General features: G+C 38.3%; 52 protein-coding genes, 1 tRNA gene, 3 pseudogenes and 1 riboswitch (1 of these 57 running past the window's edge). Of the genes and pseudogenes, 9 read left to right on the top strand and 47 right to left on the bottom strand.

Annotated elements, in window-relative coordinates; genetic code table 11:
* The 7 genes and pseudogenes from SK629_RS05610 to SK629_RS05585 form a co-directional block, all read right to left on the bottom strand.
* Positions 1 to 1,077, bottom strand: partial view of an ABC transporter permease gene (locus SK629_RS05610; protein ID WP_042900968.1) — the 5' portion only. The gene continues 912 nt to the left of window position 1, outside the view; 1,077 of the gene's 1,989 nt are visible here — the first part of the coding sequence; the start codon lies at positions 1,075 to 1,077; the stop codon falls past the left edge of the window.
* 1 nt (position 1,078) lies between these two features.
* Entirely contained in the window at positions 1,079 to 1,837 is a 759-nt protein-coding gene (locus SK629_RS05605; RefSeq protein ID WP_000173358.1) for an ABC transporter ATP-binding protein, read from the bottom strand.
* A gap of 372 nt (positions 1,838 to 2,209) precedes the next feature.
* On the bottom strand, positions 2,210 to 2,482 hold the full coding sequence (locus SK629_RS05600; protein ID WP_042900967.1) for a PspC domain-containing protein: 273 nt from the start codon (positions 2,480 to 2,482) through the stop codon (positions 2,210 to 2,212).
* A gap of 58 nt (positions 2,483 to 2,540) precedes the next feature.
* Positions 2,541 to 2,990 (bottom strand): SprT family protein, encoded by a 450-nt coding sequence (locus tag SK629_RS05595; protein ID WP_042900966.1) that lies wholly within the window; start codon positions 2,988 to 2,990, stop codon positions 2,541 to 2,543.
* Positions 2,977 to 5,106, bottom strand: coding sequence for a Tex family protein (locus SK629_RS05590; protein WP_042900965.1), 2,130 nt, complete (start codon positions 5,104 to 5,106; stop codon positions 2,977 to 2,979). The genes SK629_RS05595 and SK629_RS05590 overlap by 14 nt, the downstream gene beginning before the upstream one ends.
* 103 nt (positions 5,107 to 5,209) lie before the next feature.
* Positions 5,210 to 5,292: pseudogene (locus SK629_RS13005) on the bottom strand (acetyl transferase); the annotation flags it as partial.
* 386 nt (positions 5,293 to 5,678) lie between these two features.
* Positions 5,679 to 5,951 carry a hypothetical protein gene (locus SK629_RS05585; RefSeq protein WP_235219612.1) on the bottom strand — a complete coding sequence of 91 codons (273 nt, stop codon included), beginning with the start codon at positions 5,949 to 5,951 and terminating at the stop codon, positions 5,679 to 5,681.
* Between the two features lie 265 nt (positions 5,952 to 6,216).
* On the opposite strand from SK629_RS05585, the gene SK629_RS12835 reads away from it, so the two are divergent.
* The 3 genes from SK629_RS12835 to SK629_RS05570 are packed head-to-tail and all read left to right on the top strand — an operon-like array spanning position 6,217 to position 8,066.
* Positions 6,217 to 6,348 carry an SPJ_0845 family protein gene (locus SK629_RS12835; RefSeq protein ID WP_004234728.1) on the top strand — a complete coding sequence of 44 codons (132 nt, stop codon included), beginning with the start codon at positions 6,217 to 6,219 and terminating at the stop codon, positions 6,346 to 6,348.
* Entirely contained in the window at positions 6,349 to 7,254 is a 906-nt protein-coding gene (locus tag SK629_RS05575) for a permease (RefSeq protein ID WP_042900964.1), read from the top strand.
* Positions 7,251 to 8,066, top strand: a complete 816-nt coding sequence (locus SK629_RS05570) for a TIGR03943 family putative permease subunit (RefSeq protein ID WP_042900963.1) — start codon at positions 7,251 to 7,253, stop codon at positions 8,064 to 8,066. The genes SK629_RS05575 and SK629_RS05570 overlap by 4 nt, the downstream gene beginning before the upstream one ends.
* 200 nt (positions 8,067 to 8,266) lie before the next feature.
* On the opposite strand, the gene SK629_RS05565 is transcribed toward SK629_RS05570, so the two are convergent.
* The 10 genes and pseudogenes from SK629_RS05565 to SK629_RS05525 form a co-directional block, all read right to left on the bottom strand.
* Positions 8,267 to 8,680, bottom strand: a complete 414-nt coding sequence (locus SK629_RS05565; RefSeq protein ID WP_042900962.1) for a type II toxin-antitoxin system death-on-curing family toxin — start codon at positions 8,678 to 8,680, stop codon at positions 8,267 to 8,269.
* The gene (locus tag SK629_RS05560; RefSeq protein WP_042900961.1) at positions 8,677 to 8,913 is read right to left on the bottom strand and encodes an AbrB family transcriptional regulator; all 237 of its coding nucleotides are present in this window, start codon (positions 8,911 to 8,913) and stop codon (positions 8,677 to 8,679) included. The genes SK629_RS05565 and SK629_RS05560 overlap by 4 nt, the downstream gene beginning before the upstream one ends.
* A gap of 166 nt (positions 8,914 to 9,079) precedes the next feature.
* On the bottom strand, positions 9,080 to 9,796 hold the full coding sequence (locus tag SK629_RS05555) for an alpha/beta fold hydrolase (RefSeq protein WP_042900960.1): 717 nt from the start codon (positions 9,794 to 9,796) through the stop codon (positions 9,080 to 9,082).
* A gap of 3 nt (positions 9,797 to 9,799) precedes the next feature.
* Positions 9,800 to 10,111 (bottom strand): hypothetical protein, encoded by a 312-nt coding sequence (locus SK629_RS05550; protein ID WP_000420556.1) that lies wholly within the window; start codon positions 10,109 to 10,111, stop codon positions 9,800 to 9,802.
* A 119-nt stretch (positions 10,112 to 10,230) separates the two neighbouring features.
* Positions 10,231 to 11,973 (bottom strand): glycoside hydrolase family 13 protein, encoded by a 1,743-nt coding sequence (locus tag SK629_RS05545; RefSeq protein ID WP_042900959.1) that lies wholly within the window; start codon positions 11,971 to 11,973, stop codon positions 10,231 to 10,233.
* A 176-nt stretch (positions 11,974 to 12,149) separates the two neighbouring features.
* The gene (locus SK629_RS05540; RefSeq protein ID WP_042900958.1) at positions 12,150 to 12,641 is read right to left on the bottom strand and encodes a hypothetical protein; all 492 of its coding nucleotides are present in this window, start codon (positions 12,639 to 12,641) and stop codon (positions 12,150 to 12,152) included.
* A 63-nt stretch (positions 12,642 to 12,704) separates the two neighbouring features.
* Positions 12,705 to 13,586, bottom strand: coding sequence for a diacylglycerol/lipid kinase family protein (locus SK629_RS05535; RefSeq protein WP_042900956.1), 882 nt, complete (start codon positions 13,584 to 13,586; stop codon positions 12,705 to 12,707).
* A gap of 121 nt (positions 13,587 to 13,707) precedes the next feature.
* Positions 13,708 to 13,797 (bottom strand): annotated as a pseudogene (locus SK629_RS12115) (ADP-ribosylglycohydrolase family protein); the annotation flags it as partial.
* A gap of 69 nt (positions 13,798 to 13,866) precedes the next feature.
* Positions 13,867 to 15,447 carry an ATP-binding cassette domain-containing protein gene (locus SK629_RS05530; RefSeq protein ID WP_042900955.1) on the bottom strand — a complete coding sequence of 527 codons (1,581 nt, stop codon included), beginning with the start codon at positions 15,445 to 15,447 and terminating at the stop codon, positions 13,867 to 13,869.
* A 1-nt stretch (position 15,448) separates the two neighbouring features.
* Complete coding sequence (locus SK629_RS05525; RefSeq protein ID WP_042900954.1) at positions 15,449 to 16,744, bottom strand: radical SAM/SPASM domain-containing protein; 1,296 nt, start codon at positions 16,742 to 16,744, stop codon at positions 15,449 to 15,451.
* Positions 16,745 to 17,094: 350 nt separating this feature from the next.
* Here SK629_RS05525 and SK629_RS05520 point away from each other — a divergent pair, with 350 nt between their 5' ends.
* Positions 17,095 to 17,958, top strand: coding sequence for a helix-turn-helix domain-containing protein (locus SK629_RS05520; protein ID WP_042900953.1), 864 nt, complete (start codon positions 17,095 to 17,097; stop codon positions 17,956 to 17,958).
* A 189-nt stretch (positions 17,959 to 18,147) separates the two neighbouring features.
* Here SK629_RS05520 and SK629_RS05515 read toward each other — a convergent pair whose 3' ends face one another.
* The 16 genes and pseudogenes from SK629_RS05515 to SK629_RS05440 form a co-directional block, all read right to left on the bottom strand.
* Positions 18,148 to 18,477, bottom strand: coding sequence for a GNAT family N-acetyltransferase (locus SK629_RS05515; RefSeq protein ID WP_042901554.1), 330 nt, complete (start codon positions 18,475 to 18,477; stop codon positions 18,148 to 18,150).
* Entirely contained in the window at positions 18,467 to 19,273 is an 807-nt protein-coding gene (locus SK629_RS05510) for an alpha/beta hydrolase (RefSeq protein WP_042900952.1), read from the bottom strand. Before SK629_RS05510 ends, SK629_RS05515 begins: the two co-directional genes overlap by 11 nt.
* 154 nt (positions 19,274 to 19,427) lie before the next feature.
* Positions 19,428 to 20,170, bottom strand: a pseudogene (locus SK629_RS05505) (CPBP family intramembrane glutamic endopeptidase).
* A gap of 179 nt (positions 20,171 to 20,349) precedes the next feature.
* A complete protein-coding gene (locus SK629_RS05500; RefSeq protein ID WP_042900951.1) occupies positions 20,350 to 20,958 on the bottom strand; it encodes a Type 1 glutamine amidotransferase-like domain-containing protein in 609 nt (202 codons plus the stop codon).
* A 57-nt stretch (positions 20,959 to 21,015) separates the two neighbouring features.
* Positions 21,016 to 21,444 (bottom strand): aminoglycoside 6'-N-acetyltransferase, encoded by a 429-nt coding sequence (gene aac(6'), locus SK629_RS05495; RefSeq protein WP_042900950.1) that lies wholly within the window; start codon positions 21,442 to 21,444, stop codon positions 21,016 to 21,018.
* 307 nt (positions 21,445 to 21,751) lie between these two features.
* Positions 21,752 to 23,110 (bottom strand): 23S rRNA (uracil(1939)-C(5))-methyltransferase RlmD, encoded by a 1,359-nt coding sequence (gene rlmD / locus SK629_RS05490; protein ID WP_042900949.1) that lies wholly within the window; start codon positions 23,108 to 23,110, stop codon positions 21,752 to 21,754.
* A 73-nt stretch (positions 23,111 to 23,183) separates the two neighbouring features.
* A complete protein-coding gene (locus SK629_RS05485; RefSeq protein ID WP_042900948.1) occupies positions 23,184 to 24,158 on the bottom strand; it encodes a DUF1002 domain-containing protein in 975 nt (324 codons plus the stop codon).
* A 73-nt stretch (positions 24,159 to 24,231) separates the two neighbouring features.
* Complete coding sequence (gene pmp23 / locus SK629_RS05480) at positions 24,232 to 24,846, bottom strand: cell wall hydrolase Pmp23 (RefSeq protein ID WP_042900947.1); 615 nt, start codon at positions 24,844 to 24,846, stop codon at positions 24,232 to 24,234.
* Complete coding sequence (locus SK629_RS05475) at positions 24,846 to 25,820, bottom strand: nucleoid-associated protein (protein WP_042900946.1); 975 nt, start codon at positions 25,818 to 25,820, stop codon at positions 24,846 to 24,848. Before SK629_RS05475 ends, pmp23 begins: the two co-directional genes overlap by 1 nt.
* A 7-nt stretch (positions 25,821 to 25,827) precedes the next feature.
* Positions 25,828 to 27,084 (bottom strand): serine hydroxymethyltransferase, encoded by a 1,257-nt coding sequence (gene glyA / locus SK629_RS05470; RefSeq protein WP_042900945.1) that lies wholly within the window; start codon positions 27,082 to 27,084, stop codon positions 25,828 to 25,830.
* A 59-nt stretch (positions 27,085 to 27,143) separates the two neighbouring features.
* Positions 27,144 to 27,575 carry a GNAT family N-acetyltransferase gene (locus SK629_RS05465; RefSeq protein ID WP_042900944.1) on the bottom strand — a complete coding sequence of 144 codons (432 nt, stop codon included), beginning with the start codon at positions 27,573 to 27,575 and terminating at the stop codon, positions 27,144 to 27,146.
* A gap of 1 nt (position 27,576) precedes the next feature.
* A complete protein-coding gene (locus SK629_RS05460; RefSeq protein WP_042900943.1) occupies positions 27,577 to 28,179 on the bottom strand; it encodes an L-threonylcarbamoyladenylate synthase in 603 nt (200 codons plus the stop codon).
* Positions 28,163 to 28,999: a peptide chain release factor N(5)-glutamine methyltransferase gene (prmC, locus tag SK629_RS05455; RefSeq protein ID WP_042900942.1), complete on the bottom strand. Its 837-nt coding sequence runs from the start codon at positions 28,997 to 28,999 to the stop codon at positions 28,163 to 28,165. The genes SK629_RS05460 and prmC overlap by 17 nt, the downstream gene beginning before the upstream one ends.
* The gene (gene prfA, locus SK629_RS05450) at positions 28,999 to 30,078 is read right to left on the bottom strand and encodes a peptide chain release factor 1 (protein WP_042900941.1); all 1,080 of its coding nucleotides are present in this window, start codon (positions 30,076 to 30,078) and stop codon (positions 28,999 to 29,001) included. Before prfA ends, prmC begins: the two co-directional genes overlap by 1 nt.
* Positions 30,079 to 30,087: 9 nt before the next feature.
* Positions 30,088 to 30,567: a GNAT family N-acetyltransferase gene (locus SK629_RS05445; protein ID WP_042900939.1), complete on the bottom strand. Its 480-nt coding sequence runs from the start codon at positions 30,565 to 30,567 to the stop codon at positions 30,088 to 30,090.
* Positions 30,557 to 31,156 (bottom strand): thymidine kinase, encoded by a 600-nt coding sequence (locus SK629_RS05440; RefSeq protein WP_000068144.1) that lies wholly within the window; start codon positions 31,154 to 31,156, stop codon positions 30,557 to 30,559. The genes SK629_RS05445 and SK629_RS05440 overlap by 11 nt, the downstream gene beginning before the upstream one ends.
* Before the next feature lie 123 nt (positions 31,157 to 31,279).
* On the opposite strand from SK629_RS05440, the gene SK629_RS05435 reads away from it, so the two are divergent.
* The gene (locus SK629_RS05435) at positions 31,280 to 31,462 is read left to right on the top strand and encodes a 4-oxalocrotonate tautomerase (protein ID WP_001117401.1); all 183 of its coding nucleotides are present in this window, start codon (positions 31,280 to 31,282) and stop codon (positions 31,460 to 31,462) included.
* A gap of 137 nt (positions 31,463 to 31,599) precedes the next feature.
* Positions 31,600 to 32,973 (top strand): tRNA uridine-5-carboxymethylaminomethyl(34) synthesis GTPase MnmE, encoded by a 1,374-nt coding sequence (gene mnmE / locus SK629_RS05430; protein ID WP_042900938.1) that lies wholly within the window; start codon positions 31,600 to 31,602, stop codon positions 32,971 to 32,973.
* A gap of 45 nt (positions 32,974 to 33,018) precedes the next feature.
* Here the strand turns inward: mnmE and dapA are convergent, their stop codons facing one another.
* From dapA to SK629_RS05410, 4 genes are all read right to left on the bottom strand, one after another.
* Positions 33,019 to 33,954: a 4-hydroxy-tetrahydrodipicolinate synthase gene (dapA, locus tag SK629_RS05425; RefSeq protein ID WP_000121608.1), complete on the bottom strand. Its 936-nt coding sequence runs from the start codon at positions 33,952 to 33,954 to the stop codon at positions 33,019 to 33,021.
* Positions 33,955 to 34,009: 55 nt separating this feature from the next.
* Positions 34,010 to 35,086 carry an aspartate-semialdehyde dehydrogenase gene (locus SK629_RS05420; protein ID WP_042900937.1) on the bottom strand — a complete coding sequence of 359 codons (1,077 nt, stop codon included), beginning with the start codon at positions 35,084 to 35,086 and terminating at the stop codon, positions 34,010 to 34,012.
* A 548-nt stretch (positions 35,087 to 35,634) separates the two neighbouring features.
* Positions 35,635 to 35,707: transfer RNA gene (locus tag SK629_RS05415), tRNA-Thr, on the bottom strand.
* Between the two features lie 99 nt (positions 35,708 to 35,806).
* Positions 35,807 to 36,316 (bottom strand): QueT transporter family protein, encoded by a 510-nt coding sequence (locus SK629_RS05410; protein WP_042900936.1) that lies wholly within the window; start codon positions 36,314 to 36,316, stop codon positions 35,807 to 35,809.
* A riboswitch (PreQ1 riboswitch) is annotated at positions 36,314 to 36,410 on the bottom strand. Its footprint overlaps the gene before it by 3 nt.
* A 28-nt stretch (positions 36,411 to 36,438) precedes the next feature.
* On the opposite strand from SK629_RS05410, the gene SK629_RS05405 reads away from it, so the two are divergent.
* Together SK629_RS05405 and mscL are read left to right on the top strand one after the other, a co-directional pair.
* Positions 36,439 to 36,870, top strand: a complete 432-nt coding sequence (locus tag SK629_RS05405) for a GtrA family protein (RefSeq protein ID WP_042900935.1) — start codon at positions 36,439 to 36,441, stop codon at positions 36,868 to 36,870.
* Between the two features lie 81 nt (positions 36,871 to 36,951).
* On the top strand, positions 36,952 to 37,332 hold the full coding sequence (mscL, locus tag SK629_RS05400; RefSeq protein ID WP_042900934.1) for a large conductance mechanosensitive channel protein MscL: 381 nt from the start codon (positions 36,952 to 36,954) through the stop codon (positions 37,330 to 37,332).
* 40 nt (positions 37,333 to 37,372) lie between these two features.
* Here mscL and hemH read toward each other — a convergent pair whose 3' ends face one another.
* Entirely contained in the window at positions 37,373 to 38,467 is a 1,095-nt protein-coding gene (hemH, locus tag SK629_RS05395) for a ferrochelatase (RefSeq protein WP_042900933.1), read from the bottom strand.
* Positions 38,468 to 38,620: 153 nt separating this feature from the next.
* Here hemH and pepT point away from each other — a divergent pair, with 153 nt between their 5' ends.
* The gene (pepT, locus tag SK629_RS05390; protein ID WP_042900932.1) at positions 38,621 to 39,844 is read left to right on the top strand and encodes a peptidase T; all 1,224 of its coding nucleotides are present in this window, start codon (positions 38,621 to 38,623) and stop codon (positions 39,842 to 39,844) included.
* 36 nt (positions 39,845 to 39,880) lie between these two features.
* On the opposite strand, the gene SK629_RS11505 is transcribed toward pepT, so the two are convergent.
* From SK629_RS11505 to SK629_RS05340, 9 genes are all read right to left on the bottom strand, one after another.
* Positions 39,881 to 43,540, bottom strand: coding sequence for a pneumococcal-type histidine triad protein (locus tag SK629_RS11505; protein ID WP_042900931.1), 3,660 nt, complete (start codon positions 43,538 to 43,540; stop codon positions 39,881 to 39,883).
* 290 nt (positions 43,541 to 43,830) lie between these two features.
* Positions 43,831 to 46,893, bottom strand: a complete 3,063-nt coding sequence (locus SK629_RS05380) for a pneumococcal-type histidine triad protein (protein ID WP_042900930.1) — start codon at positions 46,891 to 46,893, stop codon at positions 43,831 to 43,833.
* Positions 46,894 to 47,083: 190 nt separating this feature from the next.
* Complete coding sequence (locus tag SK629_RS05375) at positions 47,084 to 50,167, bottom strand: pneumococcal-type histidine triad protein (protein ID WP_042900929.1); 3,084 nt, start codon at positions 50,165 to 50,167, stop codon at positions 47,084 to 47,086.
* Positions 50,168 to 50,358: 191 nt separating this feature from the next.
* A complete protein-coding gene (locus SK629_RS10960) occupies positions 50,359 to 53,334 on the bottom strand; it encodes a pneumococcal-type histidine triad protein (protein ID WP_050492355.1) in 2,976 nt (991 codons plus the stop codon).
* A gap of 7 nt (positions 53,335 to 53,341) precedes the next feature.
* Complete coding sequence (gene adcAII / locus SK629_RS05360; RefSeq protein WP_042900928.1) at positions 53,342 to 54,259, bottom strand: zinc-binding lipoprotein AdcAII; 918 nt, start codon at positions 54,257 to 54,259, stop codon at positions 53,342 to 53,344.
* Between the two features lie 143 nt (positions 54,260 to 54,402).
* Positions 54,403 to 55,794 (bottom strand): APC family permease, encoded by a 1,392-nt coding sequence (locus SK629_RS05355; protein ID WP_042900927.1) that lies wholly within the window; start codon positions 55,792 to 55,794, stop codon positions 54,403 to 54,405.
* Between the two features lie 121 nt (positions 55,795 to 55,915).
* Positions 55,916 to 56,482, bottom strand: a complete 567-nt coding sequence (gene sdbB / locus SK629_RS05350) for a thiol-disulfide oxidoreductase-associated lipoprotein SdbB (RefSeq protein WP_042900926.1) — start codon at positions 56,480 to 56,482, stop codon at positions 55,916 to 55,918.
* An 11-nt stretch (positions 56,483 to 56,493) separates the two neighbouring features.
* Entirely contained in the window at positions 56,494 to 57,201 is a 708-nt protein-coding gene (gene ccdA2 / locus SK629_RS05345) for a thiol-disulfide oxidoreductase-associated membrane protein CcdA2 (protein ID WP_042900925.1), read from the bottom strand.
* Positions 57,202 to 57,326: 125 nt separating this feature from the next.
* Positions 57,327 to 57,671 (bottom strand): transposase (locus SK629_RS05340; RefSeq protein ID WP_042900924.1); only part of this gene is annotated, 345 nt, incomplete at its 5' end.

Genomic DNA, 57,671 nt, shown 5'->3' with positions numbered 1-57,671 from the left:
GTAAGCGTAACGAAGAACTTCTTTTTCTTTGATATTATAACCTTTGTCACTTGCAAACTGGCTCAAGAGTTTGTCCAAATCTTCTTTTTCAACATTTTGTCCAGTAATCCCAAAATCATGCGGATTTAGAACTTTTTTAAAGCTTTCTGAGGCATTGAAAATACTAGTAGCTGCTGACATGGTTACCAAAACCATTGTTGACAAAATTGCGATAGTTGCTAGTCCAACTGCATTTTTCTTCATACGGAAAATCAAGTTGGACACTGAGATAAGGTTATTTGGTTGGTAATAGTATTTCTTATTTTTCTTTAAGATTTGAAGGAAAACGGTAATCCCTGCATTAAACAATAGATAAGTACCAAAGATAACCAGCAAAACAGCTAGGAAAAAAGTTATTAGAGCTGTAAGGGGATCTTTTACAGTAACCGCAAGATAATATCCACCACCTAAACTAATCACACCAAGAATAGTTTGGAGAGATAGGAAACGACCTTTTTTCTCACCGCTAGCTTTCTCACGTGAGAGCTGTAGGGCATTCATACGGGAGATTCGAAGAGCATTCAGGAACATGAGACCTAGGAAAATCAAACCGAAGACAAGAAGTACTGTAATGACAACTTTCATCTGGAAGGTAGCGACCAGCTCAACCTTCAATTTCATCAGTTTGAGCAAGAAAGCAAAGATCAACTTGTCAAACAAGGCTCCAATACCGATACCTGCACCAACGGTTAGAATCCCAAATACCACTAACTCCTTAAAGGTCATACTGATCAGGTGACGTTTCTCCAATCCCAACATGCCATAAATCCCCAGTTCCTTGGAACGGTTCTTCATGACAAAACTATTGGCATAAAGGACAATAATAGCTGACGCAAGGGTGACGACAAACATACCAAATCCAAGTGTTGTTTGGATGGTTTCTCCTCCACGAATTTCTGCAATCTTGGGATTGAAGGTCAGGGAGTAAAAGAGATAGGTGACAGTGACTGCCAAGAGAACAGCCAGCGCAAAAGGATAGTAGAGTTTGCGGTTTTTAATCAAGTTCGATACCGCTAACTTATTGGTTAATCGAAACATACTAATTCACCTCGCTTGCCATGACAGTCAAGGTATCAGAAATTTCTTGGAACATCTGACGCTCTGTTTTCTCTCCACGGTAGATTTGGTTGTAAAGAATGCCGTCTTTGATAAAGAGTACACGTTTAGCTCTGCTAGCTGCTGCTGTGGAGTGGGTTACCATGAGAATGGTTTGACCGCGCTCATTGATTTCATCAAAGACATCAAGTAAGGCTGCAGAGGACTTGGAATCAAGGGCACCTGTTGGCTCGTCCGCAAGGAGAATTTCAGGTTCTGTGATGATGGCGCGAGCTACTGCTACACGCTGTTTCTGACCACCAGAAATCTCATAAGGGTACTTCTCTTGCAATTGGTTGATGCCTAGATTCTCAGCTGTCACCACCAATTTCTTCATCATTTCCGTAATAGGTCTTCTTGACAAGACAAGCGGAAGTAGGATATTGTCTTTAACAGACAGAGTATCTAGTAAGTTAAAATCTTGAAAGACAAAGCCCAACTTTTCACGACGGAAGCTAGAAGCCTGTGAATTTTTAATGGTTGCGGTGTCTGTTCCATTCAGGTAAACCTGACCACGACTTGGTTTATCCAGCATAGCTAGAATATTGAGAAGAGTTGATTTACCAGAACCAGACTCACCCATGATGGCAACGTAGTCACCTTTTTCCACGGTAAAGTGAATATCCTTGAGGGCTTCTACTTGGTTGCCCTGAAAACGAGTTTTATAAATTTTTTGAACGTGTTTTACATCTAAAAGTGTCATGAGAATCTCCTTTCTTAATATCCCATCAAATGAAATGTTGCTTGCATCATAGCGCATCCCAGCTGAACACGCTCGATATCTTTGTGGCTTGGTTTTCTTGTTTTCTTATGTAAGGTTTGTTTCATGATGTTACTCCTTTGTTCTTTATGAGTCTAGTTTACATCAAAAAAAGACCGCTTGCCATAACCTAACCTTACAAAAGAGACTTTAATCTTACATTTTTGTAAGATTGGGGGAAATGTAGATATTTTATCAGAAATATTTTACCATAAAAAGAAGGCAAGAAGAAAACCCTTGCGGATACAAGGGGTCAAAAATTTTAAAATAGATTAGTCGAATTCATAGACTAACAGTAAAATAACTGTTTCTACCTCACCAAAACCATCCGTCATTATCGTCAATGGCTTGGGCTTCTTTGCGTTTACGTGGGCCTGTTCCGTACATTTCTGCTTCGATTTCTTCCTTGGTTGGCATGATAGAAGCTAGGATGATATAGATAATCACGCCAAGTCCAAAGTTTGCGACTGTAAAAATAGCAAATAGAAAACGAACAAGGGTAACATCAAAGTTCCACTTGTCTGACAGACCTGCCAGAACTCCTGAAATCATGCGATTTCGTCTCATTTTATAAAATTTACTGTTCATGATATTTCCTCTTTCTGCTAGGTTAGACATAGTATATCACGGGTAGGGTAGGCTTTCATCAGTCCTCGGGCTGATTTACAAGTAATAACTTTCCTCGACAAACTCCACAGCGATAGCGTTTGGTATCAATCCTACGCTTACGCTGATAAGTTTGCTGGCAGGATTGGCAACGATAGAGCTTGATTGGCTTAGAGTTGCTATTGGGCAAGGAAGGCACAAAGCGTAATCCATCCACTGCTTTCAACAGTTCCTTAAAATCCCGATCCTTGTGTTGATAGCCCTTCCCTTGAAAATAGAGATGATAATGACAGAGTTCATGGCGAACAATTTTCCTAAAAACATCCAAACCCAGTTCATCATAGACCTTGGGATTAAAATCCAAATGCCCATCTTTTGGGAAAAATCGCCCACCTGTCGAACGTAGACGAGAATTCCACTGGGCTTGATGGATAAAAGGTCTTCCGAAGTCTTCTAACGAAACCTGCTTGACATAATCAGTCAGTTTCATTTGGAGCCAGGAGCGACAGATTGACTTTTTCCCGTTCAGTATCAATTTTCTTAACCCAAATAGTTACCAAATCACCGACGGACACCACTTGGCTAGGATGTTTGATAAACTTGCGACTCATGTGCGAAATATGAATCAAACCGTCCTCATGAATCCCGATATCAACGAAGGCACCGAAGTCAACGACATTACGCACTACTCCTTCTAGCTTCTGACCGACAACAAGGTCCTTAATATCTAGGACGTCTTGGCGAAGCACAGGTGCGTCAAAGGAATCACGGAAATCTCGACCTGGTTTGAGAAGGTCGGCAATGATATCTTTAAGAGTTTCTGGACCAAGGTCTAGCTCTTGCGCCATTTCCTTGATTGATAGCGACTTGAGTTTGCCTTGGGCTTCTTCATTCAGGTTCTTGATATTCAAGCGTTTAAAAAGTTCCTTAACGGCAGCGTAATTTTCTGGGTGAACTCCTGTATTATCAAGGATATTGCTACTTTCAGGAATACGGAGGAAACCAGCTGCCTGTTCAAAAGCCTTGGCACCTAGACGAGGAACCTTCTTGATTTGGGCGCGTGAAGTGATTTTTCCTTCTTCCTCACGGTATTTGACAATATTTTCAGAAATGGTTTTATTGAGTCCAGCAACATGGGAAAGCAGAGCTGGGCTGGCAGTATTGATATTGACACCGACTTGGTTGACCACGGTATCCACGACAAAGTCCAGACTTTCAGATAGTTTCTTCTGGCTGACATCGTGCTGGTACTGACCAACACCGATTGACTTAGGATCGATTTTGACCAATTCAGCAAGGGGATCTTGCAAACGACGGGCGATAGAGATGGCAGAGCGTTTTTCAACAGTCAAGTCTGGAAATTCCTGACGTGCAAGTTCACTAGCAGAATAGACCGAAGCACCACTTTCATTGACGATAACATAGCTGACTTCTGGAAAATCTTTCAAAACTTCCGCCACAAAGGCCTCACTTTCACGACTGGCCGTCCCATTTCCGATGGCAATAATTTCCACACTGTATTGACCAATCAAGTCTGCTAAATCTTTCTTGGCTTCTTCGATTTGACGAGTTGATGCTGGTTTAACAGGATAAATAACCTGAGTTGTCAGCATTTTTCCTGTTGCATCCACGACAGCTAGCTTGGCACCTGTACGAAAGGCTGGGTCAAATCCAAGAACCACGCGCCCTTTCAGCGGAGCAACCAAGAGGAGATTACGCAGGTTGTCAGAAAAGAGTTGGATGGCCCCTTCTTCCGCTTTCTCAGTCAATTCTGTCCGAATACGGCGCTCGATAGCAGGCAAGACTTTTTTCTTAACGGATTGCTGAACAACTTCATCAATATAGGCATTTTTTACCTTGAAACGAGCAGCAAAGAAGGCAAGAATACGGTCCGTTGCATGTTCAAAACCGACCTTCAAGATGCCTAGCTTCTCCCCACGATTGAGGGCCAAGGTACGATAGCCCTGCATAGTTCCAACTGTCTCTGAAAAATCATAATAAATCTGAAAAACTTGTTTTTCATCAAGACTTTCATCCTTGACTTGAGAAGTGAGTTTAGAGTGTCTCAGCACCTCCTGATAAGTCATGGAACGCAAGGCCACATCTTCCGATAAGGCTTCAACCAAGATATCAACTGCACCAGCCAAGGCTTCTTTAGCAGTCGCAAATCCTTCACAGACAAACTTCTCAGCTTCTTTCTCTAGGTCAGCTACATTCTGCAAAATCAGGCGAGCAAGAGGAAAGAGTCCAGCTTCACGGGCAATGGTTGCCTTGGTACGACGCTTTTCCTTATAAGGAAGATAGAGTTCTTCAACGTCTGCTAATTTTTCGGCAGCTAAGATAGCTTCTTCCAATTTCTTGGTCAACTTACCTTGCTCTTGAATCTTAGCCAAAACAGCTTCCTTGCGGTCATTGAGATTAGTCAGACTTTTATCCAAGTCGATAATAGCCTTAATCGCCACCTCATCCAGACTACCAGTCATATCCTTGCGATAACGCGCGATGAAGGGAATAGTCGCCCCTTCTGCTGTCAAACTTAGAACGGTATCAATTTGCTTTAAAGTCACTCCCAAATCTTGGGAGATTTTTTCATATTTTTTATCCATGAATCTATTATACCATAAGCTAAACGTTTCAAATTAGCTCTTACAGTATTTAAAAACAATATGTGGAGAATAGATTTATATTTTATAGTACAATGACTTGTACTTAGAGAGCATTGCCTCCTTTTTTAACCACCCCATGACATCAAAAGTATTTAATGGATCTGGCATAATAGCCAGTTCTGGGACCCGTATTATTGAGAAGGTTGCAATTTAATTCTAATAGTTTACAAAAGGATTAGTGATTAATTTCACTGTTTTTATTTTTGACAATAATGCGCTACGATTCTCCCTCCTTATTCTTCAAGAAAACGCTTTTTTGAACAATAGGGTTGAAATTTTCTGTTTCTAATCGTTCAAAATGCGTGTTTTTGACAAATAAAAAAATCGCAAGCCTGAGCCTGCGGTGGGTGTAATCTATTTTGAAATTTTAAATAAAAAAGGAGCATTTAAGCCCCTCATTTGAAATAACGGACACTTGACTGGTCGGTGTACCCAGCATCTCAGATACCTTTTTCAAGGTGCGGCAGGAACCTTTCTGCCCTCAAATGTCCTTCGTTAATGTTATTCTAGCACTATCTACTTTTTTTGTCAAACTTTCTCAATCTACCAGACTTAATACGACTTTGTAACTTGTAATCTTGTAAGCGATACATGGTCGGAACATAAAAGAAATCGCCACTTTTATGTAACTTGATGGCAACAAGAACATTATCATCAAATCTTTTTACGTATTCAAAACTAGCATCTTTCTCTCGTGGATTGACCCCAACGAAATCTGGGTCCCTTAGTATGAGTTCCAGGTCTTCAATATGATGAATCACATCATTGTGATGGCGTTTTATCATATGGCTTCTCAAACCGTCTTTGTTGACCTTTATGTCACTGGCTTCAAGAACAATATTAAAAATTTTTTTACTTCTTCGGTAACCTGACCGATTTTTTCGTGTTCCATCATTTCCTCCGTTATTATTCCACAACTATTATATCACAATCATGGTGTATATTAGGATATATCAAGCTCTATTATTCGTTAGATACTCAATTTTAACTTTTTCCTTTTCCTCAAAATAATAGTATAATAGAGGTAGAATTTAGAATCGAGGTACACCTATGGCTGTAAAATTTACAAAAACGGACGACTTGGACAAGATGTTTGAAGAGTTTGCTAAACTCCCTGATTTGAAGCAAGTCACTTTCCCTGATGACAAAGAGAAAAAAGCTAAAGCAGAAAAGAAAAACTAGATGATAGCTTTCCAAGAACTCCCATCTAGTGTGCTTCAGACTGGGGCTATTTTTCTCTCTATAATCATTGAAGCACTTCCCTTCGTTCTGATAGGAAGTATAGTTTCAGGGCTGATTGAGGTCTATATCACACCTGATAAGGTTTATCATTTTCTCCCTCGAAATCGTTGGGGGAGAATCTTTTTTGGGACTTTCGTCGGGATGCTTTTCCCTTCTTGTGAATGTGGAATCGTCCCCATTATCAATCGTTTTCTGGAAAAGAAGGTTCCCAGTTACACGGCCGTTCCCTTTCTCGTAACTGCACCTGTTATCAATCCTATTGTCCTCTTTGCGACCTATTCTGCCTTTGGCAATTCTTTCCACGTCGCCCTGTTAAGAGCTCTAGGGTCCATCGTTGTGGCTGTGATATTTGGGATTTTTCTGGCATTTTTCTGGCAAGAACCCATTCAAAAAGAAAATCGGTTGACCTGTCATGAGCACGATTTTTCTCATCTGAATCCTGCAAAAAAAGTGTTTCAGGTCTTTGTGCAAGCCATTGATGAATTTTTTGATACGGGACGTTATTTGGTATTCGGCTGTCTCTTTGCCTCTGTTATACAGGTCTACGTTCCAACTCGTATTCTAACCTCTATAAGTGCGACCCCTCTTTTTGCCATCTTGCTCTTGATACTGTTGGCCTTTCTTCTTTCTCTCTGCAGTGAGGCTGATGCTTTTATCGGAGCCTCTCTTCTCTCGAGTTTCGGCTTAGCACCAGTTCTGGCCTTTCTCGTGATTGGCCCAATGCTGGATATCAAAAATATTCTCATGATGAAAAATTACTTGAAAGCACGATTTATCAGCCACTTCATAACGATTGTGACTCTTGTCGTCTTAGTGTATTCTCTCTTGATTGGAGTCATCCTATGATGCGATTTTTAGTTTTAGCTGGCTATTTTGAACTGACCATTTATCTCCATCTGTCGGGCAAATTAAACCAGTACATCAACATGCACTATTCCTATCTGGCCTATATTTCCATGGTACTTTCCTTTATCTTAGCAATTGTTCAACTGTATATCTGGATGAAGCAAGTCAAAACCCATAGTCATCTGAACAGCCGATTGGCGAAGGTGACGAGTATTGCTCTTCTGGCTATTCCTATTGTCGTCGGCTTAACTTTTCCAACTGTTAGCTTGGATTCTCAGACCGTTTCTGCTAAAGGTTATCATTTCCCCTTATCAGAAGGAACGGATCAAGCCATTCAGACCAGCGAAGGAACGACAAGCCAATATTTGAAACCAGATACCAGTTCTTATTTCTCAAAAACAGCCTATGAAAAGGAAATGCGAACGGCAGCGGATAAATATTTGTCCCAAGATAGCATTCAGATTACGAATGAAAACTATATGGAAGTCATGGAAGCCATATACGACTATCCAGATGAGTTTGAGGGCAAGACAGTCCAGTTCACAGGTTTTGTCTACAATGACCCTAGTCATGCTAATAGCCAATTCCTGTTCCGCTTCGGCATTATACATTGTATCGCAGATTCTGGTGTGTATGGTTTGTTGACCAAGGGAAATACCCGTCAGTATGAGAATAACACCTGGATAACAGCTAAAGGAAAACTGGTCAATCACTACCATAAAGAACTCAAACAAAACCTCCCAACCTTGGAAATCGACAGCTTTATCAAAGTCGATAAACCAGAAAATCCCTATGTGTATCGCGTGTTTTAAAAGAATAAAAAGACAAAACGAACAAGTTCTCTTCTGAATGACAGAAAAAGAGCCTATTCGTTTTTTGTTATATGAGATATAGGAAGATACCGAAAATTCTCACTCATCAATAAAAAGAGACAATATCAGTTTCTGCATGACAGATTTCTAATATAGTCTCTTTATCTATTTTTATACTTACAAGAATTAAATATTTGAGCTTATTTTTTTCCATTAATTCTAAACGAATGTTCAGAGACCCATTTGACGTAAGTGGTTAAGCTTTCATCTGTTAAGGATTCTACTGCGATAGTTACGCACATATTTACTGCTTCTTCAACAGAAACAGTAAAACGATAGCCATTTAATTGCAGAAATTTTACTAAAACAAAGAAAGCAGTTCGTTTATTAGCATTGGCAAAAACATGCTTCTTTATTAATTGGACAAATAGTATTGTTGCTTTATCAAAAATTGTTGGATAAAGAGGTTTTCCAAAGACAAATTGTTCTGGTAAATTGACAATCATATTTAAAGCTGAAGGACTAACAGTTTGAATTTCCTCATTTGGAGAATACCGTTGAATTGCTAAAGCATTTATTTTTTCAATTTGCTTTTCTGTTAGATAGACTGTCATTTTTCCACCAAAGCTTTGAAAACATCGTCGTATTCGTCAAAGATTTTATCTAAATTTAAGTCAAAGGCTTCATCAGATACATAAGAAACCTGCTGATCCAATTCTTCAGGAGTAAAGATAATCTCACCACTTGGTAACAATTTAGCTTCGTACTTTACACCACTTGGAATATTAAATTCACTTGGAATCGTAATGGTGATTGAATTTCCTTGTTTTCTTGTTTTTACTACCATCTGATTTTCTCCTTTGATACATTATAACAAATAATTACGGTAATTACAATGGCAGGATAATTCGCTCCCGTAACAATCTCTATCAGAGCAAATAAATATTATAGTTTTGAAAAGTTATTAATGCCGCTATTTTAAATCTTATACCATTTCAAGCAATACAAGTAGCTCAGTGAGGATAAGAGAGCCATTCATTAATTAGACTAGCGATTTCTTTAGGTGCTTGAGTATAAAGTTCATGGCCAAAGTTCTCTAGAAAAATAGTATCAAAATAGTCTGGCAATTCTTTTAGTGCTTCCTTTCTCCATCTAGTTTCATTAGGATAGCGAGGACTAATAAATAAGGTATCCCCCACTTCTCTTTTAAAAGCTTGGATTTTCCGCCGTAGTCGAAGAATCGCTCCTATATTTTCAGAATTTATAGCTAACTCATATCTATTATACTCCGCATTCCAGTGATAAGACTGTCTTACAGCTTCTTCCATATTTTCTGACCAATGCTTTGCTTCAGATTTCTCTTTAGAAATAAGAAGAGCTAAGTCCGAAACGACTTGAGATTCGATATAGTTTTTAGCTTCCTCTAACTCTGTTTCTAAAGGTAAAATCTTATCCAAATCTAGATAGCCACCATCCAAAAGAATCAGTTTTTTCACTTCATGAAATTCCGATGCGAGATAACGAGCCAAATCCCCTCCAAGAGAATGGCCTATCAGACAGATAGATTCTCCCTCTACTATTTCCTTTTTAAACCATGCTTTCAATTCTGTTTCATCTCGAAGACGCTTTTCATATGGATTTAGAAAGTAAACCTGCGAATCTAGTTCTTGAAGAAAATCCTTGCTATGATAGACATTGCTTCCCAAACCGCCAATAAAATATTTTTTCATTCTCTACTTAATACTGTGCTTATTCATTTTTTGCTCAAAGATAGTCGTGATAATCTGACGCAATTCTTCGCGTTCTTTTTCTGGGATTTCACCACTTGTTTGAGCTGCAGCGTAGAGTTCAGGGTGTTCAATTGAAATCCGTTTAATCGTACGTGTAGTAGCATGTTTTCTGACGAAAAACGGGATGCGCTTAATCAAGTCTTGTGGGACAAGCGCAAGAATCTTCTCAGCAGTTTCCTTGTCACTAATCTTAGACGTAGTCAGCCCCTTCTTAATCATTTCCTGTTCTTTTTCTGTAAAATCTTTTAATTCCATTTGATTAATCCTCCTATTTTCTCTAATTTAAATTATATATCATTTGTAGCAAGGCGACAAATAGTCTGTTTGTAAAATCTTCTCTATACTACAACTTTCCTGTCGCTCATAATTGCTCTTTAATGAAAAATCACAAATCCTTTTGGAGAGATGACAAGCTGATTCTCCAATTCTTGGCAATTGCTTGCTAGTGCTACTGCTTCTTTCTCTACAATATAATCTTTTGTTGATTGGTTGAATATTGCTTTGAGAACCTGTCCTTCGTATTTCCACTCCAAGGCCACTACATCTTGTTTGATTTCTTTTAGGCTATACTTGCCATGCTGAATAGTTGCTGACGCATGTTTGCGAATCTTAATTAGCTTCTTCATGAAGTTCAGCATATCATTGTCACTTGATACACGTTCCCAAGGCATACAACGTCGACAATCTGGGTCTGGTCCTCCGGTTAAAGCTAACTCGGTTCCGTAATAGATGCAGGGTGTTCCTTTTTGTAAAAAGAGAAAGGCTAGAGCTGATTTAACCAGTTGAACATCCTCATTGGCAGTCCACAAGATTCGCTCTGTATCATGCGAATCCAAGAGATTAAACATGACCTCTGAAATCTGCTGCTTGTAATACATAGACTGGCCATTGATTTCATCGATGAACTGTTCCGTCTTCTTAATACCTCGTAAAAAATAGTCCTTGATGCTATCAGATAAAGGATAATTCATGACCGCATGAAACTCATCGCCATTTAGCCAAGGCTGAGACGTATGCCAGACTTCTCCAAGGATATAAAGATCAGGCCTCTTAGCTAGAACTGCCTTGCGAAAATCCCTCCAAAACTGATGGTCAATCTCATTAGCCACATCCAAACGCCAAGCATCAATATTAAACTCTTCAATCCAATAAGTCGCAACCTTTAAAAGATAGTCTTTGACCTCTGGATTGGCTGTATTTAGCTTAGGCATATAGTCCTCGAAACCAAAAGCATGATAAGGCAACTCTCTCTTGTTGGATAGCTTTTCAGTCGTCACTGGGAATTGTTGAATACGGAACCAATCCTTATAAGAAGACTGTTCACCATTTTTGACAACATCTTGCCATTGGGGAGATTGCGAACCAATATGATTAAATACAGCATCCAGCATGATTTTCATGCCACGCTGATGAGCTTGCTCAACCAGTTTACGGAAGGTTTCTTTATCTCCAAAATGACGGTCAATTTCAAAATAATCCGTCGTATTGTACTTGTGATTGCTCGTCGATTCAAATATGGGACAGAGATAAAGACCAGTAATGCCCAAGTCTTGCAAGTAATCCAGATGATCAATAATCCCCTGTAAATCACCCCCAAAGAAATCATCACTTTGAGGTGTGATAGATGAATCCCAGCCTAAAGTCCCTTCTGGGTTTAATAGATTATTTCCATTGGCAAACCGCTCAGGAAATATTTGATACCACACCGTATCTGAAACCCAGTCAGGAACCTGGCATGCATCAATTTCATGTATATAAGGCAACTTAAAGCCATTTCCAATAGCATGAAGATTTTCTAGAGAATTTTCAACGCAGCCTTTATCGCCGTACAAAATGCTCTGGCCTTCTGTATCAGTGAGTTCAAAGAGATACTGGATACGCGCAAAGTCAACGGACACTTCAATCTGCCAATAGTCAAATAAAGCGTCAGAAGTCAGCTTGGCCATTTCTTTTGTATCTTGATAAAACTCCTCCATAAAGATAAAAGGGTCCCCGTAATGCAAGTTGATGTTTTTAATGTCCCCTTTCTTAGTTCGAATCCGAATATGAAGTTTCTTATCCTTGTAAAGATAGGCAAACTCAGACTCTGGCCTATGGTAAATGGCTGTTAATTCCACTGTATTTGTCTCCTGATTTACTTGGTTGCATTTACGACGCAAACGTTTTCATAATTGTGATTCTAGTATACTACTTTCGTATTTTATTTTCAAGGCTTGTCCGTAGATTTTAGTGGTTTGGTTCTATAAATAAAAAAGCAGCCAGTCTTACAACTTGCTACTTTTCAAATGATGATTTACAAATGTCTTTCCAGCCACTCAATTTTTTTAAAATCCTTATTGTTATTGTGCTCATTTCGATAAGAATCTTGGGAAGAAGCTTTGTAAATACTTAAAAACTGTTCTAGATTTGGAATGCGAAAAGTGATGTTTTCGAGATGAATCAACTCTATATCCGATTCCGAAACTCCTGCAAAATCAGGTAAAGAATCGATACTTCCGAATTCAACACTCAGACCATCTTTTTTGAATTCATGCTCATGAATATCTATTAAGGCATAGTCTAAGTGTTTCATCACTTTCATTATCTTGTCCCACTCATAAATTCTGAGATGATCAGGTGCTTCCCAACCTCTAGGATCACCAGGCACATGAATGTCAATGTCAGACGGCCCCCATTCTTCATTTGATCGGTATTCAAACCCCAAAGACCCCATGAGAGTCGGTGTGATTTCGACTTGGTTTAAATGAGAACAAATTGTTCGAAATTCATCAAATAGAGAATTCATTCCTCCTCCAATCGTTGATATAGAACTTAATTTCGTTATGAATAATAAACTAATTTTTACCTTCTACTCTTTCGGTTTTGAAAATACTTCTACTCGCTGAGCTAGGACTTTGATTTCTACAGGTAGGTTATCCGATTTATCGCCGTCAACATCTGACTCCAATTCACTATCTGAAGAGATTTTAATAGTGCGCGCTCTGATATACTCTATATTATCATTGCCGACAACATCTCCTTTTAGTAAATCAGGAATAACGGATAATTTAGAGAATATAGAGGCATCTTTCAGAATCAAAATGTTGGCATAGCCGTCCTTGTTTTCTTCAAAGATTTTCTTATCGGCGAAGTAATTTGTCAAGAGAAGCAAAACATGACTAGCTTCACCAACATAATTTCCATTTTCTGTCTCAACCTTAATGTTAAAGACCTGATCTGTCATGACAGACTTCATGGTATTTACAGCATAGGCTAAAATACCGAATTTTGTCTTGTCCTCGATTTCAACGTTGTGAATCGCTTCTGGAACAGAACCGATACTAAAGATATAGCCAAAATAATTGTCATTCGCTTTACCGATATCAATCTTATTAGTTAAATCAAAATCCAGTTCGTCAATTGCGCCATCGATGTCTTGATTGATTTCCAATAGTTTTGTAATGAGGTTCCCCGTACCGCCTGGGATAATCCCTAACTTAGGAATGTAGTCTCTCTCAGCAATACCCGAAATGACTTCATTGACGGTCCCGTCTCCACCAAACACAACCACTGCATCGTACTGTTCACGAGAAGCTTCTTCAGCAAAATGTGTTGCATCCAGCGCTTTTTCTGTAATTTTGGTTTCCACATGCTCAAAGTATTCTTTTGCTTTATTTTCCAGCTTATCTTTGTAATCCAAAGCCTTCTCGCCACCAGAAGTAGGGTTGATAATTACCATTGCTTTTTTCATTGATTTCTCCTTAATCTTCGTTAGAAATGGTTACATTTCATCGTATGCAAGTAAATTTACTAACATTATACAATGAAAATACGGAAAAGAGAAATATGAAGTACTGTAGATTTAAACTCTTTTATTTTATATCAACCATATTATCCCATCGCCTGAGTACATCCTTTAAGGGTTCATCCAAGTAAGAGTAGGCCTTATCCTTTATCCAATTAAAAACAGCTGAACAATCTTGCTCAGCTACTTTTTTACCCTAATTCCTAAATTATTTAGAAGTTTCTTCTTAGTTACTTTCCAGAACTTTACCATTCTTTAATATATAAACTTTCTCATATTCATCCTGATGAAACTTATGGGCGATTTCTAAAATGGTAGCTGGCTGAGAAAATAGCAATTTATGGATTTCGTCTGCATTTTGTTTGTCTAGTGCAGCGGTGATTTCATCTGCTAGTAAAATTGATCTTGGTCTCAACAACGCTCTAGCAATCTCGATTTTCATCATCTGTCCACCTGAAAGATTGTTTCCATCGAGATAATAATCAAGATCCTGACCCAGTTCATCCCATAGTTGAACCCTTTGCAGTACCTTTCTGATATCATTATCGTTATGATTTTGGTAAAGAGATACATTTGTCCGTAACGTCCCTTTGAAAATATAAGGTTTTTGATGAATAGTGGATACCAACTCATGACTGGGGGCATACTGCTTGCCATGCCTACCTAAAAAGCAAATCTCTCCGTCATAGTCTCTATCATCCCCAGTCAAGATGTGAAACAAGGTTGATTTGCCACTACCGCTGGCTCCTGTAAGCAAGACTCGATTCCCAGCTTCCATACTTACACTTATATCATCAAAAATAATCTTATCTGCATATTTCTTGCTAACATTTTTTATAGCTATTCCGAGAGTGGTTGGGAATGTTTCAGATACCTCTTCCCGTTTAATATCCTCTTTTAAAAGAATATTCAGCACTTTTTCTTTTACTACTGTCGCTGATTGAAGCGTAGAGGTTGCTTCCAAGAGTTGTTGCAATGGAGAAATCAGATTCATAGATGCTGTCATCATGGCAATCAAAACAGTCAAGGAAAGATGGGTGGTAGACATCATCACCATTCCAATCACAAGAGGCCCCACTAGCCCTAGCCCTTTCAAAGGACCTGTCCAAAACATAACCAAATTATGACTTGTATAGTAACGATATTGACCAGACTCCATCTGATCAATGGCATCATAAACATGTTGACAATATTCTTGGTCAGCTCTGTTTGAAACAATAGTATCAATCCCTGCTGAAAAATCTGTGATATTGGCTAAACTGATTTCTCTTGCTTTACTCAGCTCTTCACCACGTCTTTTCAATAGTTTATGAAAAACAAATTGAGGCATGATCATGAGAAAACCACCTATGGTAAAGAGTAGACCAACCACAACATCCTGTGATACTAAATACATGACAGACACTAGAATAGAGGTGCCAAATATAGGATATAAAAAAAGTGGAGATAAATATTCCTTCCAAAACATTGGAATATCTTGGGTTAAAAAAGAATTAAATTCAGATGCTGAATACTCCAATCTTTTGTCTGCAAATAAACGCAAAGCTTTCTTAGAAATAAACAAATTGATATCTTTGATGATGGAACGTAGAAGAATGTTATTGAGGTACATGCAAATATAAATAAAGATAAAGAAAGTAAGACTCAACAATCCAAAGATTACAATCATCCCTCTATTCTCAATGTCCACAGAGCCGGCCATTTGGATAATCAGTGAAATCAACAAGCCCTGACAAGAGTACAGTAAAGCAAAGATAACGAAACCAAGTAGTTTCCATTTTGAAATGATTTTTACGATTATTTTCATATTAGTTAGCTTTCAATTCATAATTTATATTATTTGAGTAAATTGACAACTCAAAATTATTCATAATATTTCTTCTCATTTTGAAGCATTTTTCCTCAAAACTAGTCTCATTGAAAATATCTCTCTTAGGGCAAGCTCCACCCTTACAAACTAGCAATAATTGACATTTTTGACATTTTGAGTCAAATTGATAAGAATGTACCCATCTTTTTTGATTGTTCTCATTAATGACACTATTTCCTAGTTCACCTATTTTATTTTCTTCGTCATAAAGACTAACCGTGCATTTTAATAGATTCCCTTTTGTGTCAATCGTATAAGAGTTTGGTTTTTGAGCATAACATGATGAATAATTACTTCTGAATACAAAATCATCAAATAATCTGTACCCTAATTTAATTGCACTTTTTGATAATTCAAAAGAAACATCTGACTCAAATCGTTTTACCTCGTATCCCTCTTTTCTATCACCGCATCCCCAATCTCCTACATTTCGAAATAGCAGATGAAATCGCTTATCATTTTTAAAAACCTGTGCATCTTCTAATAAAAATTTTTCAATATTCTTATAATTTTCCTGAGAAACATTCAAGCGAATCATAACGTGGAATTGAGATTCTAAATTTATTGCATTTTTTAAGTTTTTCATAATGCGATCATAGGAACCATGACCATTTTTCAAAATACGCTGATTGTCATGCCCTTCACGAGAACCATCTACTGTAACTTGGTATGTTTTCACGTAACATTCTGTCACTAATCGATCTAATACTGTACGATTTAACAAATATCCGTTCGTTGTCATATCAGCGTGATAGCGAATCCCTAACTTTTGAGAAATTGCAATCAATTCCTTTGAAAGATCTAAAATATCTCGATATCCTAGTAATGGTTCTCCTCCAAACCAAGATACATGTAAGTCTTCAAAGTTTTTCTCAGATAATTTTTGATTTACAAAATCTATTATTCCAGTTTTTTGAGATGTAATAGTACAATTTGAAAATTTTTCATAACAATATTTGCATCTAAAATTACAATCACCATGAGCTAAAATAATAATTCTCAAAGTTGTTTCATCCCTTTTCCTAAATAACTCAATCATTTTGTCTAACTCATTTTCTTTTTCATCAAAATCTTGAGATTTTAAAAAAGATTCAAACTCGCTTTTGATATGATTATCCTTCTCAATCTTATCCAAAAGTTTATTTTCAATTTTCAAAGAAATATTGTTCTTGGTATTAAATAAGAAGGTATGATTTTCTTTTTTCAATTCTATTACATAATTTGAATACTTCATCTCATCTTCTCCATCAAGAAACAGCGTGCAGAGTTAATCCCAAAATCGTACTCTGCACACTACAATACACTGAGATAATAAAAGCATATTTTTATTACCTTTTAACACTCTAATTAAACAGTGTATCTCAAAAATATGTGGAATTTTACTGTTCAATTAAATAACAATTTAGCTAATAAAATTACTAGCAACCAGCACCACAGACTAAATTATTAAATTCAATACCATAGTCTTGTTCCATGTCGTGTTCGACAATTTCTTGGATAACCATAATAAAACTCCTTTCAATTTTGATACCATTATTATATAATATTAAAAAAAGTGTAAAGAAGAAATTCGGAAATCCGTACATGAATATTCAAGAAAAATTTAAAGCCATTCGAAAACAACGCAAGCTATCACTACGAGATCTAGCCAATGTCGCAGGCAGCGCAAGTAGCATTTCTGATTTTGAAAAAGGGAAAACAAATCTATCTAATGATGTGTTATTACAATTACTTGGTTTTATGGTTGTTGAAATCAACGAAGTATTTGAATGGAGTGCTTTTCAAGATGCAGAGTTTCTAGAATTGATGACCCAAGTGGAGAACGCTCTACAAACTCAAGATATTGCAGTTCTCATACAAAAGCGTGAAACATTTCAAGAGTTTTTTGTCGCTAAAAAACACTACATCTACCATATTATCTCTTTAGTTCTTGATGTTATAATTTCTAAACTTCAAGAAAAAGACCCCACACCTGAAATTATTTCTGAATTGACAGATTATTTTTTCTCCTTAGATTATTGGACCAATTTAGATGTTGGCTTGCTAGGAAATATTGTTCATCACTTTACGACAGAAGCTATAGTCCTATTTACAGATAGTATTTTAAAAAACACTCCCAATCAACTGCGAAACAATCTAGATCGCATAAAAATTGATACTGTCATTAATTGTTTGTCTGTTCTTTTAGCAAGACGTGAAAAAAATGCCAGCAAAGCACTGCTCCAATTATTATCTCGTAAACAGTTTCCTACATATTTTACTTATGAGAAATTATGTATATCTGAATTCAAAGCAATCTATATGTATATTTGGTGTGACAAAGAAGAAGCCGATAATATTCATCAAACAATACTTAAAACTGTTTCTCTACTCTTTACAAAAGATGAAGCCAATAAGTGGGATGATTACTTTAAAGAAAAAATTTCATTGTCAGATATTAAAAATTGAATCTGAGCAAAAACTCAACTTCAGGAGAAAATAAAATAAATCTTCCCACAATAAAACGCATAATATCAAGTTTTCAACACCTGATATTATGCGTTTTTTGATTTTAAAGACTTTTTCCCAGCTTCTTCATAAATAAATATTTATTGTTGTATTCATTTTTCCGATACGCAAACGACATCTACAAATACATTAAAATCCATGTCTCACAATCTTACGAACTGCTTCTGGTATAAGACCTTGACCCCAATACGGCACTTCTACCCAGTAATCAATCTCCCCATTATTATTGGGAATACCTATACTACTTACAGAACCGATCATCAATCCGATGCTACCAACTGGCTGCATAGTTTCCTTTAAAACTACAGCGTATGTTTCAGGTGATGAAAAAACACTTTTTATAATCTCCTTGCTGTTTTCAACACTGGTATGTACAGGCCAACCTGCAATCGGACCAACCTCTGGATTACTGGCATATTGAAATAAATCATTAGCATCCGTTTCCTCCTTATGGCATATCGGATTCGTTACACATTTCTAATGAATCACTCTTTAAAAATGGCACCACCAAATCAATCCACTCATGAGGCAAGTAAGCTGATAAATAGCCGTGGTTATAGCCCTTTGCCTCATACAAAATTGTATTTGAATGTAGCTGATGAAATAATTTCGCTGATTCTTTCACACAGTTCAATTCTTTTTCACCATAGATATACAGAACCTGAGCCTTGCTAGCAGAAATCATATCTTTCAGCTTGTAACGCCCCATATAGTTTTTGTAAATGGTCACCAATGTTTTAACAGGCATCCTTGGCAGATCCTCCAAATAATAAGCTTTTATTTCCTCTGGATAAGCGAGTTTAGGATAGAGTTTGTTCATCATGCTTAACTGAAGTTTGCAAGAGAATTTATTGAACATCAGTTTACCAAATAGAGACACTAGAAAGATGCTGATTTTAGCTAACCTTGGTTGAGGAATACAGAGGCTTCCGTCTATAATGGCCTTCTCAGCAATTTCACTATCTAAAGATAAAAGCTCCACGGCAATTTGACCACCAAGTGAAACACCACCGATTGCAAACAATTTCCCACCACAGTTTGCTTTGATATAGTCTAGAATCTCCAAAGCCGAATCTTCAGTAGAAACATAATCAAGTTGATATTCCTCGCCGTGGCCATTCAAAGTGGGTAGAATAATACGGTATTTTTCTGACAAGATACGTGCTTGACGAAGATAATTCCACCAAGAACTGCCGCCACCGTGTATTAGTAAGATAGGAGGTAAATTCTTATCCCCAAATTCATGGAATTTCATGTTTAAACTCCTTACTATAGGACTTTCACTAGATACATCCTTGTTTAATCAGCTCGTACAAGCAGTGATGTCTCATCAAATAGAAAAGTCTTTAACATTGATTATCTAGAATGACCACAAGTTACTTTCAATAATGGATATCCTGATCTAAATTTTAAAATGTTGTTTCCTTACTAATTCTATTACTCGCCAATATAGTATAAATCAAATAACCAATAAATATGATAATAAAAATAAGATTAATTTTTAACACAAAATAGAGATTTAACAAATTTGCGAATGCATGAAATAATAGACAGTAACCCACAGATTTCGTTTGACGATAAAGAAGCCCTAAAACAAAACTTAAAAATAATGTATATATAAAAAATAAAATAAAAGGAAATCCTTGATGGCTTTCTCCAACTATAAACCATAAAGGCAGATGCCAAATTCCCCAGATTGAACCTACAATCAAATTAGATTGCCAATAAGTATATTTTTTATCAAGTAACGGTTGTAATATACCTCTCCATCCTAATTCTTCATGTCCACCACCAAAAAAATTAATTGTATAAAGAATAACGGCATCAGATAAATTGATACTCCGTTTGATTCTAAGGAAGATACAGAGAATAGTATCAAAATTGCTAACAAATGAATAATGAAATAAATACTACTATTTTTTCTTTTATTAAATAAAAAATGTTTAAATTTTATATTATTCCTTTTCAAATAAAAGCCACTTGCAATAGCTGGTCCAAGTGCACCTACTATATGTAATGGTCTTCCTATAATCGTTTCTAACCCAAAAATATGAGATTGCGTAAAGATGGCAAGAATTCCCCAAGCTATATAAGTAATTCCAAATGTACAATAAAGATAATTTTTTAAATTCCTTTTATCAATTTCTGTCATTTTATCTTCCTAATCTTGATTATTCTACGTATAATATTTTTTTACTGCTTCTTAGTTGCTCTCGATTATAACTACCTATATTCTATCATAAAAACATAAAAAAGCCTTACAATCAAGGCTTTTCATTATTCATTTCGCCAATACTTTAGTTTCGTAGATTCAGATTCGCATGATTAAAACTAGTCAATTTTCTCTGCGATGTTTCCAAGTTTATCCAATACAAGACAGTAATGATCATTTAGTGGAATTATGGGAACATTAATGAGTTCTTCAGCTCTATCCTTATTAGCTTTATCATTCCAGGAATCATAATGGACACTAATTAAAAACTGACTAAAGAGTCCTAATCCATTTTTTATCTTTATCTGATGATCTGAATTGTCATTAGGTGAAACATAGACTTTTTCTCCTAATAATAGGGCTCCTGCAGAAAACCCCATAACTTTCGCCCCTTTACTCAGCATACGATCGATATAATTTTTGAACTGCTGATTGACGTAAGTAGCTAAATACTTTTCCGTATTTCCACCACCGATAATAATTAGATCAGCATCTAGATAGCTATCACAATTAATCTGCTCAGTGTCCAAGAGTAAGTAATCAGTGTTTAGGTTAGAAAAATGGCTTCGGAAAACTTCCGTGTGCCTTTTCATATACGGTTGCCAATTATCTCGAAAAACTGTAAAAATGACAATTCTTTCAATCTTCCTTGATGACACAATTTTATTAACAATCGTATGGTTCTTTATCGGCGGATTTCCACCCATCAAAAAAATTTGTTCGTCCAATCTTTCACACTTTCTAAAGATACATAAAGTTTAAACAAGTTTATTCACGTTTCTAAATTATAATTTTTTCTTAAAATGAATAATTCTATTTACCTCCTGAAATCCAATATTGAGATGAAATCTTATAGAATCGGTATTCGTTAAAGTACAGTCACTTGCAAATTCCTTACATCCTTTATTTTTCGCCCATTCCTCACATTTTGTACAGAGATTTTTAGCAATATCCTTTAAACGATATTCCTCGTCGACAATAATCCCTTCTAAGAATCCAACAGGACTATATTTACAACCTTCAACATAATCAAATCTGAGTGAACATAGTGCTAGACCTACAATTGTGTCACCTTCAACTTCAGTAAAGATTGCAGTATTTTTGCCATTCGTATATTTTTTTACTTCATCAATAGCTTCTTTATCGGTCAATTGGGGCCATAATTGTTTCATTAGTTTAGCCGTTTTTATAGAATCATTTGTTATTCCATCCATATTGATGTTCCTCCGCACATTACAAGCAAATGTTTCGAATCATGTTGTTACTTTATTACTCATTGATTGATACCAATACCATCCCCTTCTACTTTTCGCTGTCCCAGATCGGAAGAACAGAGCCACGCACTCAGTGGTTCGGACTTACCGTATCATTTCGTCGGTTTCCCTCCTCATTCTACGAGTCCTATCCCATGGGCGGAGCATCTACTTCTACTTCACTGATGCCTCAGCTCGTACAAGCAGTGATACCGCCTCCACATGATGCGTCTGTGGAACTCAAAAGGTTTGGGGAAACTTTTGAGGATTAACTACGTTTCTCCAACAAGCTTACACATTCAACATGGTGCGTTTGTGGGAATAAGTCAACTGGCTGTACTTTCTTCAATTCATAGCCCAATTCTTGATAGAGTTTAATATCACGCGCCATAGTAGCGACATTACAAGAAATATAAGCGATACGGTCTGCTCCTGTTTGGCTACTTGCCTTGATAAAGCTTTCTGTGAGCCCTTTTCTTGGTGGATCCACTAGGATAAGGCTTGGTTGAATTCCATCTTTAAGCCAGTTCTTCATAGCATTTTCAGCTGTATCACAGACATAGTGGGCGTTTGAGATATGGTTCAGTTGGGCATTCTTTTTGCTATTCTCAACCGCTTCTGGAATCACTTCAACACCGTAGACTTCTTTGATGTGTTTCGCAACAGAGAGGCCAATTGTTCCAATACCAGAATAAGCATCAATAACCACATCATCTTTTTTTAATTCAGCAAAGTCAATGGCTGTTTGATAAAGTTTTTCAGCCATTTCAGTATTGACTTGGTAAAATGCTGGTCCAGCGATCTGATAGTCATTTCCCAACATCCGATCAGTAATATAGTCTTGACCATAAAGAGTCTTCCATTCCTTACCAAAAATAGCATTGGTGTTCTGGTCGTTGATATTTTGCATAACAGACACAATCTCTGGGAACTGCTTGATTAGCTGTTCAATCAATTGCTCCACACGAAAAACTTTGGGACGAGTTGTTACCAAAATGACCATGATTTGCCCTGAATAGTGCCCACGACGCACCACAAGATTTCGAATCAAGCCAGACTGCTCCTTTTCATCATAAGGTTTCAAATCATAACGGCGGAGCAAGTCGCGTAGGGCTACTACTACCTCATCAATCGCGGGATCTTGGATAAAGAAATCTTCTAGAGGCATGAGGTTGTGGGAATTCTTACGGAAAAAGCCAGTTTCCAAGACACCATTCACTCGACGAACGGGCACTTGCGCCTTATTGCGATACTTAACTGGATTTTCCATACCAAGCGTTTCAGCAACTTCTACATCTGCAATTCCAGCAATCTTGTATAGACTATCCTTGACTTGCTTGGTTTTAAATTTGAGCTGTTCTGGATAAGAAAGATGTCCTAAATCCGCAATTCCTGAACGCAGGTAAGCCAAATCTAGATCTTGATTACGGTGTGGCGACTGGACAAGGTATTCTTCAACTTTACCAAAACCAATCTTTTTATTAACCTTGAGGACACGCATAAGGATTTTTTCACTCGGTAAAGCATTCTCTACAAAAAAGACCAAACCATCTACCTTGGCAACTCCTGCACCTTCATGGGTCAAGTCAACAATTTCAACTTCTACAATATCATTTTTCTTTAACATTCTCTTCTCTTTCTATTGGCCGACAAAAAAGACGGCAACGTTACGGTTACCATCTATTATACCATGAAATTTCTTAAGAACCAAAACTCTTGAAGAAGTTGACAATGGCTTGCCAGAGGGAACTTAAGAAGTTACCACTGTCCTCTAGCGCCTTATCGGCATCAAAGTTAAGGTTGATATTTTTAAAACTGTCGCCAGCTTGTGAAACAATACTTTGTTTAAGGTCATTCAAGGTTTTAGTGAAGTCTGCATTGCTGAGGATATCACTTTTTGAGAGATTCAAAGCAAAATTGATGATGATATTAATCTGGTTTCCTGTTATAACCTGATCTAGTTTGTAATTTTTTAAGGTATCTTCAACGATTTTGCGGACATCTTCCTCCGTCAGATTTCCCTTGCTTTCTTTAGCTTTGGCGAGTCCTGACTTAATATCGGCTAGGGCAACATTTAATTTATTAGCATCATAGCCTGTTTTGTCCTTGTTTTCAGCATTGATATCTGATAAAGCCTTTAGCTCTTCTTGAGCCAACTCTTTATTGGCTTGTGGCACCTTGGCCCCATTAGCTTCAAGCGAATAGTAAATCCCGGCTAAAGCACTCTCACCTGTAACTGGAATAGGTGCTGCTACAGTGATTTTGGCGTGTTCCACACCCAAAGTTACGGCTGCATTTCGGTACATATCCTGCGTCACCTTAGTGATGTTTTCTGGTGTTTCAATCTTGACCTCAAGTGGCGACTTGTCGCCTAGTTTTTGAATCTTGGCTGATGAATACAATTGTAAGCTAGAGTCATTGGCAACATTCATAATCTTAGAATAGACATCAGGTGTCATGGTCTTGAGTTCTTTGGTGTCTGTTGAGGCATTGTAGCCTAGTTTTTTAAGGGTTTGATTTTTTTGGTCTTCAGATAATGAAGAACCTAGGACATATTCAGGTTGGACATAGGTTTCATCGATAACTTTTTGAACATCTGTTGCTGCATGGGCGCTATTCATAGCTGTTACTGCCCACAAGACCGCAGCACTGGTCAGAAAGAGTTTCTTTCTCATAGGGAATTTCCTCCTTTACCTTTCTAGAGTAATATATCTATCTTAAAGAAAACTTATAACAAAAACACCTGGACTAGCCAGATGTTGAAAAGAGAGTGAAACATTTGATGATGTAAAGGTTGAGTTGCACCTGTCTAGAATAGTAATAGTTTCCTCCATTTACGTAGAGTTCAGCACCATGAAAAATAGAAATGGGGTGAATATAACTATAAGTCTTTCCAGTGGTATTGCCAAGCAAGGGAGCAACCGTATCACGAGAGTACTGTTTAGCCAGTGCTAGGGTATTTTCCTTGCCATTTTGGGCGATAAAATCGATATAGGCAGGTCCAAAATTATAGGCTTGAACAGCTGTCCAGACATCAACACCCTTCTTCTGAGCCAGATAGAGATTGTCTGTCAGAGTTTGAACGCCTTGCCGAATGCTGGAGGTATTATCATTGATGGTATTGGTGGAACCACTTGCAGACTCACTAGACTGCATGACGTCGCCTTCTTTTCCTTTTGTTTCAGTATAAATCATAGCGAGCACGAGCTCTTCGTTTGCTGGGGTGTCTTTTTCACTCAAGATTTCGCGCACCATGGGTTGATAGGTCATGACTTGCTTGACATCTTGGTGAACGCGGTAAGCTTTATAGCCAGCAAAAAGGAAGACTGCTAGTACAAGCACTCTTCGAATTCGTTTAAACATTATTTACTTTGAATATCCTCGATATTTTTGATTAAGATAGAGTAAGTTCCATTGTCGTTTTGGATAAACTCAACAGACTCGGCGTCTTGATAGACGTTATTGGGAACGATGAGCTCAATTCCATTTGACAAGGAGAGTTTTTGGTTTTCAAATTTCTTTAATTGGCGACTGACATCAATTTCATCAAACTGGACTGGTTCTGGTACGGCTTCTTTGACTTGGTCAATAAAGCTTAAACGAGCCGTCAGATTGTTGTCAAAAAGGTCGTTGGCCAATTTTTCAGGTGACAATTCATTGCTTTCTTCTAGATTATTGAAAATCGCTGATTTGACCTTGGATTGAAATTGAAAATCATCTGTGTGAAAGGTTTCAGCAATTCTCTGAGCCGTTTTTTCTAGTTCTTTGATAGATTTCTTGGGTGAAATCTTAGGGGCTACGGCAAGGAGATTTGCTGAAAAATAGTTCAAAAAAGTCCCGTTGTACTTGATGCGTTTTTCAATCAGATGGTACTTGCGACTCTGAAGATTAACCACCAAGGCTTCGTCGGCACCCGTTCCAAATCCAGGCAGGTTATTCTGAGTCAGCTTGATTGGATTATCAACTTCTCCACCGAGGTGGGTTAAGGTCTCACGCAGAGCAATTCGCAAGAAAGCGAAATGTTCTACACCTTCTTTAGAAAATTGCACAAAAATCAAGTCATTGGTCTTGAGATTTTCTGAAATGCTGAACTCCTCTTTCCAGAGATTAGCTAGTGTTACTGATGTCTCCAACAAATCGTCTGTGATATGATTGAAGAAGGGATTTTCTTCTTCGAAAATCCCAGTCTTGGCTTCATCTGAATACACACGTTCAATTTTTCTACGCAGGTATTCTTCGATTTTTGGAGTAATATTGAGAAACTTATCCGCTAGGAACAGCTCGGTATCATCTGGGCTGAACTGGTGAATAATGGCTTTCTTAATATAAATGTCCATAAAAGTTTTAGTCCTCGTATAATGGGAAGGCATCTGTCAATTCTTTGACTGCACTTCTCACTTCTTCTAAGACAGCTTCATTTTCTGCATTCTTAAGGGTTTTAATAATAAGTTCAGCTACTTTGCGACTCTCTTCTTCACCAAATCCACGCGCAGTAATGGCTGCCGATCCGATACGAATTCCGCTTGTCTTGAATGGTGACAAGGTTTCGTAAGGGATTGAGTTTTTATTTAGGGTAATATTGACTTCATCCAGCAAGTTTTGAGCAACTTTTCCGTTTTCTACAACTTTAGTCACATCCACTAGGAAGAGGTGGTTTTCAGTCCCACCAGAAATAATACGGAAATCAGGGTCTTGCAAGAAGACATCTGCCATAGCCTTGCTGTTCTTGATAACATTAGCAGCATATTCCTTGAAGGATGGATCTAATACTTCTTTGAAAGAAACAGCTTTAGCCGCCACAACATGCTCCAAAGGACCGCCCTGAATACCTGGGAAAATAGCTGAATTGATTTTCTTAGCAAGTTCTTCGTCATTAGTCAAAATCAAACCACCACGTGGTCCACGAAGGGTTTTGTGGGTCGTTGTTGTAGTGATATGAGCGTATGGCACTGGGCTTGGGTGGAGACCAGCAGCAACCAAACCAGCGATATGAGCCATGTCCACCATGAGCTTAGCTCCAACAGCATCAGCAATTTCACGGAATTTTGAAAAATCGATAATTTGAGAATAGGCTGAAGCACCTGCTACAATCAATTTTGGTTTTACTTCTTGGGCTTGTTTCAAGATAGCATCAAAGTCCAAGAGTTCTGTTTCAGGGTCCACACTATAAGACACAAAGTTATAAGTTTGACCTGAGAAGCTGACAGGAGCTCCGTGAGTCAAGTGTCCACCTGCTGCCAAATTCATCCCCATAACGGTATCACCTGGCTCAATCAAGGCCATGTAAGCCGCACAGTTGGCTTGGCTTCCTGAGTGAGGTTGGACATTAGCGAATTTAGCGCCGAAAATTTCTTTTGCGCGTTCAATAGCAAGAGTCTCTACCACGTCTACCACATCAGTTCCACCATAATAACGGCGGCCTGGGTAGCCTTCGGCGTATTTATTCGTCAAGATAGACCCTTGAGCTGCCATAACAGCCTTGGAAACTACGTTTTCCGAAGCAATCAACTCAATGTTGTTTTGCTGGCGTTCTTCTTCTTTGGCAATAGCATTCCAGAGATCAGCATCATATGCTTTAAAATCGTCTTTATCAAAAATCATAGGTCTTCTCCTTTATAGCGTGACTGGTCCTTTAGTTTGTTTTACAATAAGAAAATAAACTAAAAGATGCGAATAAACCGTTTCTGCACTTTATCACAAGTATAACCAACTTTTTCATAAAATGCATGAGCACTCAGACGATGATCGGCAGAGTTTAAGCGGATAAACCCATAACCACGTCTTTTTGCTTCTTCTTCCAACCCTTGTAATAAGCTTTTACCAATACCTTGCCCTTGCGCTTGAGGTGAAACTGCTAAAGCTAAAATATTAAATCCTGCTTTGGAATAAAGTGATTCGTAAACTTCAGCGTGGACATATCCAAGTAAGACATGACTGGCTGCATCCTCATATCCAAGTAGGAAATGATGGGAATCCTGAGACAGTCTAGCTAGTTGACTAACCGTTTCCTCTGGACTAAACGAATAGCCCAAAGCATCTTGGTTAATGTCACATATAGCTTTCACATCAGTTTCTTGTAAATCTCTTAGCATTTCATTCCTCCTCAAAAGAAATCTCTGGCAACTGAGCAAGAATATCTTCTCGCTTAATGGCCCCTTGGCGTAAGATTTTCACCTTGTCTCCAGACAAATCCAAAATAGTTGAATCCTGTCCAGTTAGAAAAGAATCGTCTTCCAAACCCAAAACCTCTTGGTCAAAATCCTCTAGAATTTGATTAAAGGTCACTCCACTTGCCTGACCTGAAATATTGGCAGACGGTCCAATCAAGGGACCTGTCTCTCGAATCAAATCAAGGGTAATGGGATGACTAGGCATTCGAAATCCAACAGTTGCAAGACCAGAATTGACCCAATAGGGAACTCGGTCATTAGCTTCGAGAATAATGGTCAAGGGACCTGGCAAAAAGGTCTCTACAAGTTTTTGTAGATAAGCTGGCTGATTCTTTGAAAAGTGCAAGATGTCCTCTAGAGAGGCGATATTGAGATTGAGTGCCTTGTCTCTGGGGCGACGTTTGAGTTGGTAAACATGGTCAACTGCTTTTTCGTCTAGAGCCTTGGCAAAAAGACCGTAAACCGTCTCTGTAGGCAGAACGACAGCTCCACCATTTTCCAACTCTTGTCTAATCCTGTCCATCATCAACCACGACCATCCTATCTTGATCAAATTGATCCTTGAGTGTTCGAACTCGCTTTTCAGGAAGATGTTTCCTAAAAAGTTCAGGAACACTTTGACCTTGCTTGTATCCAATTTCAAGGTAAATCTTACCACCATCTTTGAGATAGTCTTTTGCATCTTCCGCAATTCTACGGTAAATAGCTAGGCCATCCTCGTCTGCAAAGAGAGCTAGATGAGGCTCCGAATGCAAGACATTCAAACCGACCTCTGACTCATCTTCACGAGAGATATAGGGTGGATTGGAAACAATTATATCATATTTTTCAGAAATTTCTGTAAAACAGTCAGATTTTTTTAAAAATATTTGAAGATTTTGCTTTTTAGCATTTTCGCTAGCTAAATCTAAAGCATCTTGGGAAATATCCGCTGCTGTTACTGACCAATCTTGTCTGTTTTTTGCTAAGGCAAGAGCAATAGCTCCACTACCTGTTCCGATATCCAGAACTGACAGATTCGTCTCAGGATTTTCAGCAAGAATAAGCTCCACCAACTCCTCTGTCTCTGGACGAGGAATCAAAACTCGCTCATCAACTTTTAACTGCATTCCATAGAAATCTGCCTGTCCAATGATGTACTGGGCAGGTTTATGAGCTGCTAACTGCTGGTAAACTTCTTCTACAAATTGTTTTTCTTCCTCTATTACCTCTTGCTGGAGGGCAAAGACAAAGTCTGTAAAAGAAAGATTTTTCAGGCTACGATAGACAAAAGAGAGGCTTTCTGCTTCCTCTCCTTGTCTTATCAACTCTTCTTCAAAATTTGAAAATAATTGAGCTAATTTCATTATTTGTTTAATTCTTCTAATTTTTGTGTTTGGTCATAAAGAACCAAGGCATCCACAACTTCATCCAATTTACCAGACAAAATCGTATCTAGTTTTTGGAGGGTCAAGCCGATACGGTGGTCTGTGACACGGTTTTGTGGGAAGTTATAAGTACGAATACGTTCTGAACGATCCCCAGTACCGATTGTTGACTTACGCTCAGCGTCTTGTTCATCTTGTGCAATTTGTGCGAAGTGGTCAGCAACACGCGCACGGATGATTTTCATGGCCTTCTCACGGTTCTTCTGCTGGGTACGTTCTTCCTGCATCTCAACCTTGATATTGGTTGGCAAGTGAACGATACGAACGGCAGTTGCAACCTTATTGACGTTCTGTCCACCAGCACCTGATGCGTGATAGATGTCGACACGAAGGTCTTTTGGATCGATATCGTATTCCACTTCTTCCACTTCAGGCATGACAAGAACTGTCGCTGTCGAAGTATGTACACGACCTTGGCTCTCTGTCACAGGGACACGTTGCACACGGTGGGCACCAGATTCGTACTTGAGTTTAGAGTAAACAGATTGACCTGAAACCATGGCAACCACTTCTTTGAAACCGCCGACACCGTTCATAGAAGCTTCCATGACTTCAAAGAGCCAGCCTTGGGCTTCAGCGTACTTTTGATACATAGTTAGAAGGTCTCCAGCGAAAAGTGCTGCTTCGTCTCCACCAGCAGCGCCACGGATTTCAAGGATGATGTTCTTGTCATCATTTGGATCCTTTGGAAGGAGCAAAATTTTCAGTTTTTCTTCGTATTCTTCTTTTTCAGCCTTGGCATCTTTGAGCTCTTGCTTGGCCATTTCTTCCAAGTCAGCATCTCCACCTGATTCTTTAATCATTTCTTCAGCGTCAACGATGTTTTGAAGGACTTGTTTATACTCACGGTAGGCTGTTACCGTATCACGAGTAGAAGCTTCTTCTTTTGAAAGCTCCATAAAACGCTTGGTGTCCGAAACTACATCTGGGTCACTCAGCAACTCTCCTAATTCTTCATAACGGTCTTCTACAGCTTGTAGTTGATCATAGATGTTCATTTTTTCTCCTTATTTCTCAATTGTTAAATCATAGATTGCTACTACTTCGTTCTCGGATATTTCCCCAGTTTCTTTAAATCCATAACTGAGGTAACAATATCTTGCATGTTCGTTTTCTGGTTCATAAGACAACCAAAGTTTATTGCTTAAACCTGCTGGCGCTGTCCGAACATAGTCTAGTACTTTATCCATAATTGGTTTAAAATATCCTTGATTTTGAAAATTATTATCAATCATAAAACGAAATAGTAAATAATTTCCACTACTAATTCCGATCTTTTTATCATAAGCTATCATCACAAAACCTATAATTGCATCATTATCATAAACTGCCAATGGAGCTACAAAATCTCCATTTTTAGTGTAGACGTATGCTTCAGCTAGACTAATTGCGTTGGTTGCAATGAATTGTTTTTGATATTCCTTGACATCCAAATTCAAAACATCAAAATAATTTTCCATTGTAACATCTCTTAGTTCAATTGTCATAGTTTTGCTCCTTGTTAGAGGTTATCATTGGCGCAAAATAATGTTTACGACAAACTGAGATATAGGTTTCATTACCACCAATCTGGATCTGTTCTCCATCGTAAACGGGCAGTCCATCCTGTGTTCGCAAAACCATAGTAGCCTTTTTCTTACAATACTGGCAAATGGTCTTGATTTCATCAATCTTGTCTGCTAAAAGCAAGAGATATTTGGAGCCTTCGAACAGTTCATTGCGAAAATCATTTTTCAAACCAAAAGCCATGACAGGTATGTCTAACTCATCGACAACACGAGCTAAGTCGTAAACATGATGACGCTTGAGAAACTGGGCTTCATCGACCAAAACACAGTAAGGCTTTTCTGGTAGGTCTCGGATATAGCCAAAGATATCCGTCGTCTCCTCAATCGCAAGAGCAGGGCGTTTCATACCGATTCGACTCGACACATAGCCAACACCGTCACGCGTATCCAGAGCCGAGGTCATAATCACAACACCTTTTCCTTGCTCCTCATAGTTATAGGCCACCTTGAGAATCTCAATTGTCTTACCAGAGTTCATGGTCCCATAACGATAATACAACTGTGCCATGTTTCTTGCTTCACGTCCATTTCTAAATTTTTGCTACATTCTAGTATATCATAATTTTCTTAAGCTTTAAACGGCAAAATGTGGTAAAATAGAAGAAATCAAAAACTAGTGGAGGAAGCTATTATGCCATTTGTACGCATCGATTTATTTGAAGGACGCACGCTCGAGCAAAAGAAAGCTCTTGCTAAGGAAGTAACGGAAGCTGTTGTCCGTAACACTGGAGCACCTCAATCTGCTGTCCATGTCATCATCAACGACATGCCAGAAGGAACTTATTTCCCACAAGGGGAAATGCGCACCAAATAATCTAGCTTAAGCAGAATTGCTTAGGCTTTTTCAATCTCCAAGTAGCATCCATTGAAGAAATAGTCCAAATTTGTTACAATTTGAAAAGAGACTTGGAGAATTTTCCAAGAAAAGAGCTATTAATTAAAGGAAATATTATGATTACACGTGAATTTGATACCATCGCTGCTATCTCTACTCCACTAGGTGAAGGGGCTATTGGTATTGTCCGCCTGAGCGGAACAGACAGTTTTGCTATTGCGCAAAAGATTTTTAAAGGAAAAGACTTGAACAAGGTTGCCAGCCACACTCTCAACTACGGTCACATTATTGATCCTCTGACTGGTAAAGTCATGGACGAGGTTATGGTTGGAGCTATGAAGTCTCCAAAAACCTTCACTCGTGAGGATATTATCGAGATTAACACCCACGGTGGGATTGCGGTGACCAATGAAATTCTCCAACTAGCGATCCGTGAAGGAGCTCGGTTGGCAGAACCTGGTGAATTTACCAAACGTGCCTTTTTAAACGGTCGCGTAGATTTGACACAGGCCGAGGCAGTGATGGATATCATCCGCGCCAAGACAGACAAGGCCATGAACATTGCGGTCAAACAACTTGATGGTTCCCTTTCTGATCTTATCAATAATACACGTCAAGAAATCCTCAACACACTTGCCCAAGTTGAGGTTAATATCGACTATCCTGAGTATGACGATGTTGAAGAAGCGACTACTGCTGTGGTCCGTGAAAAGACAATGGAGTTTGAACAATTACTAACTAATCTCCTTAGGACAGCCCGTCGCGGCAAAATCCTCCGTGAAGGAATTTCCACTGCTATCATCGGCCGTCCTAACGTTGGAAAATCAAGCCTCCTCAACAACCTCTTGCGTGAGGACAAGGCTATCGTTACAGATATCGCTGGTACAACCCGTGATGTCATCGAAGAATACGTCAACATCAACGGTGTTCCCCTAAAATTGATTGACACAGCTGGTATTCGTGAAACGGATGACATCGTGGAACAAATCGGTGTCGAGCGTTCGAAAAAAGCCCTCAAGGAAGCCGACTTGGTTCTACTGGTGCTAAATGCCAGTGAACCGCTGACAGCGCAAGACAGACAACTTCTTGGGATTAGCCAAGAAACCAATCGCATTATTCTACTTAATAAAACAGACCTACCTGAAGAAATTGAAACTTCGGAACTACCTGAAGACGTTATTCGTATTTCAGTCCTTAAAAACCAAAACATCGATCAGATTGAAGAGAGAATCAACAACCTCTTCTTTGAAAATGCTGGTTTGGTTGAGCAAGATGCTACCTACTTGTCAAATGCCCGTCATATTTCCTTGATTGAGAAGTCTGTTGAAAGTTTGCAAGCTGTTAATGAAGGGCTGGAACTAGGGATGCCAGTTGACTTGCTTCAAGTTGACTTGACCCATACTTGGGAAATCCTCGGAGAAATCACTGGAGATGCTGCTCCTGATGAACTCATCACCCAACTCTTTAGCCAATTCTGTTTAGGAAAATAAGAAAAATCCATGATCCTTCATTCGGTCATGGATTTTATTGTCTTATTAGTAATCTGGTCTTAGGACGCCTGTTACAGTTGCCTTAGTCGCTTCGTAGTCGCCATCTACGACGACTTTGATAATGCGTTTGGCATCTTCTTCTGGTGCTGGAACAAGAGGTAGACGAGTTGGGCCAGCTTCAAATCCCATATAGTTAAGAACTGCCTTAACTGGAGCAGGACTTGGATAAGAGAAGAGGGCATTAACCTTAGGAATGAATTTACGCTGAATAGCCGCTGCTTTTTTCATATCGCTTTCTGCAATAGCAGTGAACATCTCGTGCATCTCATCCCCATTTGTATGGGATGCAACAGAAATGACCCCGTCCGCACCAAGGTTCATAGCATGGAAAGCATCTCCATCCTCACCAGTATAGACCAAGAACTCTTCTGGTTTGTGCTCAATCAAGTAAGCCATATTTGCTAAACTAGTACATTCTTTGACACCGATAATATTTGGATGATCAGCCAAGCGAAGCATGGTTTCTGGAGTTAATTCTACCACTACACGCCCTGGAATGTTATAGATGATAATTGGTAGGTCCGAAGCGTCTGCAATTGCTTTAAAGTGCTGGTACATCCCTTCTTGAGAAGGCTTGTTGTAGTAAGGCACAATAGCAAGCCCAGCAGCAAAACCACCAAATTCTGCTACTTCTTTGACAAACTCGATCGAGTCACGCGTATCATTGGTACCCACACCCGCAATCAAAGGAACTCGTCCATTGACAATCTTTTGTACAGCCGCAAACAACTCCAACTCCTCATCGTGGGTCAAAGTTGGACTCTCAGCAGTGGTCCCTGCGAGAAGAATTCCATCCGTATGATGGGCCAATAAATGCTCAATCAAGGCTGGAATAGCATCAAAGTTGATGGAACCATCCTCGTGGAAGGGAGTAATAAAGGCTGTGATGATTTTACACTCTTTTAAATCTTGATAAGACATGAAAACACCTCTCTATTTCAAAGAAGGAGTTCATCTGAACTCCTAAACGATATAACTATTTTAATTCAAATTTCAATTCGGCAGTTGGACGAACCAATCCACGTTCATGAAGAGTTTCAGCAATCTGAACTGAGTTCCAAGCAGCACCTTTGAGAAGGTTATCTGAAACAACCCACATGTGGATTCCTTTTTCAGCATCCAAGTCTTTACGGATACGACCAACAAAGGTATCACGTGAACCAACTGCATTGATAGCTTGCGGATAAATTTGATGAGCTACATCATCTTCGAGAACAGCACCTGGGAAGGATGCGATAGCTGCTTTTACTTCTTCGATTGGAGCCACTTCTTTTGTTTCGATGTAAACAGACTCAGAGTGAGCTGACAAGACTGGAATACGCACACATGTTGCAGATACTGCAATGCTATCATCCTCCATGATTTTCTTAGTTTCCTTAGTCATCTTCATCTCTTCGTAAGTGTAATCATTATCAGTGAAGACATCGATTTGTGGAAGAGCATTGAAGGCGATAGGATAATGTTTCTTGTCACCGCCTGAAGGTAAGATTTCCGCATGCAAATCACGTGGGTTTACACCATCATTCAAGACTTCACGAAGTTCACGTTGTGTTTCAAGAATCGCTCCCATACCAGCACCTGAAACTGCTTGGTAAGTTGAAACGATGATACGATCCAAGCCCCATTTTTGACGGACAGGTTCAAGCGCCACCATCATTTGGATTGTTGAACAGTTAGGGCAGGCAATGATACCGTTGTGGGCATCAAGTGCATGAGCATTGACCTCTGGAACAACCAAAGGAACGTCTGGATTTTGACGGAAGTAAGATGTATTATCAACTACTACCGCTCCAGCTTTCACTGCGTATGGTGCATACTTAGCTGATGTAGAACCACCTGCTGAAAAGAGAGCAATATCAACTCCCTCAAAAGCTGTTTCAGTCGTTTCTTCAATCGTAATATCTTGATCTTTAAATTTCAAAGTCTTGCCTGCTGAACGTGCAGAAGCAAGTAAACGAATTTTATCGATTGGAAGTGTTGATTCTTCCAACATTTTTATCATCTGAGCACCGACAGCACCTGTCGCGCCGACTACAGCAACTGTATATCCCATACATAACCTCTTTCGGAATTTTCTAAAAATTTCTATAATAGATGTATTATACTACTTTTTCCATGAATTGCAAAGCTTTTTCATCATTTTTTGGAAAATAAAAATCCCCAGTCGCTAGACCAGGGACTAAGAGGCATCTTCATGTGATGAGCAGGTTCACACAACTCATCAAGGTCCGCTCCTGCGTTATGACCTCCTTATGCTCAATAGTAGTCCAAAGACTACCTATCGACTCATCGCATCTACTATTCTACTAAAGAGAATGACTTTTGTCAACAGACAAAACTCTTTATACTCTTCGAAAATCTCTTCAAACTTCGTCAGTTTCATCTACAACCTCAAAAACATGTTTTGAGCTGACTTCGTGAGTTCTATCTGCAACCCCAAAGCAGTGCTTTGAGCAATCTGCGGCTAGCTTCCCAGTTTGCTCTTTGATTTTCATTGAGTATTATTTTTATTTACACAGGTGCATAAGAAATATCTTTGAAAAATTTGGGGCAGATATAACAAAAAAACCTTGTAAATCAAGAGCTTTTTTGTTTATTTAATGCTAATTGCCGGGATTGAACCGGCGACCTCATCCTTACCATGGATGCGCTCTGCCAACTGAGCTAAATCAGCTTACCTGAAAAGTATACTATATTCAGCAAAGCTTGTCAAGTTTCTTTAGAAATTTTCCATAAGAAAAAGCCAGGTAAGAGCTACCTAGCTTATCTTCTTCTATTTACTTAAATCAATTCGACGACCAATTTTACCAACAATAATCGCTCCAATAATTAATGAGGCAAATTCACCAATTCCTGTTGTGAACCAAGTAAGGAAAAATGGTAATTGTGCTACGATATTCAGCTCTGCAGCAATGGTAAACATGGAAATTGAAAAGAGGATTGAGAAAAAGAAATGATCTTTTCGAATTAATCCGTTAAAGAGGTAATCCTTGCTGTATTTTGCAAAAAGCCAAACACCTAGACTGAGAAATACCAAGGTTGATCCACCACCAACAAAGACATCTAGCAGTCCGAAGCTAAAGAAATTAGCAATCATACAACCGATGGTAACTCCGATGATGTACTTAGGATTGTAAAAAGCCATAAAGTTCATCATTTCTGAAATACGAAACTGATAAGCACCATAGCTTATGGCATTTAGGGGCGGTGTGACAGTCAAAACGACATAGATAGCAGCAACGATTGCAATATCTGCTACGTCACGAATAGTTAATTTTTTCATCTTTTCTCCTTTGGCGGTTTCCCGCGTGTAATATGCTTGGTGAAAGAAGCTAAGCACCAAGGGTTGATTCAATCAACCTTACTAGTATAGCACAATAGCCTGCTTTATGCTATACTAAAAACATGAAAATTTGTATTCAAAAATTTCTTAACAATGAAATCTTAGCCTATCTCTTTTTTGGCCTTGCAACAACTCTAGTTTCGATTCTCTCACGACTAGTCATTTATCAATTAACCCATAAAGAACTCCTTGCTACTGGGCTAGCAAATAGTATCGGTATCCTCTTTGCCTTTATCACAAATGATACAATCGTATTTAAGCAAACAAGGAAGAATCGACTTATCCGTTTAGTGAAATTTTCTCTTGCTCGCCTTTCTACTTTTCTGTTAGATTTGCTCTTTACTTTTCTGTTTGTGACTCAATTCCCTCATATTATAGGGCAATTTGTAAATGAAAATCTTGATAAGATAAATGCAATAGAAACGATAATTGCACAATTATTGATAATTATTCTTAATTACATTTTAAGTAAGGTCTATGTTTTTAACAAATAAAATTTCTAGGCATATATCTTGCAAGCTTTTCTTAATTAATATATAATTAAGAGCAAAAATTTTTGAAAGGGGATTAAGAAAATGTTAAAAGATCTTAAAGCATTTTTGCTTCGTGGTAATGTTGTTGACCTTGCTGTCGGTGTGATCATTGCCTCTGCTTTTGGTGCTATCGTTACTTCATTTGTTAATGATATCATCACTCCACTCCTATTGAACCCAGCCTTGAAAGCTGCTAAAGTACAAAACATCGCTGAGCTTGCATGGAATGGTGTTACATATGGTAAATTCTTGAGTGCTATTATCAACTTCCTTGTTGTAGGTACTGTTCTCTTCTTCGTTATTAAAGCTATGGAAAAAGCTCAAAGCCTTACTAAAAAAGAAGAAGTTGCTGAGGAAGCTCCAGCTGCTCCAACTGAGTTGGAAGTACTTCAAGAAATCAAAGCTCTTCTTGAGAAAAAATAATCGTTTAAAAGGATCTAGCACAAAGCTAAATCCTTTTTCTTTACTCTTTCGGCAACTTACCTGCTTTCTCAAGCATTTTCTTGATAAGATAAGGCATCTTAACATTTTCACGACCTTTTTTCTCAATCAATTTTTTAACAAATTCTGGCATTTGTAAATCTTTAGATTCGGCCAAAATGTTTTTCGTCTCATCTGAAGGAACTAACTCATCAAAGGTTTCTTCTTCTGGGAGAAATTCCTTAAATTCTTTGTCCTCATTAGCTCTGACGGTATTAACCAAGGCATCAATCAAACGAGAATCTGTATTTGGCATTGGTGGACGATGGTAGTTTACCCCAAATTCCTGACACAAGTCATAACATTCCACATCATTGTCAAACAAGACTTCAATATGCTCACTAATGAAGCTGATTGGAACAAAAATATAATGGTCTGGATGTTCTGTCTGTTCTCTGAGATACTCCAAAACATCTGGCTTAATCCATGGAATCCCGATATCACTTTCACTCTGCCAAGTGTTGGTATATTGTTCTGAATTCAAGCCCAATTTTTCAGCGACTAACTTGCTATTTTCGAAAATTTGGTCGATATAGGGGTCACCAAAATCCAAGGCAAAAATAGGCACACTGTGGGCTGAAAAGATGACTTTAAAGCTATCTTGCTTCACTTCATCTTTTAAAATCTTAGCAATTTCATCTGCCCAATAGTTTAAGAGAGCTTCTTCTTGATACCAATCCTTAATAACCAAAAATTGAATTTGTTTGCTTTCTAAAAATTTCTCGTATCCCATGACAGAGTAAAAAGAATAATGGGGCTCCAAAATCAAGCAAATACACTGCTCAATTCCGTCTGCTTCCATCTGACCAATCATATCTGGAATAAAGGGACTGGAAAACTTATTAGCAAAGTAGACACTGTATTCATTTCCCAATCTAGCTTCTACCAAGGCAACCTCTTCACGAGTAATTTTTTGCAGAGGGGTCCCTCCAATTAGCACATAATTGTCATAGAGGGTTTGAATCTCGTGATCTTGAGGTCTCACTCCACGACGAATATTTGTGAAAAAATCAGCCACACCTTCAAAGGTAATCTCTTCTGGCGAACCGAAGGTCATCATTAAAATTGCTTTTTTCATAACTACTTCCTTGTGATGTTTTTATCAATTTTATTTTATCATTAATTCATCGATAAGTAAACGCTAACATAGCAGATTGCCCTAACTTCTGTCTTTTGTTTTTCTCTTCTTTCTATGATACAATGGAAAAAATGAATTCAAAAGGAGTTTTTTATGACTTATCCAAATCTCTTGGACCGCTTCCTAACCTATGTTAAGGTCAACACGCGCTCTGATGAACACTCTACTACTACTCCAAGTACGCAGAGTCAGGTTGACTTCGCAACCAATGTTCTTATCCCTGAAATGAAACGTGTTGGATTACAAAATGTTTATTATCTACCAAATGGTTTTGCGATTGGGACCTTGCCAGCTAATGATACGTCTTTAACACGTAAGATTGGCTTCATCTCTCACATGGATACTGCTGATTTTAATGCCGAAGGAATTAATCCACAGGTGATTGAAAACTACGATGGTGGTGTGATTGAACTTGGAAATTCTGGTTTCAAACTCGATCCAGCTGACTTTAAAAGTCTAGAGAAATATCCAGGCCAAACGCTCATTACAACTGATGGAACAACCTTGCTAGGTGCTGATGACAAGTCAGGAATTGCTGAAATTATGACTGCTATTGAATATCTGACTGCCCATCCTGAAATCAAACACTGTGAGATTCGTGTTGGTTTTGGTCCAGATGAGGAAATCGGTGTTGGTGCTAATAAATTTGATGCAGAAGATTTTGATGTTGATTTTGCCTACACTGTTGATGGAGGACCACTAGGTGAACTTCAATACGAGACCTTCTCAGCAGCTGGTGCTGAATTGCATTTCCAAGGTCGTAATGTCCACCCTGGTACTGCAAAGGGACAGATGGTAAATGCTCTGCAATTAGCTATTGATTTCCATAATCAACTTCCAGAGAATGACCGTCCTGAACTGACAGAGGGTTACCAAGGTTTCTACCATCTAATGGATGTGACAGGTAGTGTTGAGGAGGCTCGTGCAAGCTACATTATTCGTGATTTTGAAAAAGACGCCTTTGAAGCGCGTAAAGCAGCCATGCAGTCTATCGCTGATAAAATGAATCAAGAACTTGGTACCGACCGTGTCACACTAAACTTGACAGACCAGTACTACAATATGAAAGAAGTCATTGAAAAAGATATGACTCCAATTACCATTGCTAAGGTCGTTATGGAAGATTTAGGGATCAAGCCTATTATTGAACCAATCCGTGGCGGGACAGACGGCTCTAAAATTTCCTTTATGGGAATCCCAACTCCCAATATCTTTGCAGGAGGAGAAAATATGCACGGACGTTTTGAATACGTCAGCCTTCAGACCATGGAACGTGCAGTTGATACCATCATTGGTATCGTAGCTTATAAAGACTAAAAAAGACGAGGTAGCTCAGCTACTTCGCCTTTCTTTTTATTCTGCTGGTTTTTCTTTATTTCCAGTACTTGTTGTAGATTCAGTTGTTTTCTTTTCTGAAGTTGATTCAGCAGGTTTAGAATCTCTTGTGTTGCTTGGTTTGCTTTCGTCGCTTGCAGTATCACTGTTAGATTCAGATGCTACTGGTGCTTCGGTTGCTGGACTTGCAATTGGTTGATTCTCTGCACTTGTGCTATCAGCATTCGATTCAGCTTTTGTTGCTGGAGTTGCTTCTTCACTTGCTCTTGATTTAGACTTGATTTCTTGAGTCAAGGCTACTATTGTTTTCGCTAATTCAAGTAAAGCTTCTTTATCATTATTTTTCACATCATCATCAAGCTGATCGAATAGTTTATCAACTTTTTCAAATTCTTCATTTGAACCATTGTTATCTTCTAAATACTTATGTAATGAGTTGATATATCCATAAAGTTGTTTATGTAGATTAATTATTTGTGGATCTTGTTGCGCAGTCTCCTTCTCTTTTTGCAGAGTAGCTACAATACGTTTCAATAGATCGTTAACCTGGACATTGATTTCATCCAAATCTGCATCAGCCTTGCTAGCTGCAACTTTTAGATTTTCTCCTTCTTCTGCCAAGGATTGTCTGATTCCCACTTCTTTAACTTGAGCTAAGAATTGCTCTGCTTTGGTTAAGATAGTTTCAACTTGCTCTTTGCTAACATGATTGACATGTTCTTCTTTCTTAAGATCAGGATAGATTTCTTTCAGGAATTCATAAATTGCTTGCTTAGCAGATTGACTATCAACTGTTTCTTTATCTAAAACTGTTTCATTTACTTTTGCAGTAGCTGGCTGATTTTTCAAAGCCTCTTCTACTTCTTGTTTTATTTGGTAAATGCTTGGGAACAGTTTATTCAAGTCCACAGCCTTACGGAAAGATTGTGATTGATATAAAGTCAAAGTCAAATTAGCAACTTTATTACGAAGCTCATCACTTAAACGACCATCAGTTACATGCTCGTAGAAGTACTTGATATATTCCACTGTTGTATCACCAGTACGATCATTAAAGTCTTGAAGAGCTTGAAGTTGTGATTCAACCGCTGCTAAACTAGCCTCATCTTTAGCCAACTTAGCTTCTTGAAGACGAACTAGAAGGTCTTTTTTCGGAAGTCCATAAGAGTCAGTATCAAGTGTATTGATTTTATCAATCAAGGCCTGATATTTCTTATCTAAAGCACTTGTTTCGACTGGTTTGACACTTTTATCAATATGGATATATTGCTTATCAAAGAGGTCAAGTCTTGCAAGATAACCCGCAGTAGAGTTGGTTGCAAGTTTCTTCATACTCTCAGTAAATTGACCCAAAGCCAACTCAATCTGTCTTTGTTTAATTGGTTGATCTTGATAAATCGTTCTACTTTCAGCTAGAAGTTGATCTACTTTTGCCAAGACTGCCTTCTCATCAAAATCTCCAGGTTGATAGTTGGATTGGAGAGCTGGAATCTTGTTTTTCAAAGCTACTTCATAGCCCTTGGTTTGAACCTTGATGTAGTGATTGTGATCGCCATGAGGAATCACAAAACTACCATTTTCTACCTGTAAGCTATAAGGAGACACACCATCACGTAAGGCAGTAGTATAGAGTTCATTTAAGAAATCAAGTTCTGGATTGCCAGTTTGGAGTGGAAGTCGCACATGTTCCTTACGAACAGCATAGGGATGGATATGAGTTGGATCGTAGGCTTGGTCTGGATTTCCAAAGACAAAGAATCCGTTTGAAATTCTAATAGCTTCAAGTGGAACACCGTAGGTCTTTGAAATGTAAGCTATTTTTTCTTCATCACTAGCATCTCTTGAGAAAGACTCTACCGTTTTAGCAAGAGGTTTTACAGGCTCTGCATCATGATGTGTGTTCAAATGATTCTGAGCCGCCTTAATTTGGTCTGCTGTCAAATTCTTCTTGAAGAAGTAATGATTGTGGTCACCGTGACTCATGACAAAACCTTGCTCATCCTCACTGATGACGCGATTGGCATCAAAACCATGGCCATGTTCTTCATCGTGATGGTGATGACCATGTGCTTCTTCATCGTGATCATCATCGTCATCATCATGTGCTGGACTTGGTGTTACTGGCGTTTTACCTCTCAAATGATCTTGTGCTGCCTTGATTTGTTCTGGTGTCAAATCCTTCTTAAAGAAGTAATGATTATGGTCGCCATGGCTCATGATGAAACCAGCAGCGTCTTCACTAATGACTCTATCAGCATCAAAGCCGTGTCCATGTTCGTCATGGTGATGACCATGTGCATCTTCATCATGATCATCATCGTCATCATGTGCTGAACTTGGTGTTACTGGCGTTTTACCTCTCAAATGATCTTGTGCTGCCTTGATTTGTTCTGGTGTCAAATCCTTCTTAAAGAAGTAATGATTATGGTCGCCATGGCTCATGATGAAACCAGCAGCGTCTTCACTAATGACTCTATCAGCATCAAAACCATGACCATGTTCTTCATGGTGATGACCATGTGCATCTTCATCATGATCATCATCGTCATCATGTGCTGGACTTGGTGTTCCTGGCGTTTTACCTCTCAAATGATCTTGTGCTGCCTTGATTTGTTCTGGTGTCAAATCTTTCTTAAAGAAGTAATGATTGTGGTCACCATGAGTCATGACAAAACCTTCTGAATCTTCACTGATAATTCGATTGGCATCAAAACCATGATCATCTTCTTCCTCATGGTGGACATGTGAAGTCGCATTACTTAATACAGAACTAGAAGAACTTCCTACCTCTTCCGTGTTAGAGTGTGATGGGGGATTGTTAAGAGATGACTTAGGAATATAATGATAGTGGTCCCCATGTCTTACTATATAAGCATCATCGGTATCTCTGACAATGTCATTAGGGTTAAAGACATAACCATCATCTGCGGCAGTAACACCATTATTCGGTGTCACTGATAAAGGTTGACTAAGAGCTATAGTATTCCCTGATAAATATGCTTTTGCGGCTGCTAATTCACCTGCCGACAAGTCACTCTTAGGAATGAAATGATAGTGACCACCATGTGGTACTATATAACCATCACCTGTATCTTTAATGATATCTGAAGCGTTAAAGACGTAACCATCATCAGTAGTATAACGTCCCTGTAACTTAGCTACAGATACTTCTGCGCTAGGTCCTTTCTCGTCTTTACCATGTTCTTGTTTTTGGCGATTGATTTCATCTTTTGTTCGTACATTTTCTGCATGAGCTGCATCTTTTAGGTAGACATAATATTTTCCATCTACCTTGATGATATAACCCCCCTTGACTTCATTGACAATATCTCCATCCTTAAGTTGGTAGTTTGGATCCTTCATCAAGAGTTCTTCACTAAAGAGTGCATCAAAAGGAACCTTGCCATTATAATAGTGATAATGATCGCCATGAGAGGTTACATATCCTTGATCCGTAATCTTAATAACAATTTGTTCTGCTTGAATCCCTTCTTTTTGACTAACTTGGTCTGGAGTCAAATTTTCAGTCTTCTTAGTGTCTTTATTCCCATTTACATAGGACACACGATTTTTATCTGTATTGGCCTGTTGACTATGTTGGTTCAGAGCATAAACACACAGACTTAAGGAAAGGATAACAGCTGAGCCAGCTGCTATATACTTTTTATTAAATTTCATAAACTCCTCATTTCAATAAGTTTTAAAGCTATTTCTTAACTTCTTTTTCTCGGTTAAGCAGTTTTTCTAAACCAGTTATTTAACCATTTAATTAACTAGTAAACATTCTACCTCTTTTAAGCTTATCTGTCAAGTTTTTTAGTGAAAGATAATAAAATTATTACTTTAAAACTCCTTTCTTAGTTTTTTAGACAAGAAATTTCATCTATCTATTAACAAATAAAAGGACATTATTCTATCCAAAAGTAGAACAATATCCTTTCAACCAGTTTATCATTAGTCAAAATATTCTAAGGTTTTATTTGCTTAAGAGTTTTAATATCATAGGTTACTAAATCCCCATTCTTATTATAAAATTGAACACCTTCTGAAGAAAAAATAAGGTATTTAGAATCAATTTGAGCAATTTGTGATATTTTATTTATATGATCTTTTAAAGTGGCCTTATCTAATCCATAATCTGGTATATCATCGTAATCATCTTCTTTATTTTCTTCTGCTTTAGGTTTATCTTTTTCAACCGAAGGATTATTGATAGGCGTATCTGCCTCATTTTGAGGTGTGCTATCCTTTGGTTTTTCATCAACTTTACCTGAATCAGCTTCTTCTTTCTTTGTTTCTGTTTTATTATCTATAGAAACTAGATTTGAATTAGAAGTAGCATTTGTTGTTTCTTTTTCTTCATTTCTTTTAGCTATCAACTCTTGAGCTTGTTTCCACTCTTTCTCTGATAAATCAGACTGATTGATACTTCTCAATGAATCACCACTAGCTTTTGGAATACTGAAAGATTTATCTGCCCAAATATAAGTTCCCTTTGCCAATACATCCTGAGGATCAAAAATATATCCATCAGGAGTTGCAAACTTGCCTTCTTTAAGTGCTTTCTGTACTTCTTCCGCAGAATGGATAATTTGCCAATTCTGCATTCCAGTACGTTTTTCAAGAGGCGTTACATTAGCAATGACAGATCCAGCATCATCATGACCTGGTTTTGACCAAACTTCAGGACGCACATCAGGATGTTGCATTACATATTTTATTGTTGCGATTTGATCACTACTTAACCAAGAATATGGTACGACATGAATATGATCGATATGTGGAATAATGAAGGAACTTCCAGTATCATACGTAGTATTGGCTGCATGCATAGGCAAGCTAGATACATCAACAGCTAATCTTGGTTTAATTTCTGTTTCTACAATATCATAACGATAAGTATCTTTATCTTTAAGCATTAGTTCCTGCTCAGAAAAAGCTATTTGAGTAAGATCGAGTTCTTCACGCGAATAAAAATAATCTTTACCACCTTCATTGATTATATAACCAATTTTACTATTTCTAGAAATCTTATTAGTTACTTTTTTATAATCAAACTTTGGTCTTTCCTTCTCATCTGAGTGAACTGAAGAAACGATGTCGTCTGGATTTTTACCAGTTTCTTGAATCCATTTGGCAACTTCATCCAATTCGAATTGTTCTAATTCACCGTATCCCATATAATGGAAATGATCTCCGTGTTTGGCAATAACACCTGATTTATCAACAGAATCGATTGAATCTTTGGTAAATATATATCCATCGCTCGTATCATAAGGTTTACCATCTAAACCTTTTCCATATGCTTTGATTGGTTGTCCTAAGAACTTATGTACTACTTCTTTTGATACTAAAGGTTTAATATCTGTACCAATTTGATTTAATCCATTTTGCCCTTTTAACGGAATAATTCTAGCAATCTTCTGCTCTAAATCAGACATTTGTGAATAAGGGATAAAGTGATAGTGGTCTCCGTGGGGCACTGCGACACCATTTGCAGTACGTTTGATAATTTGTGCTGGATCAAAGACGAGCCCATCAGATTCTACATGTCGTTCTGATAAAGGTTTGGCATACAATTCAGTTAAAAGTGTTGAAATATCTTCCCCTTGATTTTGATGATATGTTGGTGTGACAGTCAAGTTTGGAGTCTCTGTCAAACTTGGTTGGACTGGATTTGAGTCATTGTTACTTGGTTTACTTGAGCTTGTAGAAGAATGAGAACCCTGTTTACCATTCCAATAGGCTTGGGCAGCAACTAATTCCCCTGCTGACAAATCACTCTTAGGTATATAGTGGAAATGATTGCCATGCGGTACAACAAAAGCGTCGCCTGTATCTTCAATCACATCTGTCGGACTAAAGACATACCCATCATCCGTTGTATAAGCTCCTCCAGTTCCTCGATTTGATGCTTGCGTATTGAGATTAAAGTTTGGTTTAATCGGTGAACTTGGTGTTGAACTTGGTTTCGGATTGTCAGAATGACTTTGAACAGGCTGACCTCCAATTGGCAGATTTCGAGCCAATTTTTCTTCCAAAGCAGACATTTGCGAATAAGGAATGAAATGGAAATGATCTCCATGAGGAACTGCAACTCCATTTGCAGTACGTTTTGTAATCTGTGCTGGGTCAAATACTAATCCATCAGACTCTACATGACGTTGGCTAAGTGGCAAAGCGTACAATTCTTGAAGGAGACTATCCAAGTCCTCATTTTGACTCTCAGGAGCTGTTGCAGGATTTTGAGGAGTCTCAGCTTGACTCGTTCTCACACTAGATTTTGTTTCAGCTCTGCTCGAACGATATTCAACGGTACTTAATTGACCACCTTTTCCAGATAAGAAGGCTTGAGCAGCAGCTAATTCACTGGCAGACAAGTCACTCTTAGGAATATAGTGGAAGTGATTGCCATGAGGAACGATATAGGCATCACCCGTGTCCTCAATTATATCAGAGGCATTGAAGATATACCCATCATCCGTTGTATAGCGTCCTTGGGCTCTGGCTGCAGCAACAGCATTATCTGTGCTTGCATTATGATTATGGCTATGTTCCTGCTTCTGACGTTTAATTTCTTCTTTTGTCCGAATATTGTCCGCATGGGCCGCATCTTTAAGGTAAACATAGTATTTCCCGTCTACCTTAATCACATAACCACCCTTAATTTCATTGACAATGTCTGAATTCTTCAACTGATAATTCGGGTCTTTCATCAGCAGTTCTTCACTGATGATAGCATCATAAGGAACCTTGCCATTATAGTAATGATAATGGTCTCCATGAGAGGTTACATAACCTTGATCAGTAATCTTAATGACGATTTGTTCTGCGTTGATTCCTTCTCTTTTACTGACTTCATCTGGTGTCAAATTTTCTGCCTTTTGACCAGCCTGATCACCATCTATATAAGCAACTCGATTAGAATCTTTCTTAACTTGACCAGCTTGGTACCGTCCAAGCTCATAGGAACAAATACTTAGGGCAAGGACTACCACTGAACCTGCTACATATTTTTTATTGATTTTCATTCTTTCCTCTTTTCTTAAATCTATTTGATTCACTATAAAATAATAAACCAGTTAATTAACTAGTCAATAGTTTACTCTTTTTAATATTGATTGTCAAGAATTTTACATATCCACATAATAAAAATAAAAGCCTCTTTATCGAGACTTTCATTTTTCATTAGTTGATTTTTCCTTACTTATAGATGGAGGATTACTTTCTTTTTAACAACGCAAGTAATTTTTCTGCTTCTGCCATGATACCATTATTATCCATGGTCTGGAGGCTCAGATTATTTCGTAAACCAGCTAGGGTTTCTGTTGCAGTAGCTTTCAGACTAGTATCTGTTACTTTAGCAAGTAAAGCTTCTGCTTCTTTGAGTTTGGCTTCTACTTTTTCAGTCTCTACTTGAGGGACTTCAGCTTCATCTGCTGTATCTTTAACTTCTTCCTTTTTATCTTTTTCATCAGTGCTTGGTTTATAAAGATTATCTACTGAGGGGCTCAAACTTGAGTGATTCTCCTTTTCATTAGATTCAGGAGGAGTTGACTCATCTGCTTCATGATGTTCTTCCTTTTCTTCGTCATGTTTACTATCTTTGTCTGCTTTATTTTTACGAACATGGTCACTTGCGTTTCCCCATCCATTATCTGAATACGGACGTTCGTTTGGATGTTCTACATAGTATTTTACAGTCGCAAAGAGATCCTCTAAACTATAGCCTTTAGGTGCCTCATAAAGTCCTTCGTCAAACCACCCAAATTTAATGTTATGGTAATGGTCGTAATGAGGTATAATTAAGCTACCATTTTTAACTTCAACAGTATGTTGTAGATTGTAAGGAATATGATCAAGTGGAACCTTCTTAGCTGCTTTCACTTTATTATAGATTGCTTCTACTCCTTTAACCTCAGTATTTCCTGAACCCTGATTATCTGTTGAAGGAGGCGTTAAACCTTTCTCTTTAGCATAAGCCTGAGCTGCCACTCTTTCAGCTTCAGACAAACTATCTTTCTTAATCCAATGGCTATGGGTCATATGAGGTGTTACATAAGCATCTCCCTCATCACTGGTAATATCACGAGTGTCAAAGATATAGCCATCCTCTGTTGTATACTTACCTGCTAATTTCGCTAATTTAATTTCATCGTCTGTATAAGCAATCTGAGAATTTGGTTTGCCAAGTCGTTCTGGATGGGTAATTGGTGCTAGGAATGCCAATAAATCATCTACCAATTTTCCTTTATTAGAAGATTCATCATTCAAGCGTTCTGCTAATTTTTCTAAGGCTTGAAAATCAGAAGTACGACCCTTATTTTCAGACAAGACTTTATGAGCCTCGGCTAATAAATTATATGCTTTATCATAAAATTCTTGGTCACGAGGAGCGACATTTTCTTTCTTCGCAACTAGAGCGTGTGTCTCTTGAGTTTTCTTAGATAAGAGATTTTCAATAGCATCAATCTTATCCTTAGCCAGGTCTTTAGCTAGAACATAACGACTGACTCCCTTATCCTCGAAAATATAACCGTCGCCAACTTTTCTAACAACCTGGTTGGCATCAAGTTCAGTCGGTTTATTTTCCACTGGTGCTAGAGGTTTGGTAGTAGGCGCTGGCTTCAGAGGAGTAACACTTGGCAAGACACCGCCATTTTGTCCTTTGACAGCCACCATACGAGCCAATTTTTCTTCCAGCGGTGACATTTGTGAATAAGGGATAAAGTGATAATGATCTCCGTGGGGTACTGCCACACCATTAGCTGTACGTTTGATAATTTGTGCTGGATCAAAGACTAGACCATCCGATTCCACATGGCGTTCTGATAAAGGTTTGGCATACAATTCACTTAAAAGTGTTGGAATATCTTCCCCTTGATTTTGATGATATGTTGGTGTGACAGTCAAGTTTGGAGTCTCTGTCAAACTTGGTTGAGCTGGATTAACATTATCACTACTTGGTTTACTTGAACTTGTAGAAGAATGTGAACCCTGTTTACCATTCCAATAAGCTTGGGCTGCAGCTAATTCTCCTGCTGACAAATCACTCTTAGGAATATAGTGGAAATGATTGCCATGCGGTACAACAAAAGCATCACCTGTATCTTCAATCACATCTGACGGACTAAAGACATACCCATCATCCGTTGTATAAGCGCCTCCAGTTCCTCGATTTGGTGCCTGCGTATTGAGATTAAAGTTTGGTTTAATGGTTGAACTTGTTTTATCTGTACTGCTTGGTTTCGTATTGTCAGAATGACTTTGAACAGGCTGACCTCCAATTGGCAGATTTCGAGCCAATTTTTCTTCCAAAGCAGACATTTGCGAATAAGGAATGAAATGGAAATGATCTCCGTGAGGCACTGCCACACCATTGGCTGTACGTTTTGTAATCTGTGCTGGGTCAAATACTAATCCATCAGACTCCACATGACGTTGGCTAAGTGGCAAAGCGTACAATTCTTGAAGGAGACTATCCAAGTCCTCATTTTGACTCTCAGGAGTTGTTGCAGAATCTTGAGGAGTCTCAGCTTGACTCGTTCTCACACCAGATCTTGTTTCACCTCTGCTCGACCGGTATTCAACGGTACTTAATTGACCACCTTTTCCAGATAAGAAGGCTTGGGCTGCAGCTAATTCACTAGCAGACAAGTCACTCTTAGGAATATAGTGGAAGTGATTGCCATGAGGAACGATATAAGCGTCACCTGTATCTTCTATGATATCAGATGCATTAAATATATACCCGTCATCCGTTGTATAGCGTCCTTGGGCTCTAGCTGCAGCAACAGCATTATCTGTGCTTGCATTATGATTATGACTATGTTCCTGCTTCTGACGTTTAATCTCTTCTTTTGTCCGAATATTGTCCGCATGAGCCGCATCCTTGAGGTAGACATAGTATTTCCCATCTACCTTAATCACATAGCCACCCTTGATTTCATTAACAATATCTGAATCCTTCAACTGATAATTCGGATCTTTCATCAGCAGTTCTTCACTGATGATGGCATCATAAGGAACCTTGCCATTATAGTAATGATAATGGTCTCCATGAGAGGTCACATAACCTTGATCCGTAATCTTGATGACGATTTGTTCGGTGTTGATTCCCTCTCTTTTACTGACTTCATCTGGTGTCAAGTTCTCTGCCTTTTGGCTTGGTTGGTTGCCATCGATGTAGGAAACACGGTTATTTTCTTTTACAGTTTGAGCTTGATGCAAACCTAGTTCATAAGCACAGACACTTAAAACAAGTGCAGTTGCTGATCCAGCTAGATATTTTTTATTGATTTTCATTCTTTCCTCTTTTCTTAACTCTATTTGATTCACTAAAAAATAATAAACCAGTTAATTAACTAGTTAATATTTTACTCTTTTTAATATCGATTGTCAAGAATTTTACATATCCACATAATAAAAATAAAAGCCTCTTTATCGAGACTTTCATTTTTCATTAGTTTATTTTTTCCTTACTTACAGATGGAGGATTATTTTCTTTTTAACAACGCAAGTAATTTTTCTGCTTCTGCCATGATACCATTATTGTCCATGGTTTGGAGGCTCAAATTATTTCGTAAACCAGTTAGAGTTTCTGTCGCATTGGCTTTTAAACTAGCATCCGTTACTTTAGCAAGTAAAGCTTCTGCTTCTTTAAGTTTTGCTTCTACTTTTTCAGTCTCTACTTGAGGGACTTCTGGTTCAGCAGGTGTTTCCTCTACTGGCTCTTCATCCGCTTTGAAGTTCTTATTTGGATCTTCACTGTGGTCTTTCTTACCTAAGACATGCTCGCTGGCATTTCCCCATCCGTCATTAGAATGTGGACGTTCATCAGGATGTTCAACATAGTACTTAATCGTCGCAAATAAGTCTTCTAGAGTATAACCATTTGGAGCTTTGTATGAATGATCATCAAACCAAGCAAATTTAATGTTATGGTAATGATCCTTGTGAGGAATAATCAAATTCCCATTTTTAACTTCAACTGTATGCTCTACCATGTATGGAAGTCGTACGAGAGGAATCCGTTTTTCCCCTTTCACACGATTGTAAATGGCCGCTGCACTATCTCCAGTTGGATTTGCTTGAGCATCTGCGTCTGGAGATGGAGGTAAAATACCTTTTTCTTTAGTATAAGATTGAGCCGCAGCTTTTTCCTTATCAGAAAGGCTGTCTTTTCCAATCCAGTGACTATGGCCCATATGAGGCGTTACATAGGCATCTCCTTCATCACTGATAATATCATGTTCGTCAAAAATGTAACCATCTGACGTTGTATACTTATCAGCTAATTGAGCAATACGAACTTCGTTTTCGGTATATTCAATTTGAGAATTTGGCTTACCAAGTCGTTCTGGATGGGTAATTGGTGCTAGGAATGCCAATAAATCATCTACCAATTTTCCTTTATTAGAAGATTCATCATTCAAGCGTTCTGCTAATTTGTCTAAAGCTTGGAAATCAGAAGTACGACCCTTATTTTCAGACAAGGCTTTATGAGCCTCGGCCAATAAATTATATGCTTTATCATAAAATTCTTGGTCCCTAGGTGGTACATTTTCTTTCTTCGCAACTAGGGAATGCGTCTCTTGAGTTTTCTTAGATAAAAGATTTTCAATAGCGTCAATCTTATCCTTAGCCAGGTCTTTAGCTAGAACATAACGACTGACTCCCTTATCCTCGAAAATATAACCGTCGCCAACTTTTCTAACAATCTGATTGACATCAAGTTCAGTCGGTTTATTTTCCACTGGTGCTTGAGGTTTGGTAGTAGGAGCTGACTTCAAAGGAGTAACACTTGGCAAGACACTGCCATTTTGTCCCTTGACAGCTATCATACGAGCCAATTTTTCTTCCAAAGGGGACATTTGTGAATAAGGAATAAAGTGATAATGGTCTCCGTGGGGCACTGCGACACCATTAGCTGTACGTTTGATGATTTGTGCTGGATCAAATACTAGGCCATCCGATTCCACATGTCGTTCTGACAAAGGTTTGGCATACAATTCACGTAAGAGTGTTGAGATATCTTCCCCTTGATTTTGATGATATGTTGGTGTAACAGTCAGATTTGGAGTCTCTGTCAAACTTGGTTGGGCTGGTTTAGCATTATCACTACTTGGTTTACTTGAACTTGTAGCAGAATGTGAGCCCTGCTTCCCATTCCAATAGGCTTGGGCAGCAGCCAGTTCTCCTGCAGACAAATCACTCTTAGGTATATAGTGGAAATGATTGCCATGCGGTACAACAAAAGCGTCTCCTGTATCTTCAATCACATCTGTCGGACTAAAGACATACCCATCATCTGTTGTATAGGCTCCTCCAGTTCCTCGATTTGATGCTTGCGTATTGAGATTAAAGTTTGGTTTAATCGTTGAACTTGGTTTCTCAGGACTGCTTGGTTTCGGATTATCGGTATGACTTTGAACTGTCTGACCTCCAATTGGTAGATTTCGAGCCAATTTTTCTTCCAAAGCAGACATTTGCGAATAAGGAATGAAATGGAAATGATCTCCATGAGGCACTGCAACACCATTGGCAGTACGTTTTGTAATCTGTGCTGGGTCAAATACCAATCCATCAGATTCCACATGACGTTGGCTAAGTGGCAAAGCGTACAATTCTTGAAGGAGATTAGCTAAATCCTCATTTTGACTCTCAGGAGTTGTTGCAGAATCTTGAGGAGCCTCAGATTGACTCGTTCTCACACTAGATCTTGTTTCTCCCCTGCTTGAACGGTATTCAACCGTACTTAATTGACCACCTTTTCCAGATAGGAAGGCTTGGGCAGCAGCTAATTCACTGGCAGACAAATCACTCTTAGGAATATAGTGGAAGTGATTGCCGTGAGGGACAATATAGGCATCCCCTGTGTCCTCAATGATATCAGATGCATTAAAGATATAACCATCATCCGTTGTATAGCGTCCCTGCGCTCTGGCTGCAACTACCGCCTGATCATTAGAACCACCTCCATGATTACTACTGTGTTCCTGCTTCTGACGTTTAATTTCTTCTTTTGTCCGAATATTGTCCGCATGGGCCGCATCCTTGAGGTAAACATAGTATTTCCCGTCTACCTTAATCACATAGCCACCCTTGATTTCATTGACAATGTCTGCATCCTTCAACTGATAATTCGGATCTCTCATCAGCAGTTCTTCACTGATGATAGCGTCATAAGGGACCTTGCCATTATAGTAGTGATAATGGTCTCCATGAGAGGTCACATAACCTTGATCCGTGATCTTGATGACGATTTGTTCTGCGTTGATTCCCTCTCTCTTACTGACTTCATCTGGTGTCAAGTTCTCTGCCTTTTGACCAGCCTGATCACCGTCTATATAAGCAACTCGATTAGAATCTTTCTTAACTTGACCAGCTTGGTACCGTCCAAGTTCATAGGAACAAACACTTAGGGCAAGGACTACCACTGAACCTGCTACATATTTTTTATTGATTTTCATTCTTTTCTCACTTTAATTCTTCTGCTAGAACACTCATATTTTCTTCAAGGTTTTCTAGGTAAGTCTTGTCATTTTGTGGGTCTGCCTCTAAAGGATTTAGAGTTTTAAGACCCACACCTGTTGATTTGACAAGAGTTTCAGCTACTTTGGAAGAAGCGTTACTTTCTGTAAAAATCGTCTTAACCTTATAGGTTTTAACAAATTCCTGAATTTCTGTAAGTTGTCGTGGACTTGGTTCTTGTTCAGGAGAGATACCAGCGATTCCAAGTTGATTTAATCCAAATCTCTTAGCAAGATAAGAAAAGGCTGTATGTTGTGTTACAAATGTTTTTTGAGTCGCTTTTTCAAATTTAGGCTGGAATTTCTTAGTCAATTCTTGAGCTTTTTTGATAAAGGCTTGCGCATTTTTCTGATAAGTTTCTTTATGCTCACTATCCACCTCTGAAAGTTTATCAGCGATAATCTGAGCTTCTTCGCCAGCTTTTTCAGGATCTAGCCAAGTATGAGGGTCATAGAGCGTTTTTTCATCAACTCCATTACCTGCTTCCACATCTTCTAGCCCTGGAACGCGGTCTAATGTCATTCCTTCAGAAGCCTCTAAAACCTTAACTTTGGATTTTTTAAGATTGGGATCCAGACTTCCTGCCCAAGATTCGAGCGTATGAGAATGATAAACAAAGACGTCTGCATCATAGATGGCCGCGATGTCATTTGCTGAAGGTTCAAAGGAGTGAATCCCACTACTTGACTGAATCATCCGAACATCATTCAAGTCACCAGATACTTCCTTAACCATAGCGTAGATAGGATAGAAACTGGTCACAATTTTCATCCCTTTCCCTGTCTGGCTTTCCTTTTGACCACAAGCCCCTAAACACAAAAGAAAGACACTTAACAATACTAAAAATAAACTTTGTTTTTTCATGGATAACCCCTTAACTATTTAATTAACTGGTAAACATTCTACTCCTAAAAATTTAATCTGTCAAGCTATTTTTAGAAAAAAATTGAAAATTTCTTTCACATATAAAAATCTGCTGAATTTCAACAACTCAACAGACTTTCACTTTATTCTTCTATAGTAGAATGCTTATAGCCATAAGTGAAGTAAATCATACTTCCTACTAACAATGCAACTAGGAAAGCAATCCAAGTTTCCATATTATACTGTAACATAAAGGACAAACAAATGATGATTGATAAAATTGGTAACAGGGGGACCAATGGTGTTTTAAATTCTCCAGCTTTGGGCATCCCTTTTTCTTTCCGTAAGCGAATCAGCCCATAAGCCAGCATAATCAAGTAGGCAAGGGTACAAATATTTAAAAAGGCTGCAATACTAGCTAATGGAAACATTCCTGCAGCTACCGCTGAAGCTAGACCCGTCAAGATAGTAGCATTTTTAGGTACCTTACTTGTCTGCGTTAGTTCCTTAAAGGCGCCAGGCATCAATCCGTCACGCGCTAAACTGTATATCATACGCGATAGGGCATAGGTCATCGAAATACAAACTGTAATCAAGGTCAAGATAGCCACTAATGACACATAGTTGGCTGCCCAACTAATCCCAACACTACGAAGGGCAAAGGCAACGGCATCATCGACATTTAGATGACTATAGTGAACCACACCAGTCAAAACAAGAGTCACCAAAGCATAAAGAATGGTTACGATAGAAAGCGATAAGACAATCCCTCTCGGAATATTTTTTTGAGGAGTCTTGACTTCATCTACAGCCATAGAGATGGATTCGAAGCCTAAAAATCCGAAGAACATTAAGGAGGCACCAGCCATAATACCAGTACTAGCGCCATATATTTGTCCAAAACCATAAGGAGCAAAATTGCTCCAATTATCAAGTTTGATATGCCAAATTCCTACTAAAACAAAGAGGGCTAAAGCGGAAAATTTTAAAATAACTAGAATTGAATTAAAGCGTAAGGCTGCTTTAGCATTGAGTAAAACAAGCGAGGTCACCAAGACCAAAACAAGAATAGGCAATAAATCAACAAATGTTCCTACTTGAGGATTAAAGGTCCCATTTAAAGCCTGAGGAAGGGCTATCCCGTATTGAGAGAGCAAGCCTTTAAAATAAGCTGCCCAACCCGAAGCTACACCTGATATGGCTGTCATGAACTCCATCATGGTTAACCAGCCAGCCAACCATGCAGGGAATTCTCCTAAGATAGCATAGAGATAGCTGTAGGCACCACCTGTAGCAGGTACTCGTGAAGCAAATTCTGCAAAAAAGAGGGCTGATAATCCCACGCACAAGGCAGAAATGACGATTGAAATCACTAGGGCTGGACCAGCAAGCGTTGCAGCTGCAGTACCTGTAATTGTAAAGACGCCTGTCCCTACCATGGCTCCGATACCCAGCAAAATCAAATCCCATAACTTCAAATGCCTGTGCATCTCCGTTTTATCCAAACTTACATTCTTTGTTCTAAATATATTCATCTTTCACTCCAAAATAAAATGATGATTCTATTTTACCATAAATATAGGAAATTTGTGAATATTTATAAAATAATTTTCTAAAAAAATCTGACTACTTTTTGTAATCAGATTTTTATCTATTCTAGTTCATTTCTTTAAAGGCTGCTTCTGCATCCGCATTACTGATAACACCAAATTGAATCTTTCCAATCTTTCCTTGACTATCAATCAGGTATTCTGTAGGAATGCTTCGAATTTGATAAGTTTGGAAGATAGTTGCTTTGGTATCATAAAGTACTGGGATATCCTTATAACCTTGATCTTGGAACCATTGTGGGAATTGCTCAACAGTTTTTTCACCTTGAATTCCTGGTGCAATGACACTAAGAATTTCGAAATCACGATCTGGTTTCGCAGCTAATTCCATCAACTCAGGCATACTTTTTTTACATGGACCACACCATGAAGCCCAAAACTTTAAGTAGACTTTTTTACCCTTATAATCAGATAACTTAACTTCTTTACCATCCATGGATTGCAAGGTGAAGTCTGGAGCTTCTTTTCCAACAGCAATTTGTTGTACAGGCGCTTGTTGCTGCTGTTTTGGGGCTTGTTGTGGTGCTTGACTCTTTTTAGTCTCTTCCTTACCACAGGCCATCAATACAACTAATGACAAGAGGCTTAAGCCAGCAAACATTACTTTTTTCATCTTTTTCTCCTTTATTCAAAAATTCCAGCTAGAACATTTACTTGTCCTAATAGTAACAAAATTCCCATTAAAATAATAAGGAAACCACCAATTTTCTTCAGAAGCATCATATGACGCTTGAGTTTACTAAAATAAGGCATCACTACACCAGAAGCTAGAGCCAAGACCAAGAAAGGAATGGCCATCCCCAGAGTGTAAATAAGAGTATAGATAGCTCCTTGCCAGGCGCCATTGCCTCCAGAAGCCGCAAGCGCTAAAACAGAACTTAAAACTGGACCAATACAAGGCGTCCAACCAAAGCTAAAGGTAATACCAAGTAAAAATGCTGACCAATAACGATTGGCTGCTGATTTCTTGAAAGTAAAGCTTTTTTGAATCTCTAATTTCTTAAAATGAAAAATTTCCATCTGGTGAAGTCCCAAAATGATAATAATTGTTCCCATAACATATCGAAACCAATTTGCATAGAGAATATTACCAAAGTAACCTGCACCAAAGCCTAGAATAAAGAAAATGAGAGAGATACCTGCGATAAAGCAAAGCGTCCGAATCAAACCTGACCAGAGAACCTTTCTCCCAAACAAAGAAAAACTTTTTGCGCTTTCCTGATCATCCAGCAAAATTCCAGTATAAACTGGTAACAGAGGAAAAATACAAGGGGAAAAGAAAGACAAGACCCCTGCTAGAAAAACGGAGATTGAAAATACTATCGTTTCCAATAATGAACCAACTTTCTTAAGATTTCTTATCCTATTGTACTATAATCCATTTTATTTGTATGATTTCTGCTACGCAAATTAAATTAGCCTGTATTTAAAAGATCTTTTCTGTCACCAGCTAATACTCAATTATATTCAAAAAGCAACCTTGTCCACTGTCTGCTGACAGTGGACTTTAAAACATTTTTTTCCAATCCTTGAATAACTTCTTGAAGCTTATCAATGACAGCTTCCAATGTTGGGAAAGCCTTATTTTTAAAACCTCGTTTTCGAATTTCTTTCCAGACTTGTTCAATAGGGTTCATTTCTGGTGTATAAGGTGGGATAAAAGCCAAGTCAATATTACTTGGAATCTCCAAGGTACTTGATTTATGCCATATAGCATTATCCATTACAAGTAACATATAGTCATCTGGATAAGCTTGTGAGACTTGCCGTAGAAATTCATTCGTCCACTCAGTATTGCATCC

The sequence above is a fragment of the Streptococcus mitis genome, from assembly GCF_000722695.1.
Lineage (GTDB): Bacteria > Bacillota > Bacilli > Lactobacillales > Streptococcaceae > Streptococcus > Streptococcus mitis_O.
The sequence above is the reverse complement of the archived record's forward strand: the minus strand, read 5'-3'. Positions and strand labels throughout refer to the sequence as shown.

Coding starts and splice junctions, on each gene's coding strand:
- SK629_RS05355 (WP_042900927.1), bottom strand. CDS start 55,794: ATGAATATATTTAGAACAAAGAATGTAAGTTTGGATAAAACGGAGATG.
- SK629_RS05560 (WP_042900961.1), bottom strand. CDS start 8,913: ATGGTAGTAAAAACAAGAAAACAAGGAAATTCAATCACCATTACGATT.
- SK629_RS05510 (WP_042900952.1), bottom strand. CDS start 19,273: ATGAAATTCCATGAATTTGGGGATAAGAATTTACCTCCTATCTTACTA.
- SK629_RS05485 (WP_042900948.1), bottom strand. CDS start 24,158: ATGAGAAAGAAACTCTTTCTGACCAGTGCTGCGGTCTTGTGGGCAGTA.
- SK629_RS05440 (WP_000068144.1), bottom strand. CDS start 31,156: ATGGCACAGTTGTATTATCGTTATGGGACCATGAACTCTGGTAAGACA.
- mscL (WP_042900934.1), top strand. CDS start 36,952: ATGTTAAAAGATCTTAAAGCATTTTTGCTTCGTGGTAATGTTGTTGAC.
- SK629_RS05465 (WP_042900944.1), bottom strand. CDS start 27,575: ATGCTAAGAGATTTACAAGAAACTGATGTGAAAGCTATATGTGACATT.
- SK629_RS05575 (WP_042900964.1), top strand. CDS start 6,349: ATGATAGCTTTCCAAGAACTCCCATCTAGTGTGCTTCAGACTGGGGCT.
- prmC (WP_042900942.1), bottom strand. CDS start 28,999: ATGAAATTAGCTCAATTATTTTCAAATTTTGAAGAAGAGTTGATAAGA.
- mnmE (WP_042900938.1), top strand. CDS start 31,600: ATGATTACACGTGAATTTGATACCATCGCTGCTATCTCTACTCCACTA.
- SK629_RS11505 (WP_042900931.1), bottom strand. CDS start 43,540: ATGAAATTTAATAAAAAGTATATAGCAGCTGGCTCAGCTGTTATCCTT.
- SK629_RS05585 (WP_235219612.1), bottom strand. CDS start 5,951: ATGATAAAACGCCATCACAATGATGTGATTCATCATATTGAAGACCTG.
- SK629_RS05460 (WP_042900943.1), bottom strand. CDS start 28,179: ATGATGGACAGGATTAGACAAGAGTTGGAAAATGGTGGAGCTGTCGTT.
- SK629_RS05570 (WP_042900963.1), top strand. CDS start 7,251: ATGATGCGATTTTTAGTTTTAGCTGGCTATTTTGAACTGACCATTTAT.
- SK629_RS05600 (WP_042900967.1), bottom strand. CDS start 2,482: ATGAACAGTAAATTTTATAAAATGAGACGAAATCGCATGATTTCAGGA.
- pepT (WP_042900932.1), top strand. CDS start 38,621: ATGACTTATCCAAATCTCTTGGACCGCTTCCTAACCTATGTTAAGGTC.
- SK629_RS05475 (WP_042900946.1), bottom strand. CDS start 25,820: ATGGACATTTATATTAAGAAAGCCATTATTCACCAGTTCAGCCCAGAT.
- SK629_RS05540 (WP_042900958.1), bottom strand. CDS start 12,641: ATGAATTCTCTATTTGATGAATTTCGAACAATTTGTTCTCATTTAAAC.
- SK629_RS10960 (WP_050492355.1), bottom strand. CDS start 53,334: ATGAAAATCAATAAAAAATATGTAGCAGGTTCAGTGGTAGTCCTTGCC.
- dapA (WP_000121608.1), bottom strand. CDS start 33,954: ATGTCTTATCAAGATTTAAAAGAGTGTAAAATCATCACAGCCTTTATT.
- glyA (WP_042900945.1), bottom strand. CDS start 27,084: ATGATTTTTGATAAAGACGATTTTAAAGCATATGATGCTGATCTCTGG.
- SK629_RS05380 (WP_042900930.1), bottom strand. CDS start 46,893: ATGAAAATCAATAAAAAATATGTAGCAGGTTCAGTGGTAGTCCTTGCC.
- SK629_RS05445 (WP_042900939.1), bottom strand. CDS start 30,567: ATGACAATTGAACTAAGAGATGTTACAATGGAAAATTATTTTGATGTT.
- SK629_RS05605 (WP_000173358.1), bottom strand. CDS start 1,837: ATGACACTTTTAGATGTAAAACACGTTCAAAAAATTTATAAAACTCGT.
- SK629_RS12835 (WP_004234728.1), top strand. CDS start 6,217: ATGGCTGTAAAATTTACAAAAACGGACGACTTGGACAAGATGTTTGAA.
- SK629_RS05435 (WP_001117401.1), top strand. CDS start 31,280: ATGCCATTTGTACGCATCGATTTATTTGAAGGACGCACGCTCGAGCAA.
- hemH (WP_042900933.1), bottom strand. CDS start 38,467: ATGAAAAAAGCAATTTTAATGATGACCTTCGGTTCGCCAGAAGAGATT.
- SK629_RS05375 (WP_042900929.1), bottom strand. CDS start 50,167: ATGAAAATCAATAAAAAATATCTAGCTGGATCAGCAACTGCACTTGTT.
- SK629_RS05550 (WP_000420556.1), bottom strand. CDS start 10,111: ATGGAATTAAAAGATTTTACAGAAAAAGAACAGGAAATGATTAAGAAG.
- pmp23 (WP_042900947.1), bottom strand. CDS start 24,846: ATGTTTAAACGAATTCGAAGAGTGCTTGTACTAGCAGTCTTCCTTTTT.
- SK629_RS05535 (WP_042900956.1), bottom strand. CDS start 13,586: ATGAAAAAAGCAATGGTAATTATCAACCCTACTTCTGGTGGCGAGAAG.
- prfA (WP_042900941.1), bottom strand. CDS start 30,078: ATGAACATCTATGATCAACTACAAGCTGTAGAAGACCGTTATGAAGAA.
- SK629_RS05555 (WP_042900960.1), bottom strand. CDS start 9,796: ATGAAAAAATATTTTATTGGCGGTTTGGGAAGCAATGTCTATCATAGC.
- SK629_RS05405 (WP_042900935.1), top strand. CDS start 36,439: ATGAAAATTTGTATTCAAAAATTTCTTAACAATGAAATCTTAGCCTAT.
- rlmD (WP_042900949.1), bottom strand. CDS start 23,110: ATGTTAAAGAAAAATGATATTGTAGAAGTTGAAATTGTTGACTTGACC.
- SK629_RS05590 (WP_042900965.1), bottom strand. CDS start 5,106: ATGGATAAAAAATATGAAAAAATCTCCCAAGATTTGGGAGTGACTTTA.
- SK629_RS05525 (WP_042900954.1), bottom strand. CDS start 16,744: ATGAAGTATTCAAATTATGTAATAGAATTGAAAAAAGAAAATCATACC.
- SK629_RS05565 (WP_042900962.1), bottom strand. CDS start 8,680: ATGACAGTCTATCTAACAGAAAAGCAAATTGAAAAAATAAATGCTTTA.
- SK629_RS05520 (WP_042900953.1), top strand. CDS start 17,095: ATGAATATTCAAGAAAAATTTAAAGCCATTCGAAAACAACGCAAGCTA.
- adcAII (WP_042900928.1), bottom strand. CDS start 54,259: ATGAAAAAACAAAGTTTATTTTTAGTATTGTTAAGTGTCTTTCTTTTG.
- SK629_RS05410 (WP_042900936.1), bottom strand. CDS start 36,316: ATGAAAAAATTAACTATTCGTGACGTAGCAGATATTGCAATCGTTGCT.
- sdbB (WP_042900926.1), bottom strand. CDS start 56,482: ATGAAAAAAGTAATGTTTGCTGGCTTAAGCCTCTTGTCATTAGTTGTA.
- SK629_RS05595 (WP_042900966.1), bottom strand. CDS start 2,990: ATGAAACTGACTGATTATGTCAAGCAGGTTTCGTTAGAAGACTTCGGA.
- SK629_RS05530 (WP_042900955.1), bottom strand. CDS start 15,447: ATGAAAATAATCGTAAAAATCATTTCAAAATGGAAACTACTTGGTTTC.
- SK629_RS05420 (WP_042900937.1), bottom strand. CDS start 35,086: ATGGGATATACAGTTGCTGTAGTCGGCGCGACAGGTGCTGTCGGTGCT.